This window comes from Gluconacetobacter tumulisoli (assembly GCF_014174155.1).
Lineage (GTDB): Bacteria > Pseudomonadota > Alphaproteobacteria > Acetobacterales > Acetobacteraceae > Gluconacetobacter > Gluconacetobacter tumulisoli.
The window spans coordinates 1-56,387 of sequence record NZ_JABEQM010000016.1 but is presented as its reverse complement, the minus strand read 5'-3'; the positions used below and the strand labels follow the sequence as shown (position 1 = coordinate 56,387).

Below are 56,387 nucleotides of genomic sequence, written 5' to 3'. Positions count from 1 at the left end.
CGTCCGACAGCGCCAGACCGATCGTTTTCTGTCCGGGGTCGAGCCCCAGCAGGCGCTGGTTGCGGCCCAGTTGGGCGCGGATCTGGTGCATGTTGAACAGGGGCATGTCTGGGTCTATGTTCCGCGCGGTGTCCTGCCCGGCAGGTTATTCCCCCCAAGTCATGATGGAAAGTTATGCTTCATGTCGCTTGATCCCGCGACCGTCCGTCGTATCGCCAGACTGGCACGGATAGGAATCGACGAATCCGACCTGCAGGCTCTTCAGGGCGAACTCAACGGCATTCTCGGCTGGATCGAGCAATTGAACGAGGTCGACATCGACGGTGTGGAACCCATGGTGGGCACCGGGCATGCGGCGTTGCGCATGCGCGACGACATGGTGACGGATGGGGACGCGCGCGACGCCGTCCTGTCCAACGCGCCGGATGCGGCAGGGCCGTTTTATACCGTGCCGAAGGTGGTGGAATGATGCTGACCGAACTGACGATCGCCGCGGCCCAGGCCGGGTTGAAGCGGCGCGATTTCTCGGCGGTCGAACTGGTCGGCGCGCATGTTGCCGCCATCGAACGGCTGAACGGACGGCTGAACGCCTTCATTACCGTCACGGCTGACGAGGCGATGGACGCCGCGCGTCGTGCGGACGCCGTGCTGGCCAAGGGCGAGGCCGCGCCGCTGACAGGCATTCCGCTGGGCATCAAGGACCTGTTCTGCACCGACGGGGTGCGGACGACGGCCGCCAGCCGGATGCTGGAAGATTTCGTGCCGCCGTACGAAAGCACGGTGACGGCGAATCTACTGCGTGACGGGGCGGTGTTCGCGGGCAAGACGAACCTGGACGAGTTCGCGATGGGTTCGGCCAACATCAATTCGGCCTTCGGCGCGGTGGAAAATCCGTGGAAGCGCGACGGGGATGCGGACACCGTGCTGGTTCCCGGCGGTTCGTCCGGCGGGTCGGCAGCGGCGGTGGCGGCCAGCCTGGTGATGGGGGCCACGGGCACCGACACCGGCGGGTCGATCCGCCAGCCGGCATCCTATTGCGGAATCGCAGGCATCAAGCCGACCTATGGGCGATGCAGCCGCTGGGGCACCATCGCCTTCGCCAGTTCCCTGGACCAGGCGGGACCGATGGCCCGCACGGTCGAGGATTGCGCCATCCTGCTGCAGTCGATGGCGGGATTCGATCCCCGCGACAGCACCAGCGTCGATTGCCCGGTGCCCGATTACCGTGCCGCCTGCGGCCGCGACCTGAAGGGCATGAAGGTGGGCATTCCCGCCGAATACCGCGTGGCGGGCATGCCCGCGGATATCGAGGCCACGTGGGACAAGGGCATCGCCTGGCTGCGCGACGCGGGGTGCGAGATCGTCGAGGTGTCGCTGCCCTACACCAAGTACGGCCTGGCGACCTATTATATCGTGGCGCCGGCCGAATGTTCGTCGAACCTGGCGCGCTATGACGGCGTGCGCTTCGGACGCCGGGTGCCGGCCCCGTCGCTGGACGAGCAGTACGAGGCGACCCGCCGGGCCGGATTCGGGGCGGAAGTCCGCCGGCGGATCCTGATGGGAACCTACGTCCTGTCGGCTGGATATTACGATGCGTATTACCTGCGCGCGCAGAAGGTGCGGAACCTGATCCGGCGGGATTTCGAGCGCGCGTTCCAGCAGGTCGACGTCCTGCTAACGCCGACGGCGCCGTCCCCGGCCTTCGCGCAGGGGGAAAAGATGGACGATCCGGTACAGATGTATCTGAACGACGTATTCACCGTTCCGGCCAGCATGGCCGGCGTACCCGCCATGTCGGTCCCGGCGGGGCTGAGCGCCAACGGGCTGCCGCTGGGCCTGCAGATCATCGGCCGGTCGTTCGACGAGGAATCGGTCCTGGCGGCCGCCAGCGCCATCGAACGGGCGGCGTCCTTCACGCACCGTCCGGCGATCCGTGCGGAGGTGGTGTGATGAGCTATGTGATCGAAGGGCGCACCGGCCCCTGGGAACTGGTCGTCGGGCTGGAAGTCCATGCCCAGGTCATCAGCCAGTCCAAGCTGTTTTCCGGCGCGTCGGCATCCTATGGCGGCGAGCCGAACACGCATGTCAGCCTGGTGGACGCGGGGTTTCCCGGCATGCTGCCGGTCATCAACCGCGAATGCGTGGCGCAGGCGATCCGCACCGGGCTGGGGCTGGAGGCGCGGATCAATCTCGAGAGCCGGTTCGACCGCAAGAATTATTTCTACGCCGACCTGCCGACCGGCTACCAGATCAGCCAGTTCACCCATCCGATCGTCGGCGAGGGCGCGGTGGAGATCGAACTGGCCGACGGGTCGATCCGGACCATCGGCATCACCCGCCTGCATCTGGAACAGGACGCCGGCAAGTCGATGCATGACCAGGACCCCACGCGGTCCTTCATCGACCTGAACCGCGCGGGCGTCGCGCTGATGGAAATCGTCAGCGAACCCGACATCCGCACGCCGGAGGAGGCCGGGGCCTATCTGCGCAAGCTGCGCATGATCCTGCGCTACCTGGGCACATGCGACGGCAATATGGAGGAAGGCTCCATGCGCGCGGACGTGAACGTCTCCGTCCGCAAGGCCGGCGAGCCGTTCCGCACGCGGTGCGAGATCAAGAACGTGAACTCGATTCGCTACGTGATGCAGGCGATCGAGATCGAGGCCGCCCGCCAGGTGGAGATCTGGGAGAGCGGCGGGTCGGTCGATCAGGAAACCCGCCTGTTCGATCCGGCCCGGGGGGAGACCCGGTCGCTGCGCAGCAAGGAAGATGCGCACGATTATCGTTATTTCCCCGACCCGGACCTGCTGCCGCTGGTGGTCGAGGAAGCCTGGGTCGAGTCGCTGGCTTCCTTCCTGCCGGAACTGCCCGACGCCAAGCGTCAGCGGTTCCAGACGGAATATGGCATTCCCCGCTATGACGCCGGTGTGCTGGTGGCCGAGCAGGCGACCGCCGATTTCTACGAGACGGTCGCCCGGGGCCGCGATCCGCGCCTGGCGGCCAATTGGGTAATCGGCGATTTCTTTGCCGCCCTGAACCGTACCGGCCGAACCATCCAGGACAGCCCCATCACCGCCGACGGGCTGGGTGGCATGCTGGACCTGATCACCGACGGGACGATCAACGGCAAGATCGCCAAAGAGGTTTTCGAGGACATGCTGGAAACCGGCGAATCGGCGGCGGCCGTCGTCGAACGCCGGGGCCTGCGGCAGGTCACCGACACAGGTGCGATCGACGCCGCCGTCCAGTCGGTACTGGCGGCAAACCAGGACAAGCTGGCCGAATACCGGGCCGGCAAGGACAAATTGTTCGGATTTTTCGTCGGTCAGGTCATGAAGGCCATGGCTGGCAAGGGGAACCCGGCGCTGGTGAACGAGGCCTTGAAGAAAGTTCTGTAACCGGCCGGCCGGGGCGGGTTTCGGGTTTGACGGCGCTGTGGTGACAGTCTACAAGCAGCGCTGCAAACGCCGTGTGAAAAACACGCTCTTCGGCGGAGGGGTGGCCGAGTGGCTGAAGGCGGCGGTTTGCTAAACCGTTGTACGGTGTCAAGCCGTACCGTGGGTTCGAATCCCATCCCCTCCGCCAGCTTGCTTCCGAACGACAGATTATCCGGCTGAACCGGCGACAGATCCTGTCCGCCGGCCACTGGCATGTACCGCCATATGGTGCCATGCCGCCCGACGGGAACCCCGGGCTTGCCATATTTCGGACTTAAATTGCTGAAAATATTCGCCTTTAATTCTTGATGGACGTGCTTAGACTTGGGTCGTGGGCAGTTCAGGCGCCATAGCGAAGGCGGTTCATGCGAATGGCACCGATGATGGCAATCAGCAGACGTCCCATGATGTGCTCGCGTGATAATTGTTACGATACGTAACGATATAATCCGGGTCGGGTTCCAATGACGTTCTTGTGTTCGTATGTCGTCCAGATCGTACCGCAGGCTTGTCCGGCCTCGGGTCGTTAGGGCGGAAGCGCCCGTTTATGGGTGGCCGACCGGCTGGAACGGGTCGTGTCTGTGGGGTGATGGTGGGGAAGGCGAATTTGCGGGGCATGATGGTCGATCGGGCCGCCGGCTGGCTGGCGCTGGCGATGACCATGACCCTGCCGTTCTTTCAGTTGCGCGGACGCGCGATTTCCGATGGCATCATTTCGGTGATCGCGGCCCTGTTCCTGGCGCATTGTGCGATGGTCCGGGACGGAGGCTGGTGGCGCCGGAGCTGGTTTCCCGCCGCAATGCTGTTCTGGGTGCTGGCGGTGTTGTCGTCGCTGCTGAATGGATCTGCTCATTCCGTTTCGGAATCGATTGTTATTGGAAGATTTTTTCTATTCTGCGCCGCGCTGGAACATTGGGTGCTGCGCGACGCCCGTTCCCGGCGCTGGCTGGGGGTGGCGGTCGGTATCGCGGCGGTGTGGGTCGTCGTCGAATGCTGGCAGCAATATCTGCTGGGTCGCAACATCTGGGGCTATCCGCGCTGGACGGACGGGGCCCTGACCGGCCCGTTCTACAAGCCCCGGGCCGGTATCGCGCTGCTGATGATCATCTTTCCCGGCCTCATGCCCTATGTCGTCCGGCGGCTGGAGGCCCCGGGGTGGCGACGGAAGCTGTCGGGTGCCGCCGCCATCGCGTTTCTCGTCCTGACGATGATCCTGATCGGGCAGAGGATGCCCAGCCTGCTGTTCGGCCTGGGGCTGGTCATCATGGCATTGATCATCCGGTGGACGAGGTGGCCGGTCTTCGCGGCCGCGCTGGCAGGGGCGGTGGGGCTATGTCTGCTGCCAATCCTCTCGCCGCCGGCCTATGCGAAGCTGGTGGTGCGCTTCCTGGCGCAGATCCGGGATTTTCCGGACAGCGCCTATGGCCAGATCTACCTGCGGGCGGCGGTCATGGTCCGGCATCATCCATGGCTGGGCCTGGGGTTCGACGGGTTTCGCGATTTCTGCGCCGATCCGGCCTATGTCCACGGCCTGGCCCCGTTCGGCTGGCGGCTGGCCGCCCGGAATGCCGCCCTGGGATGCAATATCCATCCGCATAATTTCTATCTGGAGGTCGCGACGACCGCGGGACTGGGCGGTCTGGCCTGTTTCGTCGTCATGGTCGCGATGTGGGTGTGGCGCATGGTGCGGGCACTGGCACCGGCGGATGCGCCGCAGCAGGCCATGCTGTTCGTAACCTGCTGCATCCTGCTGTGGCCCATTGCCTCCAGCAGCGCGTTGTTCACCGTGCGGACGGCGGGGTGGGTGTTCCTGATGGTGGGCTGGGGACTGGCGGCGTCACGTGATGTCGACGGCGAGCGCCGCATTCGCCGGCCGTTCCTCGTCTAGCGCGACGGGACGCCCGATCAGGCGCGACCCCGCGCGATCATGCCAGGTCGTCGGGGCCGAATGCGTCAGGCAGCAATTCCGACAATGTACGCACAAGAAGGACCTCTCCGGCGGCGCCCACCATGCGGACCCGCAGGTCGGGGGCGCCGAATTCGCGGATCTTCTGGCGGCAGCCGCCGCAGGGGGCGCAGGGCTTTTCCCCGCCGCCGCTGATGACGATGTCCGCGATCCGGCGTTGTCCGGCCGCGATCATGGCCGAGATCGCACCGCCCTCGGCGCAGATGCCTTCGGGATAGGCTGCGTTCTCGGCATTGCAGCCGGCGAAGATGCGTCCGTCCGCGCTGCGGAGCGCGGCACCCACGTGAAAGCGGGAATAGGGGGCATAGGCATTGGCGCGGACCGCTACCGCGGCGTCGATCAACGGGTCGTCGGTCATTGTCGTCTCTCCTGTCCTGGGCGCCCAGATGTACCGGACGGGCGGATGGAATGACAGATACCGGCAGAATAGAAGGTGCCGGGGACGATGCCTCGGAGGTCGGATTCTAAGACCTTGGAAGCGGGGTCGCGAGCCGGTATCCTGACTGGATGGCTGACCTCTCTTCTCCGCTCGCGGGGCCGGATCCGACCGTCGGAGACCTGCTGGCCGCCCGTCCCCATCTGTCGATGCATGCGATCGACGGACTGGTGCTCGAGGACGTTCCCCTCAATGCCATTGCGGATGCCGTCGGCACGCCGACGTGGGTGATGGGGGCGGGGACCTTGCGTGCGCGCTTCCGTCGCCTGGCGGGTGCCATGCGCGATGCCGGCCTGGCCCCGTCCATCTATTTTGCCGTGAAGGCGAACGATCATCTGGCGGTCCTGCGGATCCTGGCCGCCGAAGGGGCCGGTGCCGACGTGGTCAGCGGCGGGGAATTGCGTCGCGCGCGCGCGGCCGGGATCCCGGCGTCACGCATCGTCTTTTCCGGCGTCGGCAAGACGCATGACGAACTGCGCCTGGCCCTGGCCGAGGACATCGCCCATATCGCGGTCGAAAGCGCCGAGGAACTGAACATCCTGTCCGCACTGGCGGTGTCGGCGAGGCGGACCGCACGGATCACCCTGCGGGTCAATCCCGACGTCGATGCCGGCACGCACGAAAAGATCACGACCGGCCTGTCGACCAACAAGTTCGGTATTCCCTATGCCCATGCGGCAGACCTGTACGCCCGGGCGGTGGATCTGCCCGGCCTGCTGCCGTTGGGCTTCTCGTTGCATATCGGCAGCCAGATCGTCGCCATGGCGCCCTATCGCGCTGCCTTCGCCCGGGTCGCCGGGCTGGTCCGGGCGGTGCGGGCGCGTGGCCTGCCGGTCGAACTGGTGGATTGCGGAGGGGGCCTTGGCATCTGCCAGCGCGACGAGATCGAGGGCGCGCCGGCGGCCCTGGCCGGGGCGATCCGCGCGGAACTGGGGGACCTGGACGTCCGCCTCGCGATCGAGCCGGGGCGCTGGCTGGTGGGGCCGACCGGCGTCCTGCTGTCGCGCGTGATCCTGCGCAAGGCGGGGGCCGACGGCCGGCCGCCCTTCCTGATCCTGGACGCGGCGATGAACGATTTGATGCGGCCCAGCCTGTACGACGCCTGGCACGGCATCCTGCCGCTGTCCGCCCGTGACGCCGTGCAGCCGGTCGAAAGCGTGAATGTCGTGGGACCCGTCTGCGAAAGCGCGGATTCGTTCGGCCAGGGACGGAGCCTGCCATATCTGGAAGACGGGGCCCGGGTGGCTCTTCTGGATACCGGGGCGTACGGCATGGTCATGAGTTCGACCTACAACGCGCGTCCGCTGGCGGCGCAGGTTCTGGTGGATGGGAACCGCTGGACCGTTATCCGTGACCGGCAGCCGGTCGAGGCCCTGTGGGCGGCGGATCGGGTTCCCGACTGGGTCGGTCCCGTCCGGGCCGGCGACTGATCGATCCATGGAGGGCGGGACCGCTCATCCGCAGGATGTGCCGGCGCCGTCCGGGACGGCGCTGACCGCGTTTCCGGTCCGCCTGGCGGCCGCACGGCATCGCGCGCGCAACGTGCTGTGGATCGAAGGGGCGTGGCCGGTCGTCCTGCCCGTATTCGCCCTGCTGGCCGCCTACATGATTGCCGGCCTGCTGCGTCTGCCGCAGGGTCTTCCCGACATCGTCCATGCCGTGCTGCTGGCCATGCTGGCTGGCGGGGGCGGCGGCTGGATCTGGTGGCGGGGGCGGCGGGTGCCGGCGCCGACGGCGGGCGGGGTCGACCGGCGGATCGAATATGCGTCGGGTCTGGCGCATCGTCCCCTCCAGACCCTGGGGGACCGGCCGGCGGAGGACAATGCCGGGCAGCAGGCCCTGTGGCGCCTGCATGTCCAGCGCACCGGGGATGGAATCGGGACGCTCCGTACCGGGTGGCCCCGCCTTTCGGTGAAGGCACACGACCCGCTGCGAATCGGATTCGTGCTGGCCCCGGCATTGCTGCTGGCGCTGCTGTGGGCGGGCGGGGACGCACCCGGCCGGCTGGCCTCCGCGTTCTGGCCGGGCCTGGACGACGCCGCGACGCCCCGGCCGCATATCCAGGCATGGATCACCCTGCCGGCCTACGCGCCGGGCGCGCCGGTCTTCCTCGACGAACGGGCGGGGCAGGCGACGGTGCCGCAGGGTGCGGTCCTGAGCATCAATGTGACGGACCTGCGCAGCCGACCGGGCCTTCGCGTGTCCGCCGTAGGGAGTGGGCCGGCCGTCGGGCCGGACAGGTTCCGGCCGCTGGGGACGTCGAGCTGGTCGGCGGACGTGCCGCTGCTGGGCAGCGCGTCGCTGACGTTGCGCGGCCGGGGACGGTCGCTCAGTCGCTGGACCGTGACGGTCCTTCCGGATGCCGCCCCCACCGTGGCCTGGGGGGCCGGGGCAGGCGGTGCCAGGGGCGAATGGCGGACGCGGCTGCCGTATGCCGCCCGGCAGGCCTATGGCATCGCGTCGCTGCGGGCGGAACTGCGGTTGGCTCATGGCGGCGGCGGTGTCCCGATTCGGACCCTGAGCGTGCCGATTCCCGTCGACGGCCGCCCGAAGGAGGTCACCGGCACGGCGACGCCCGATTTGTCGTCCGATCCCTGGGCGGGCGAGGAGGTCGTCGGGCGACTGGTGGCGACCAGCGCCAGCGGGCGTATGGGCGAGAGCCCCGAGGCGCGGTTCCGCCTGGGCGCGCGGCTGTTCCGCAGCCCGGTGGCCAAGGCGGTCCTCGATGTGCGCAGGCGCGTCGCGACGGGTCGGGAAAACCGGTTCGAGGGAGCGGCCGACCTGACGGCGCTGGGCGAGACGCCGGGGCCTTTGCGGACGAATGCCGGCATGGTGCTGAACCTGGCCAGCGCGGCTGCGCTGCTGGACAGTCACGACGTACCGGACCGGGATGCGGTGGACGGGGCAGTGGCGCAGCTGTGGTACCTTGCCCTCGATATCGAGGATAATCGGAAGGGCGACCGTGCCGGCGCGCAGGCGTCGCTGGATGTGCGCGCGGCGCAGGAGGCCGTGGCCGCGCAACTGGACCATATGCGGCAACTGGGCGCGCAGGGGCAGTCCGCGGGTGAGCAGGCCGAATTGCAGCGGCGGATGGAGACGTTGCGCCAGGCCATCATGCGCCGGATGCAGGCGCTGGCGCAGCAGGCGTTGCGGGCGCATACCGCCATCCCCAATCTGCCGGGCCTGACCCAGGACGGCGACCGCGCCCTGTCGCGCATGATGCAGCAGATGCAGGACGATGCCCGGAACGGCCGTTCCGCCGATGCCATGCAGAAACTGCAGCAGATGGAGGACATGCTGGAGCGGATGCGCAATGCGACGCCGCAGGACATGGCCAGTCTGGTGCAGCAGATGCAGGCACGGCAGCAGGCCAGGGAACAGGGGGACGCGTTGCAGGACCTGATCCGGCGGCAATCCGGCCTGCTGGATCGCAGCCAGTCGCGCCTGGACCGTGTCCGGCGCCTGCAGGAACAGCAGGACGCGGCGCGCCGGGCGGCGCGGGGCGAAGGGGCGGATGGCGATCTGTCGACGATGCCGACGGCGGAACTGCTGCGCCAGCTTGGCCTGAAGCCGCCGGATGCGGGGGACGGGTCCGCGGCATCCGGCGGGCAGGATACGCCGTCGACCGATGCCGGACAGGCAGAAGCCCCGTCGGGACCGGAAGACGGGGAAGGCCAGCGCGCCGACCGCGCGGTGCAGCATGCGCTGGGACGCGCGCTGACGGAATTGCAACAGGAGTTCAAGGGGCTGACGGGCAAGGAGCCGCCGTCGGGCTTCACCGACGCCGAAGGCGCGATGAAGGATGCGCGCACCGCCCTGACGGGCGGCCATGACGCCGCGGCCGCCGACGCGCAGCGCAAGGCACTGGCCGATTTGCAGAAGACCGGCCAGCAGATGCGCCAGGCCATGAAGGGGTCGGGCGGCGGAGCCGGCAGTTTCTTCCCCGGTTTCGCGAGCGGATCGGAGTCTGGAGGGGCGGGAACGCCGGATGACGACGCTGCTGCCGAGGATGCCGCGAAGGGCGATCAGGATCCGCTGGGCCGCAAGACCGGCGAGGGCAAGGATGGCCTGGATGCCGACACCCATGTGCCGGATACGATCTCGCGCGAGCGGGCGCGCGAGATCGAACAGGAACTGCGTCGCCGCGATTCCGACCGGACCCGTCCGCGCGAGGAACTGGAGTATCTGGATCGCCTGCTGAAACCATTCTGAGAATCCGCCGGAAACGCGGTTTGCCGGCGATCCGACGCAGTTTTTTATGCTTCGGTGCGCGTGGCCCCAAGGCCGCGCCGCTCCGAGGCTCGAAAAACGCGCGGGGCGTGCCGTTGCGGCACTCTCGCTCAGCAGACGCGTTTCCGACGGACTCCCGGATAGTCACGTCGCACGGCCCTCACGCGTGCCGCCTGGGGGCGGCCGCGTGCCTTCCGGGGCCGATCCGGGCGAGTGTCAGTCCGGCGCTGGGTAGGTGCGGGGGAAGGTCATTTTCGTGGTCGGGCCGGGGGCCTCGGGCGCGCCTTTCTTGCCGCAGGCGGCAAGGCCGGTTGCGAGGGCCGCCAGCAGCAGCAGGGCGCCGAGCCCGTTCCTGGCGCGGATCAGGGTCATGCCGCATCCTCCAGTTTCGCCAGCCAGCCGGCTGCCTGCGCGCGGACATTGTCGGGCGCGGTACCGCCTTCGCTGGTGCGGGATGCGATCGAGGCCTCGACCGTCAGGACGGAGAAGATGTCCTGGGTGATGCCCGATTCCTCGGCCTGCATGTCCGCGAGCGAGAGCTGTGCCAGATCGACGCCCCGGCTTTCGGCCAGGCCGACCAGCCGACCGGTCACGTGATGGGCGGTGCGGAACGGCAGTTTCAGGATGCGCACCAGCCAGTCCGCCAGGTCGGTCGCCGTCGAATAGCCCGACCCGGCATAGGCGCGCATCCGATCGGTATTGACCGCGAGGTCGCGGATCATGCCGTCGCAGGCCGCCAGGGACAGGGCGGCGGCATCAGTCGCGGCGAAGACCGGTTCCTTGTCTTCCTGCATGTCTTTGGCATAGGCCAGCGGCAGGCCCTTCATGACGGTCAGCAGCCCGACCAGCGCGCCGCTGACGCGGCCGATCTTGGCGCGGACCAGTTCGGCGGCGTCGGGGTTGCGCTTCTGCGGCATGATCGACGACCCGGTGGTGAAGGCGTCGGACAGGCGGACGAAGGCAAACGGGGCCGAGCACCAGATCACGATTTCCTCGGACAGGCGCGAGAGGTGCATGCCCATGATCGACAGTGCCGACAGATATTCCAGGGCGAAATCGCGATCGGACACCGCGTCCAGCGAATTGGCGGTCGGCCGGTCGAACCCCAGGGTCGAGGCCGTCATGCGCCGGTCGATCGGGAAGGACGTGCCCGCCAGCGCTGCCGACCCGAGGGGGCATTCGTTCAGGCGGCGGCGGGTGTCGGCCAGGCGCCCGCGATCGCGGGCCAGCATTTCCACATAGGCCATCAGATGGTGGCCGAAGGTCACGGGCTGGGCGGTCTGCAGGTGCGTGAAGCCGGGCATGGGATCGGCGGCATGCTCCTGCGCGCGGCGGCACAGCGCGCGCATCAGGGCGACGACCTGCGCGTCCAGCCCGTCGATGGCGTCGCGGACCCACAGGCGGAAATCGGTCGCCACTTGGTCGTTGCGCGACCGGGCGGTATGCAGGCGCTTGCCGGCCTCGCCGATCCGCTCGGACAGGCGCGCCTCGATATTCATGTGGATGTCTTCCAGCGCGGTGCTGAAGACGAAACGCCCGGCCTCGATCTCCTGCCCGATATCGGTCAGGCCATGGCGGATCGCGGCCTCATCCTCCGCCGTGATGATGCCGGTCCGGGCCAGCATGGCGGCGTGGGCCAGCGATCCGGCGATATCCTGCCGCCACAATGCCTTGTCGAACCCGATCGAGGCATTGATTTCCTGCATGATCGCCGACGGTCCCCCCGCGAACCGTCCGCCCCACTGGGCATTGGCCTGCGCTGCGTCCTTGCCCGCGTTGTTTTCTTCGTTCACAGACATTCCATGCCCCAGACCCTGTCGACACCCATTGATCGCCGCGCCCTGCTTGCGAACGGCGGCACCCTACTGGCCGCATGGCTCGGGTGCAATTCCATCCTCGCGCCGTCGTGCGCGCGTGCGGCGGACGATCTGGCGCCCGTCTCGATGTCGGCCCTGCGCGGGCATGCACCGACCCCGCTTCCGGCCATCGACTTCACGGACGAAGGCGGTGCGGTGCGGCATCTGGCCGACTGGCACGGGCGGATCGTGATCCTGAACCTCTGGGCCACCTGGTGCCAGCCCTGCGTGGCCGAAATGCCGGCCCTGTCGCGCCTGGCCGCGCAATTGCCGGCGCAAGGCGACATCGCCGTCCTGCCGGTGTCCGTCGATCGGGGCGGTGCGGCGGCGGTACGCCGGTTCTACAAGGCGCGCGCCATCGTGGGACTTCCGGTCCTGAACGACCCCCAGATGCAGATCCCCACTGCCCTGCGTGAGGAGGGGGTACCGCTGAGCCTGCTGATCGATCGCCAGGGACGGGAGGTGCTGCGCATCGTGGGGCCTGTCCGCTGGGACGAGGGCGGCGCCGTGGACCTGATCCGCCGGCTGGGCGGCGCATAGATAGGTCCGCAGGCGGCTTTCCCCCGGTTGGCAGGCGGGTTAAAGCCTCTGACATGTCTGCACGGGATGGAATGCACGTGAGGAATGAAGCGATGCGACAGGATGATCCGCCACGCCAGGGCGGCCTGCCGTCGGGGGCGCTGCTGGGCCCCCGCGACCCGGGGCCGGTCGGTGTTCATGGGCGATCCGGGGTGTCGCCGTTTCTGCTGCTCAGCGACCATGCGGGCCGCGCGGTGCCGTCGTGCCTGGGGGGTCTGGGGATACCGGGGCCCGACTGGGACCGGCATATCGCCTGGGACATCGGCATGGCGGGGGTGGGTCGCCTGCTGGCCGAGCGGCTCGACACGATCCTGATCGAACAGGTCTATTCACGGCTGGTGATCGATTGCAACCGGGCGCCGGGTCATCCGACCTCCATCGTGCCCGTCAGCGACGGGACGGCCGTGCCCGCCAATCTCGGTCTCGATGCGGACGCCGCCGCCCAACGCGTGGACGAAATCTTTCGTCCCTATCACGCACGCATCGCGGACGAACTGGCGGCGCGGCAGGGACGGCCGACGGTGGTCGTCGCGCTGCACAGCTTCACGCCGGAAATGAACGGCGAGGCGCGGCCGTGGCATGCCGGGGTCCTGCACAACCGCGCGCCGCGCTTCGGCCTGATCGTCAGGTCGCTGCTGGAGGAGGACGGCCTGCTGGTCGGGGACAATGAGCCTTATGCCCTGACCGACGGCAGCGACTACACGATTCCCGTCCATGCCGAGCGCAACGACCTTGCATATGTGGAACTGGAAATCCGGCAGGATCTGGTGGCGGATGCGTCCGGTCAACGGGAATGGGCGGACCGCCTGGCCCGCGTGCTGCCCCGCGCCTGGGCGCTCCACGGCGCATGAGCGCCCGTTCCACCTTGACGGGCCGTACGATGCTGGCCGGCGTCATCGGCTGGCCGGTCGGACATTCCCGTTCGCCCCTGCTGCATAATTTCTGGCTGGCGCGGCATGGCATCGACGGGGCGTACGTCCCCCTTCCGGTCCGGCCCGGACAGTTCGAGACCGCCGTCCGGGGTCTCCAGGCCGCGGGATTCCGGGGCGCCAACGTGACCATCCCGCACAAGGAGGCGGCATTCGCCATCGCCGACACCCTGCATCGTTCGGCCGTGCGGTCGGGTTCGGTCAACACGCTGGTGTTCGCCCCCGACGGACGGATCGAGGCGCATTCGACCGATGGCGACGGGTTCGTCGCCAATCTGGAGGCGCATGGAGTCGACATCGCGCGCGGTCCCGCCCTGCTGCTGGGGGCCGGGGGGGCCGCGCGGGCCATCGCCGCCAGTCTGCTGGACCGCGGGGTGCCGGTTGCCGTCGCCAATCGCACCCGCGCCCGGGCCGAGACGTTGGCCAGCATGCTGGAAGGGATCACGATCATCGATTGGGCACGGTGGGAGGACAGCCTGCCGGGCCATGCGGTGCTGGTGAACACGACCTCGCTGGGCATGCATGGCGGCCCGGACGATCTGTTCGCGCCCAGCCTGGCACGGGCGCCGGACGGCATGGCCGTCTGCGACATCGTCTATGTCCCCCGGATGACGCCGCTGCTGCGTGCGGCCCGGGCGCGGGGACTGCCGACGGTGGACGGGTTGGGCATGCTGCTGCATCAGGCGCGCCTGGGCTTTCGGGAATGGTTCGGCGTCGATCCGGTGGTGGATGCCGAATTGCAGGCGCTGCTCGACGCCGACTTGGCGGACTGACATGCGGGTCCTGGGCCTGACCGGCGGGATCGGGATGGGAAAATCGACCGTGGCGCGCCTGCTGCGGGGGGCCGGGTTTCCGGTTTTCGACGCTGATGCCGCTGTCCATGCGATGCAGGCGCCGGGCGGGCGGGCCCTGCCGGCCATTGCCCGGCTGGTGCCCGGATCCGTCAGGAATGGCGTGCTGGATCGGGCGGCCCTGCGCCGGGCGGTGATCGGCGATCCTGCCCTGATGGCGGGGCTGGAGCGGATCATCCATCCGCTGGTCTGGCAGGAACGCACGCGTTTCCTGGAACAGGCGCGGCGGGCGGGCCATCGCTGGGCAGTGCTGGACGTGCCGCTGCTGTTCGAAACCGGCGGTGATCGCGCCTGCGACCGGGTGGTCGTCGTCTCCGCGCCCGTGGACGTCCAGATCCATCGTGTCCGCCGCCGGCGCCACATGGCGGCCGAGCAGATCAAGGCGGTCATCGCACGGCAGATGCCGGACCGCGAGAAGCGGCGGCGCGCCGACGACGTGATCCTGACTGGCCTGTCGCGCGGCGACACCACCCGGCAGGTCAGGCGCCTGATCGCCCGGTTGCGCGGGGCGAACGAGGGCGGGACGAACGAAGGCAAGGGAGGGGAAGCATGAAGCGGTCGATCCTGTTCGATACGGAAACCACCGGCCTGGATCCCGCCAGGGGCGACCGGGTGATCGAGATCGCAGCCCTGGAACTGGTGGGGGATCTGCCAACCGGACAGCATTATCACGTGCTGATCCACCCCGAGCGCGACATCCCCGAAGAAGCGTCGCGGGTTCACGGCATCCTGCTGTCGGACCTGGAGGGCAAGCCGAAATTCGCGGAGATCGCCGACGCCTTCCTGGCCTTCATCGGGGACGACGAACTGATCGCCCATAATGCGCGGTTCGATTTCGGCTTCCTGAATGCCGAACTCAAACGCGCTCAGCGGCCGATCCTGTCGCTGGACCGCATGGTCGATACGCTGGACATCGCGCGTGACCGCTATCCGGGCCTGCCGAACAGTCTCGACGCGCTGTGCCGGCGCTTCTCGATCGACCTGTCCGCGCGCACCACCCACAATGCCCTGCTGGATTGCCGCCTGCTGGCCGAGGTCTATCTGGAACTGATGGGGGGTCGCCAGCGCGGCCTGGGCCTGTCGGTTCAGGACGGCGGCGCGGTCCAGGTGTCCTATGCCTACGATTGCGCCGCCCGGCGCACGCAGCATCTGGTGGTGCCGACATCCGGCGAACTGGCGGCGCACACCCGCTTTCTGGACAAGATCAAGGATCCGATCTGGACAACCTGAGGTTGGCACCCGGGACAGGGGGCGCCTATGGTGGAGGGGTATCTGCCGTGAGGCCCACCAGACCGGGAAGATATCATTGGCCACTGACGAGATTGTGGATCCTGCCGCCGCGCGTTCGGATCAGGTCAGGCGTTTCCTGCTCCATGTCGGAGTGCCCGTCCTGGGCGTCGTCCTGGTCATCGCGGTCATCGTGGGGATCGGCCTTCATTCCTATCGCATGATTCGCAACGGGGCGCTGGGCCTGACGCATGACCTGCTGACCAGCCAGCAGAATTACATCGCGCAGGAGGTCGGGGACTATCTGGGCCCCGCGTCGGCCGGGACGGTCATCGCGCGGGACATGCTGGAGCACGGACCCGAGGCCGCGGTCCAGAAGATCTTCAATTCCTATGGCGGGAGCATGCTGCGGCATGTGCCGCAGATCCATTCCTTCTATCTCGCGGACAATGACGGCCATTTCAACCTGATCGAACGCGACCCCGCGGGAAAGGGGCTGGAAACCACCGAGCTGAGCGGACTGGGAGCCGGGGCGCAGTTCGCGCACCAGTTCTTCGACGCGCAGAGCAAGCCGCTGCGGACCGAGAGCAATCCGGCCGCGAACTACGACCCGCGCACGCGACCCTGGTATACCGGGGCGACGCAGTCGGGCCAGCTGTTCTGGACCGCGCCCTACCTGATCGCGCAGACCGGGCAGATGATCATTACGGCCTCGATCTCCTGCCAGGGGCTGAATGGTCGGAAATATGTCTTCGCCATCAATTTGTCGATGAACGAGCTGACCAGTTTCCTGGATTCGCTGAAGATCGGGCAGAACGGCCATGCCCTGATCGTGGACCAGGACGGGCACCTGCTGGCCGGCCGCCGCATGGCCGACGTGGCGAAGCAGGCGGGGTGGGACCCGGCCAAGATGACCATCGATCCGAAGACCTATCCGGTTCTGGCAGGGGCCTTCGATGCCTATCGGGTCGAAGGTTATGGTCCGCATACGGTCAGGAACCGCAACCGCAATTTCGTCACGATCGCTGCCGCGCTGCCGGCGACGGCGCAGAAATGGGTGTTGCTGCTGGTCGCGCCCGAAAGCGATTTCGCCGGTTTCGCGATGGTGGACGGCCGGCAGAACCTGCTGTTCTCGCTGCTGATCGTGCTGCTGGCGACGTTGCTGGGCGTGCTGCTGTTCCGCCAGGGTCGGCGGACCGAGCATGTGACGCGGCAACTGGAACGTTTCCAGGCGATTTCCGGATATGAAAGCCAGGTCCTCCAGAAGGTCGCGGCCTATCCCGACCTCTTCAACCCGACGGACGAGGCGCTGATCCTGACGCGCAGCCTGGCCGACATGGCGTCCGCACGGCGGGCCGGGATCTGGCGGATCATGCATGACGGTGCGACCCTGCTGTGCGTCGATACCTACGATTCGCACCACGACGCCCATTCAGGCGGGTTTGAATTGTCGCGCAACGACCTGAATGCCTTTTTCGATGCCGTGGCGCACGGGGACGCCATCAACGTGGACGATGCCGGGAACGACCCGCGCACGGCTAATTTCTACCGCCTGTTCATGCGGACGTTCGGCAGCCGCGCCCTCTACCTGGCCCCGGTCGTGGGGGCGTCGGGGCCGGTCGGCGTGATCACGCTGGAGGACGCATCGCGCGTGGGACTGGTACCGCATTTCGTGACGATGATGGCGGGTGTGGTGGCCGCGCGCTTTGTCGCCCAGCATGACAGCGCGGTGGCGGCGGCGGCCGAGGAACTGGCGAGTGAACCCCCGCCGGAGGAAGCGAACCACGCGTTCGGGGACGGGTTCCTGGTCCCGCCTGGCTCGCTGGACGGGACGGCAGGCGCCGTGCCGGACGGGCTGTTCCCCGCGGTGGCCGTCATGGTCATCACGTTCTCGGACATGATCACGTCGCCGCACAGGGACACGGCAACCGTGCTGGCGCTGGTGGAAGGCCTGGCGGCGCAGTTGCAGGGCGTGGCGCATCAATGCGGCCTGTATTCGATCAAGATGCTGGGGCACCGGCTGGTCTGCGTCGCGGGATGTTCCCGCACCCCCGATCCCGGCGCGGCCGAGCGCATGGCCAATGCCGCACTGGCGATGCGCGAGGCGTCGCTGTCGATCCTGGCCAAGGCAGACCTGGACCCGGTTTTCCGTATGGGAATCGATGTGGGGCCGGTGTTCGGCGGATTGCTGGGCCGGGATCCGCAGGTCTTCAATCTGTGGGGCGATGCGATCGGCATGGCCGAGATGATGGCGCAGGGTGCGCCGGACGTCGGCACCATCCAGGTGACCGAGGAGGTCTACCTGACCTTGCGGCAGCGTTTCCTGTTCCGCGAACGGGGGCGGTTCTTCGTGCCGCAGGCCGGGACGACGCGCACCTATATCCTGGCAGGACGGCGGTGATGACGGATGGGGCCGCCACGCAGCCGGGACAGGATGCGCCGGACGGGGCACCAGATGGAACGCCGTGCGGCCCGATCCGGCGCCGCGTCCTGGCGTGGCGCGCCCGCGCGCGCCCGCCTTTGGCGTGGATCGGGCGCATCACGCGCCATCAGGTCCGTTTCGCGCTGGTCCTGATCGGTGCCGGATGGGGTGTGCTGCGTGAAAGCCTGCGTCCCAATTCATGGCGTCGGACCGTCCGCTATGAATTCCGACTCAGTCTGCGACAGGTGGTGGCCGGCGGGTTTCTCAGCACCGTCTTCACCGCGACGCTGGCCGGGCTGACGGTGGTGTCGCAGGCCGCCTACTGGCTGGGCTTCGCGGGCATGGCGCAGATGACGGGGTCGATCCTGGTGTCGCTGCTGGTGCGTGAAATCGCGCCTGTCCTGGTCGGCATCATCCTGCTGGGCCGCAGCGGTATGCTGTCGCTGACGGAAATCGGCCTGCTGACCCTGGGCGGGCAGGTCCGTGCCATGCAGGCGCAGGGCATCGATCCGTTCCTGGTCCTGGTGATGCCGCGAACCTTCGCCTTCACGGTCGGTGGTTTCACGCTGGGGATCATCTTCGCCGTGATTTCCCTGCTGATGGGCTTCATCGTGACGCACGCGACCGGGGTGATGAACATGTCCGTCTGGACGTTCTTTTCCGACGTCGTGACGGCGATGTCGGCATGGGATTTCCTAGTCATTCCCCTGAAATTCATCCTGGTCGGATTCTTCGTCGGGCTGGGATCGTGCATGACCGGACTGTTGGTCAGCCAGGATGACACCGTCGCCACCCTCATGCCACGCGGCTTCGCGCGGGGGATCGTGCTGGTGATGATCGTGAATATCCTCTTCAGCCTGGAGTTCTGAGCGATGGCGACGAGCGGCCCGATGCTGGAGCTTCGCGCGGCATTGCCGTCGTTTGACGAGAGCGGCCTGGCGCCGGTGCCCTTCGACCTGCGATTGATGCCGGGCGATTGCGCCGTCGTCGAATGCCGCGACCCGCACCGGGCGACGCTGTTTGCCGACCTGTGCTGCGGCATGGTGCCGCTGGCCGCCGGATCGGTGCGCTTCATGGGGCTGGACTGGCAGGATCTGGGGGACCGGCAGCTGAACGCCCTGCGGGGACGGATCGGACGGCTTGCCCGGCAGGGCACATGGGTGGACCTGTTCGGCACGCATCTCAACATCATGCTGCCGCAACTGCATCACACCACGCGCCCGACCGACGAAGTGATCGATGCCGCCATGACGCTGGGCCAAGCCTTCGGTTTTCCCGGCCTGCCGGTCTCGGTCCCGGGGCGCCTGTCCGCCGCCGACCTGGCGCGCGCCGCCTGCGTCCGGGCCTTCCTCGGCCGGCCGGACCTGCTGCTGCTGGAAGACGTATCCGACGCCCTGCCGGCCGATGCGATGCTGCCGTTCCTGGAGGCCGTGACGGCCGCGCGGGACCGGGGCGCGGCGGTGCTGTGGTTCGCGCGGAAGGCATCGATCTGGTACGAATACCGCAAGGCGGTGAACGTCCACCTGCGCCTTCTCGACGAAGGCCTTTTCGTCATGCGGGGAGTGTGATGGCCCAGGATCAGAAAACCGACCTGGCACGGCAGCTCGTACGGGTGCGCTATGCCGACGAATGGGTCGGGGTGCTTGTGCTGCTGTCGTTGGTGATCTGCTTTGCCGCGATCATCGAGGCGGGCGTCCTGCAGAGCTGGCTGACGCCGGCGGGACGGTTGCGGATCGTCCTGCCCGACGTCGGGGTCAGCGGCCTGTCCATCGGCGACGATATCGAGGTGCTGGGCATTCATGCCGGCAATATCCGCCGCATCCGGATCAACCCATCGGGCGGCATGTACGCGGTGGCCGAAATCGATCCGGAGATCGAGACCTATATCCGCCGTGACAGCACCGCCATCATCCGCAAGCGTTTCGTCGTGGCCGGTGCGAATTACATCGATATCAGCCGTGGCACCGGGCAGGAGATGGACTGGCATTACGCCGTCGTCACCGCGCACAACGCGCCCAATCCGGCGGATATGATCACGCAGACCTTCGCCGATATCCGCAGCCGGATGCTGCCGGTGCTGGACAACGCGCAGCACATGATGTCGCAACTGGACAGCACGATCACCGACCTGCATGCCGGCAAGGGGACGGTGGGGCGCCTGATGACCAACGACGACCTGATCCGCCAGGCGGAAAAGACGGTCGCGGCGCTGAACGACGCCATCGCCCAGCTGACGCCGGTGGAACGCCAGATGTCGGCGGTGATGGCGACGGCCAATGCCAGCATGGCCAATGTCCGGGCGGCGACCGGCGATCTGCGCAAGGCCAGCCCGCGCTTGCCGGCGATCACCCGCAATTTGCAGGAAACGTCGGCGGAACTGCCGGTGCTGCTGACGCAGGCGCAGGTGACGGCGGCCAGCCTGCAGAAACTGACCGACCAGTTGCGCGGCCTGTGGCTGCTGGGCGGGGGGAGCGGTTCGGCGGCCACGTCCCGACGCCTGCCTGCGGGAAGGATCCAGCCATGAGGGCGGCGTGCCTGACGATCGCGGCGTTGTCCGTGGCCCTGACGGGATGTGGCGGCAGCGGTGTCACCGCGCCCCGGGACGAGGCCCTGGACCAGTCGATGGATACGGCCCGGCAAGCCGCCGACCTGGACCGGCTGCCGGTGGCCGAGGCCCAGTACCGGCAGGCCGGGATCCGCGCGCTGGCGCGCGACGATGCGGGCGCGATCGGGGATGCCGGATATAATCTGTCCGTGGTGCAGCTGGCGCAGGACCGGCCGGCCGACGTGCTGTCCACCGTGGCGGCTACGCGCGCGGCACTGGCGGTCCGGGGGCGGGATGGCGGCGATGCGGAACTGGACCTGGTGCAGGCGGCGGCGCTGCATCGCCTGTCGCGCGATGCCGAGGCCGCGCCCCTGGCGGCCGGCGCGATGGATGCCGCGAGCCCGGGAATCGCCGAGCAGGCCAGCCTGCTGACCGGCCTGATCGCCGATGGGCGGGGGGATCGCGCGGGCTTGTCCACCGCTGCCGGGCATCTGACGCATACGCACCCGGTCCCGGCCAAATGGCAGGCCGACGAGGACGAATTGCGCGCCCGCCTGCTGCTGCCGTCCGACCCCGGACAAGCCCGTCGCCTGGCGGAGCACGCAGCCGACCTGCGGCGGCAGATCGTGGACTATCGCGGCATGGCACGGGCGCTGACGGTTGCGGCGCGGGCGGCCGGGCAGGCGGGGGATGCGGGCAGCGCAGCGGCCCTGTCGCTTCGGGCTACGCAGAGCGCGCGGGCGTCGGGTACTGCGGCGACGGCCGGCGCCCTGCCGGGGGCGGGGCTGGATCCGTTCGCCGAGCCGGCGCCGGATGCCAACTGACGCCATTGGCAGGACGGGTCGGCGACGTGTCCGCTATGACGTGCTCGCCGGGACCTCCAGCGCCGAATGGCGGTCGATCAACGTGGCGCTGGCGGTGTTCAGGCCGATCAGTTCGACCGCGATCCCGTGCCGTTCCAGGCGCGCGACGACGTCTTCCAGCGCGCCGACGGCGGTGATGTCCCAGAAATGCGCCTGCCGCAGGTCGATCCGCACATGACGGGCGACGTCGCGGGTATCGAACTGGTCGATGAACAGGTCGGACGAGGCGAAGAAGATCTGCCCCGATACCCGATAGGTGCGCATGTCCCGGGCCGCGTCGTACGTGCTGTCGACCGTGACCATCCGCGACACCTTGAACGCGAAGAACAGGCCGCTGAGCAGCACACCGACCAGCACGCCGGCCGCCAGGTCGTGGGTCGCGACCACGACCGCCACCGTTGCCAGCATGACGAAGCTGGAGGTCGGGGGATGGATGCGCAGGTCGCGCAGCGACGACCATGAGAACGTGCTGGCCGACACCATGATCATGATGGCCACCAGAGCGGCGACCGGCACCCGCGCCACCCATGGCCGCAACGCCACCATCAGCAGCAGCAGGAACGCCCCGGCGACGAAGGTCGACAGCCGTCCCCGCCCGCCATAGCGCAGGTTGCCGACCGTCTGGCCGATCATGCCGCACCCGGCGATTCCGCCGAACAGGCCGACGGCGATGTTGGCGACGCCCAGCCCCAGGCATTCCGTGCGCTTGCTGCTGTGGGTTTCGGTCATGTCATCGACGACGCTGGCGGTCATCATGGATTCCAGCAGGCCGACCATCGCCATGGCCGCCGCGTAGGGCAGGATGATGTCCAGGGTCGCAAGCGATGGCGGAACCTGGGGCCAGACCAGATGCGGCAAGCTGTCGGGCAGGCGCCCGAGGTCGGCGACGGTGTGCAGCGGCATCGGCCAGAGCGACGCCACGACGGTCAGGACCACGATGCAGATCAGCGGCGAGGGAATGGCGCTGAACAAGCGCGGCACGCCGTAGATGATCGCAAGGCCCAGCGCGATCGCGGCGTAGGTATGCCAGGTGACGTGCATCATGTGCGGCAGCTGCGCCGAGAAGATCAGGATCGCCAGCGCATTGACGAACCCCGTCCGGACCGAGCGCGAGACGTAGCGCATCAGCAGATGCAGCCGCAGCGCCCCGGCCAGCATCTGCAAGGCCCCGGCCAGCAGGGTGGCGGCCAGCAGGTACTGCACGCCGTGCGCCCGGACCAGGGCTGCCGCCACCAGTGCCACCGACCCCGCAGCCCCCGAGATCATGCCCGGGCGCCCGCCGGCAAAGGCGATGACGACGCTGATGACGAACGAGGCATACAGCCCGACCTCGGGGTCGACGCCCGCGACGAAGGAAAAGGCGATGACTTCCGGGATCAGGGCGAAGGTGCCGACCATGCCGGCCAGGATGTCGCGGGTCACGTTGCCGAACCATTCGGTCCGGTAGCGGGCAAGGCCGGTCATGCGGGGTCCTTGTGTCAGGCGGGACGTCGTGTGGGCGGGGCCGTGACCCCGGTCAGGAATCCGAGATGCTGTCGTCCGCGCGTCGCCACCAGCAGCGTTCCGGCGGCCGGGGCGCGGGCAGTACGCCCAGCGGGTCGCCGGCATACTGGACGGTATTGGTCGGCGTTTCCTGCAACGTGATCTCGGCACAGCGCAGTACGCCGCCATCGTCGTCCAGCAGCGCGTTCAGCTTGGCCATCATCAGGCAGGCCATCAATTCCGTGGTGGGGTCGCCAGGGGTGACGATGATGCGGCGCGCGCGTTCGGGTTCGTGCGCGCGGAACCAGGCCAGCAGGGGGTCGTCTTCCGCCAGTTGCAGCGCATGGTCCAGGCGGTCGTCGACGAACCGGTGCCACCGGCCTTTCGCGCGCTGGAACGAGACGACCATGTTGCCCACGCCGTCCAGGGTGCGCGGAGCGGTGGGGCGCAGCCGGACGGTGACGAATTCGTTGTGGCCATGGGGCAGGGCGCAGCTTTCGCTTGCCCCGTGGATCAGCCGGTGGCCCATCGAGAACCGACGGGTGAAGACCAGGTCAAGCATGGTCCGTTGCCCCGCCATCCCGGATATAGCGTTCCCAGCCCGCGCGGCGCAGGTCGCAGGCCGGGCATGCGCCGCAGCCGTGGCCCCATGGATGGGCCGTGTCGCGCGTGCCCAGATAGCAGGTGTGGCTTTCGCGGTTGATCAGTTCGACCAGCCCGGCGCCGCCCAGCCCTTCGGCCATGCGCCAGGTGTCGGCCTTGTCGATCCACATCAGCGGCGTATGCAGCACATAGCGGCTGGCCATGCCGAGATTCAGCGCGACCTGGAGCGCCTTGATCGTGTCGTCGCGGCAGTCGGGGTAGCCGGAATAATCGGTTTCGCACATGCCGCCGATGATGTGGCGCGCGCCGCGCCGGGCGGCCAGGGCGGCGGCGAAGGTCAGGAAGATCAGGTTGCGACCCGGAACGAAGGTGCTGGGCAGGCCGTTTTCGTTCATCGTGATCGCGGCGTCGCGCGTCAGCGCGGTGTCCGACACCGCGCCCAGCGCATCCAGCGCCAGCGTGTGGTCCTCGCCCAGCCGTTCGGCCCACAGCGGATTGAGCGCCGCCATGCCGTCGCGCAGCCTTGCCCGGCAGGTCAGTTCGACGGCATGGCGCTGGCCGTAATCGAAGCCCAGCGTTTCCACCCGGCCGAAGCGCGACAGCGCCCAGGCCAGGCATGTGGCGGAATCCTGCCCGCCGGAAAACAGGACGATGGCCGTCTCGCGCAGCGGGTCGGCCGGTGTCAGCGAGGTGGCCATGCCAGGCGACGCGGTCATTGTCAGGGAATCCCGATCAGCTTGTGGGTCTGCAGCGACAGGCGCCAGCGCGGGTGCGTGCGGCAATAGGCCACGGCGGCGGCCGTGTTCGCGACCCGGTCCGGCCCGTCCATCGGTTGCAGCCAGAACTGCGCGAAATCCAGCCCGGCCATGTCTTCGGGCGGCAGGCCCGGCTGGGGATAGACCAGTTTCAGTTCATGCCCCGCACGCTGGACCAGCGGCGCGCCGGCCTTGGGGCTGACGCAGATCCAGTCGACGCCGTCGGGCGCCGGCAGGGTGCCGTTGGTCTCGATCGCGATCTCGAACCCGTTTGCATGCACGGCGTCGATCAGGGCGTTGTCCAGTTGCAGCAGCGGCTCGCCGCCGGTGAAGACGACGAAGGCGCGCGTCCGGTCGGGTGCCGGCCAGGTGGCGGCGATGGCGTCGGCCAGCGAAGCGGCATCGGCGAAGCGGCCGCCGCCCTCGCCGTCGGTGCCGACGAAATCCGTATCGCAGAAACGACAGGCCGCGGTCGTGCGATCAGCCTCCCGCCCCGACCAGAGATTGCATCCGGCAAAGCGGCAGAACACGGCTGTACGGCCGGCATGCGCGCCCTCACCCTGGAGGGTCGCGAACATCTCCTTGATCGCATACGACATGAAGGGTGATTTCGGGCAGAGCGCGGCCGGACGCAAGCCCTAAATGGTCGCGCCGGGCGGTCGGTGTCCCTGCCTAGTGCTGGCTGAGGCTTGTGTGCATGCCCAGCCGGGCCAGCAGGCGCGCATCGCGCGTGGCCTCGGGGTTGGGAGTGGTCAGCAGCTTCTCGCCATAGAAGATCGAGTTCGCGCCGGCCAGGAAGCACAGCGTCTGGGCCTCGTCGGTCATGTCCTCGCGCCCCGCGGCCAGGCGCACGCGGCTGGCGGGCATGGTGATGCGGGCGGCGGCGATGATGCGGACGAAATCGATCGGGTCGACCGGCTCGGCCTTGGCCAGCGGCGTTCCTGCGACGCGGACCAGCAGGTTGATCGGCACGCTTTCGGGATGTTTGGGCAGGCTGGCCAGGCTGGCGATCAGGCCGGCGCGGTCGCTGTCGTCCTCGCCCATGCCGACGATGCCGCCGCAGCAGACATTGATCCCCGCGTCGCGCACATGCGCCAGCGTGTCCAGACGGTCCTGGTAGGTGCGGGTGGAGATGATGGCGCCGTAATGCTCGGGCGAGGTATCGAGATTGTGGTTGTAGTAATCCAGCCCCGCGTCGCGCAGGCGTCCGGCCTGCCGGTCGTCCAGCATCCCCAGCGTCACGCAGGTTTCCATGCCCAGGCCCTTCACGCCCTCGATCATGGCGCAGACCGTTTCCAGGTCATGGTCCTTGGGCGACCGCCAGGCGGCCCCCATGCAGAAGCGCGCGGCGCCCGCGTCGCGCGCGGCGCGGGCTTCCTTCAGCACGGCCTCGACCGCCATCAGGCGGCTGGCCTTCACGCCACCATCCTCGTGCATCGCGCTCTGCGGGCAGTAGGCGCAATCCTCGGGACAGCCGCCGGTCTTGATCGACAGCAGGGTGGAAATCTGGATTTCGGTCGGGTCGAAGCGGGCGCGATGCACGCTCTGCGCCTGGAACATCAGTTCGGGGAAGGGCAGGGCGATCAGGGCCGCGACCTCGTCGCGCGTCCAGTCGGTGCGCACCGGGGGCAGGGACGCGGCGGCGAGATACGGCGATGTGGCCGGGATGACACCATCGGGCATCGGGCAGATTTCCTCGAACTCGGCGATAGGGAGACATGGCTGTGCCACAGAACGGGGCAGGATGTCACCCGTTGTCGGCCGGTGCCTCTTCCGTCCCCGTCCCGGGACGGAAGAGGCACCGGACGTCCGTCAGGCGCGGCTGGCCAGCACGTCGGCCAGCGTGCGGCCCAGTGTCGCCGGACTGGCCGAGACATGGATCCCCGCCGCGCGCAGGGCCTCGATCTTGGCCGCGGCCGTCTCGTGCCCGCCGGTGATGACGGCCCCGGCATGGCCCATGCGCCGTCCCGGCGGGGCGGTCGCGCCGGCGATGAAGCCCACCACCGGCTTCGTCGTCCCGCTGTCGCGGACCAGCGCGGCGGCCTCGATTTCCGACGTGCCGCCGATTTCGCCGATCATGATGATCGAATCGGTGTCCGGATCCGCAATGAAGCGTTCCAGGACATCGTTGAAATCCAGTCCCTTGACGGGATCTCCTCCGATGCCGACGCAGGTGCTTTGCCCCAGGCCGACGGCGGTGGTCTGGGCCACGGCCTCGTAGGTCAGGGTGCCGGAGCGCGAGACGATGCCGACGTGGCCGCGCCGGTGGATCGCGCCGGGCATGATCCCGATCTTGCACTCGCCCGGGGTGATGATGCCCGGGCAGTTCGGGCCGATCAGGATGCTGTCCGACCGGGACAGCACCTGGTGCACGCGCACCATGTCCAGTACCGGAATGCCCTCGGTGATGCAGACGATCAGCGGGATGCCCGCCGCGATGGCCTCCAGGATGGCGTCGGCGGCGCCGGCGGGCGGCACGTAGATCACCGTCGCGTCGGCGCCCGTGGCCTCACGCGCCTGCAGGACGGTGTCGAAGACTGGCAGCCCGAGATGAATGTCGCCGCCCCGGCCGGGGGTGACGCCGCCGACCAGGCGGGTGCCGTAGGCCAGCGCCTGTTCGGAATGGAAGGTACCTTGCGCCCCGGTGAAGCCCTGGGTGATGACCTTGGTGGCTTGGTTGACCAGGATGGACATCAGGCGGCTCCTTCTTCGCGGACGGCGGCGACGATCTTGCGCGCCGCGTCGGCCAGGTCGTCGGCCGGGATGATGCGCAGGCCGGAGCGGGCCAGGATGTCCTGGCCCTGTTCGACGTTGGTGCCGGCCAGCCGGACGACCAGCGGTACATGCAGCCCCGTCTCGCGCGAGGCGGCGATGATGGCGTCGGCGATGATGTCGCAACGCATGATGCCGCCGAAGATATTGACCAGGATGCCCCGCACCTTGTGGTCGGACAGCACGATGCGGAACGCGGCGGCCACCCTCTCCTTCGTCGCGCCGCCGCCGACATCGAGGAAATTGGCCGGTTCCTCGCCTTCCATCTTGATGATGTCCATGGTCGCCATGGCCAGGCCGGCGCCGTTGACCATGCAGCCGATCGTGCCGTCCAGGCCCACATAGGCCAGGCCGTGGCGCGCGGCCTCGCGCTCGCGGGGGTCTTCCTCATTCTCGTCGCGCAGTTCCTCCAGTTCCGGATGGCGGAACAGCGCGTTGTCGTCGAAGCTCATCTTGGCGTCCAGCGCCAGCAGGTTGCCCGACGTTGTCACGACCAGCGGGTTGATTTCCACGATCGAGGCGTCCAGCGTCGTGAACGCGTCATAGGCCGCGCGCAGCACCGTGGAGAAGGCGCGGATGGACCGTCCATGCAGATCCAGCCGCGCCGCCAGGTTGCGGGCCTGGTAGTCGGACAGCCCGACGGACGGATCGATCGATTCCTTCAGGATTCGTTCGGGCGTCGCCGCGGCCACGTCCTCGATCGCCATGCCGCCGTCCTGCGATGCCACGACCACGATCCGCCCCGTAGCGCGGTCCACCAGCAGCGAGAGGTACAATTCCCTCCCGATGTCGCAGCCGGCCTCGATATACAGGCGGCGCACGACGCGGCCGGCCGGGCCGGTCTGGCGGGTGACCAGCGTCTGGTCCAGCATGGCCGTGGCGGCGTCCTCGGCCTCCTCGGGCGTGCGGGCCAGGCGGACGCCGCCCTTGCCGGCGGGGTCGTGGGTGAAATGGCCGGCACCCCGGCCGCCCGCATGAATCTGGGCCTTCACGACAACCAGCGGCACGGCCATCGCGCGTGTCGTGGACAGTGCCTCGTCCGGGGAACGGACGACACGGCCGTCGGGGACGGGCATGCCGAACCTGCGCAACAGGGTTTTTGCCTGATATTCATGGATGTTCATACGGTTTGGTCCGCGTTTGTCATTGTTATGCCGCGGGGGCCGCCATGGGCGTGCGTGTCCGTCCGGGCTTTGTCTGCATGGCATAATGCGGCCGTTTATGCCATCTCGGATGCTGAAAAGGATTTGTGCAGGGTTCGCATATACGGCGGCGATGCCTGATCCGGGCCGGGAACGCAGGATATCCGGCCGCCTGTGACCGCAACGGACGCAAGAGAACCGGGGACGATGAAGCACTGGCGCATTGAACAGATGGATTGGGACAGTTTCGACCCCTCGCGCGTGGATCCCGAGATCATACCGGTGGTCAAGGCGGCTTCGGTCGTCGAACGAAATGGCGTCGACTATGCCGTCTACCTGAACAATGTGTTCTCGGACGATCCGGCCTTCCGCGCGGCCGCCGACAATTGGGCGGTGGAAGAAGTGCAGCACGGCGACGCGCTGGGGCGCTGGGCGATGCTGGCGGATCCTTCCTGGAACTATCCCGAGGCCTTCGAACGCTATCGCGCGGCCTACAGCCTGGACCTGGAGGTCGACAGTTCGGTCCGCGGGTCGCGCACCGGCGAACTGATCGCGCGCTGCATGGTCGAGACCGGAACCTCGTCATTCTATACCGCGCTGGCGGACGCGACGGACGAACCGTTGCTGAAGGCGATCTGCAAGCAGATCGCCGCCGATGAATATCGGCATTTCAAGCTGTTCTACGATCACATGCACCGGTACCTGAAGCGGGAGCGCCTGGGGGTGTGGCAACGCACCCGCATCGCGCTGGGGCGCGTCACCGAGAGCGAGGATGACGAACTGGCGTCCGCGTACCACACGACCAACGATCCGGTCGGGGTGCCATATGACCATGGGCGTTGCATCGCCGCCTACATGTCGCGGGCGATGGGGGTCTACCGGCCGAAACATACCGTGCGGGTGACGGGCATGATCCTCAAGACGATCGGCGTCGCGCCGCATGGCTGGGTCCACGCGCTGATCGCCAGGGTCGTTTACATGCTGATCCGGCAGCGGCGGAAGAAGTTCGTGCGCCAGGCGGCCGTCGCCTGACGCCATCGCCATGCCCGGCGGGGTGAGCGTTCCACGCCGGGGACAGGTAAAGGAAGGACATCACGATGATCACGATGACCGATCGGATTTGGACGGCTGCGGCCGGATTCGGGTTCCTTGCCGCGGCTGGCGCCGCTACGGTCGCGCCGGCTCTGGCCGATCCCTATTCCCTGCCGATCGCAAGCTCCCCCCCTGGGGTCGCCCCGCCCGACGCCGCGGCGGTCGCGGTCCAGCAGGTGATGGCGCAGGTCGGCGCGGCGACCTTCACCGCCCCGGATTTTCGTCCGGGTCTGGTCCGGCATGTGGTGCTGTTCCGCTTCCTGAAATCCGCCACCCCGTTCCAGAGGGCCGAGGTCGTGCGGCGGTTCCTGGAACTGGCGGTCGACTCGCGTCGTCCGGATGGCCAGCCGCTGGTGGTGTCGATCGAAACCGGGGCGCAGGACAGCGGCGAGGGACAGGACGAGGGATATGAAATCGGGTTCCTGGTGACCTTCCGTTCGGAAGGGGATCGTAACTATTATGTCGGACGTCCGGTGGTGAACCAGCCGGGGCTGTTCGACCCCGCGCATGACGCCTTCAAGGCATTCGCGGCGCCTTATCTCGCGGGGACGATGGTGTTCGACTACCGGGTTGCCGCAGAGGTTGCGCCGCCGTCCGCGGCCGGTGCCCCGAAGGGCAAGGCCGGTCACCGGAAATGAGCCGGCGGCGCGCATGCGTCGGCCGGCCGAACGTAAAGGGAGCATGATGGCGGAATTCAAGGGAAGCCGGCCGCGCCGGCGCGGGAACCGGACCCGCGCGGCGTGGTTGTGCGGTGCGGCGATGCTGGCGTCGGGCGCGGCCTGCGGACTGACGGCGGCGCGGGCGGCCGATGATGCGCCCACCTTCGGGACGTGGGGATTCGATACCGCCGGACGCGACATGGCGATTCGGCCGGGCAACGATTTCTTCGGCTATGCCGATGGCCGTGCTGTTCACGATATCGTGATTCCTCCGGACATGACGTCCTACGGGCCGTTCAATGCCCTGAGCGAGTTGTCGCGCAAGCGGGTGCAGACCATCCTGCAGGACCTGGCCGCGCATCCCGTCGCCCAGCCCACGACGACCGAGCAGAAGCTGGGCACGTTCTACGCCACCTTCATGGATGAAAGCGCCATCGAGGCCCTGGGACAGGGGCCGCTGGCCGCCGGCCTGGACGCCGTGCGGGCGGTGAAGGACCGCACCGGCTTCGCGGCCCTTCTGGGCCGGGCGCAGACGGGATTCCAGTATTCGCTGTTCGGCTTCGGGATCCAGCCGGACGCCAAGGATCCGACACGCTACGCCCTGACCCTGGATCAGGGCGGGATCGGCATGCCGGATCGCGATTACTACCTGAAGCCCGCGATGGCGGCGAAGAAGACCGCCTACCAGGCCTATGTGTCCAAGGTCCTGGACATGATCCACTGGCCCGACGCGGCGCGCATGGCGCCCGCGATCGTGGCGTTCGAAACCAGGCTGGCCGGCGTCCACTGGCCACGGGCGGACATGCGCGATCCGGACAAGGTCTATAACCCGATCGCCGTGCCGGACCTGCAGAAGCGCGCGCCGGGGTTCGACTGGACGGCCTATCTGGCCGCCGCCGAACTGCCCGATGAGATCACCCGCACGGGCACGCTGATCGTCGGCGAACCCGACGCCATCGCCGGCGAGGCCCGGATCGCATCCGAGACCGACCTGGAAACCCTGCGCGCCTGGCTGGCCTTCCATCTGGTGGACAACGCCGCGCGCTATCTGCCCCGTGCCTTCGTCGATGCGTCGTTCGATTTCAACGACCGGATCCTGGGCGGCCAGCCGCAGCTTCCCGTCCGGTGGAAGCGCGGGGCGTCCGCGACCGGCAGCGCGATGGGCATGGCGCTGGGCCGGGTCTATGTCGCGCGCTATTTCCCGCCCGCCTATCGCGACACGATGCATACCCTGACAGAGGAGCTGAAGGCCGCCTTCCGCGTCCGTCTGCAGCACAACGAATGGATGGGGCCGCAGACCCGCGCCGCGGCGGTGCAGAAGCTGGATCATTTCACCATCCAGATCGGCTATCCCAACCGCTGGCGCGATTATTCGGGGCTGGAGATCCGTCAGGGGGACGCCTACGGCAATGCGGAACGGGCGGTGGCGTTCGAATGGCGCTACTGGCTGGGCCATCTGGGCCAGCCGGTGGACCGCGACGAGTGGGACATGACGCCCCAGATGGTCAACGCCTACAATAACCCCCTGTTCAACGAGGTCGTGTTTCCCGCCGCGATCCTGCAGCCGCCGTTCTTCAACCCGAAGGCCGATCCGGCGATCAATTACGGTGCCATCGGCGGCGTGATCGGTCACGAGATGACCCATTCCTTCGACGACGAGGGGCGGAAATTCGATTATCTCGGCCGCCTGAAGGACTGGTGGACCAAGGATGACGAAGCCCGCTTCGTGAAATTGTCCGCCCGTTTCGGCGCGCAGTACGACGCGTTCCAGGTGCTGCCGGGCGTACATGTGAACGGCAAGCTGACGATGGGCGAGAATATCGCCGATCTTGGCGGCCTGACGCTGGCTCTGGACGCCTATCATGCCTCGCTGCACGGCAAACCGTCGCCCGTGCTCGACGGCCTGACCGGGGACCAGCGCGTGTTCCTGGGGTGGGCGCAGGTCTGGCGGCAGAAACTGCGCGACGACAGCGTGCGCCAGCGCATCCTGACCGATCCGCATTCGCCGCCGCAGGCACGGGTGAACATGCCGATGCACAATATCGACGCCTGGTACCGGGCGTGGAACGTTCATCCGGGCGACACGCTCTACCTGAAGCCGGAAGACCGGGTGAAGATCTGGTAGGATCCGGCCAGGATCCTGCCACGAGCGGAATCGCGTCCAGCGGACAGGGGGTATGCCGGTCGGCCTTTTTGCCGTGCCGGCCCTTGCGCAAACGGGTCCTAGCTGCTGGAACGCTCCCGAGAGTGGGGGAGAGGTGACATGACGACGGTGACGCTGGGCCATCCGGATTCCATCCTGCACGAAGCCGCGGCGGCCGCCGTGGTTCGCGTGCTGGAAGCCTACGAACTGGAGGTCGAATATGTCACCGGAAGCCGGGAGGAGCTGTCCGCCCGGATGACGGCCGGCGCGATCGATCTGTTCGTATCGGCATGGCTGCCGGACGTCGACGCCGACTGGAACGCCGCCACGCTGGGGATGGAGGTTTTCGGCCTGCTGTACAAGCCGTCCTTCGGCTGGGCGCTGCCGGCCGGGGCCGCCGGGCACATCACGTCGATCGCCGACTTGGCGGGGGACGAGGGCGCGGTCGGTCGCAATATCGTGACTCCGGCCTCGGTGCTGGAGCGGGTGCGGCACTGCGTGGCGACCTACGGGCTGACGGAATGCGGTTTCACGATCGAGGCGCGTCCCGACGAGGAGGCCTTCCTGCACGCCGCCCACGCGATCGAGGCGGATGAGGCCGCGATCCTGCCGTTGTGGCAGCCCCATTTCCTGCATCATGGCGGGCGGCTGCGCCTGCTGGACGACCCCAAGGCGGGGTTGGGCAGCGACCAGCAGGCCCGACTGCTGTTGCGGCCGGGGGCGCGGGACGAACTGGATTCCGATCTGCTGGACGAACTGGATGAACTGACGCTTGGTAACAAGGTCGTCAGCGCGCTGGATTACGCCATGCGGTGCGAGGGCATGAGTGCGGACGAGGCTGCCGAGGCCTGGCAGCGCGGCAAGCTGCTGCCCCGCTAGAGGCTGGTTTGAAATTCGCCCTGTCGGCGATCCGGCGCGCGTTTCCCGTGCTCTGCGCGGATGCGCGGAACCACATGCCGGGCGTACCGTTGTGCGGCGCTCTCGCGCGACAGGGCGGGTTTCAAACCGGCCATTCGGGGAATGGCGAGGCGTGTTATGGGCGAATCCATGGGGCGGGATTGGCGTGATGGCCGGGTATGATAGCCGCGATGCCGGACTGGCCGCGCAATATGAATATTTTCCCTATCCCGGGCGGGATCCGGCGGACGAGACGCGGCGGCTGCTGATCGGCAGTCCCAGCCATCTGCGGGAAATCGATTATTGGGTGTTCGGCGCCACCCGTCCACGGTCGCGGCCCCTGCGTGCGCTGGTGGCGGGGTGCGGTACCGGCGATGGGGCCATCATGCTGGCCACCCACCTGTCGCGCGCGGGCCGGCCCGGCGAGGTCGTCTGCCTGGATCGTTCGGAACGCGCGCTGGCCATTGCCCGGGCGCGGGCGGCGGTGCGGGGGCTGGACAACATGCGGTTCGTGCCGGGATCGCTCGACGACCTGCGCGACCTCGCCCCCGGGCCGTTCGATTACATCGATTGCTGCGGCGTGCTGCATCATCTGCCCGATCCGGACGCGGCGCTGGCGGGTCTGGTGGAGGCGCTGGCCCCCGACGGGGGAATGGGCCTGATGGTCTATGCGCCGTACGGCCGTACCGGCGTCTACATGCTGCAGGAGGCGCTGGCCCGGCTGGCCCCGTACGACGAGTCGCCGCCGGAACGGCTGGATGTGGCGCGGCGGGTGATGCGTCATCTGCCGCAGACGGCATGGCTGCGGCAGAATGGAAATTTCGGCGATCACCTGACGGGCGGCGATGCGGGGCTGTACGACCTGCTGCTGAATCCGCGCGACCGGGCCTATGACGTCGCGGGGCTGTTCGGGCTGCTGGACAGGGCCGGCCTGCGGGCCACCTGCCTGATGGAGCCGATGCGCTACGATCCCGCGCTGCTGTTGCCCGACCCCAGGCTGCGGGCGCGTATCGCCGCCCTGCCGGAGCGCGAGCGTGCGGCGGTGGCCGAGGCGCTGGCGGGTAACATGGCGACGCATGTGGCCTATGTGCGCCGGATGAGCGACGACGTGCAGGTCGCCGATCCGATGGATCCGCGATCGGTCCCGGTGATGCGTGAAATTCCGGGCGTCGAGTTGGCGCGGCAGATGCAGCCCGACGACCGCTTGCCCTTCGCATTCGGGACGCTGTCCGTCGCGGTACCCGTCCCCCCGCAGACCCGGGGCCTGCTGCCCCTGATCGATGGCGAGCGCACGGTGGGCGACCTGGCGACGATCATGGATGGGCGGGGTGTCTCGGCCGAACGGTTCGCGACGATCTGGCGGACGATGTTCACCACGCTGTCGGGGCTGAACCGGGTATTGCTGCGCGCGCCGGCCTGATGCCCGGCCTGCGACCGCCCGATTTGCAGCCGTCCGGCCTGCAACCGATCGTGATCTTCGGGGCGCGTGTCCGCCCTGACGGCACGCCGACCGCGACCCTGCGCCGGCGGGTCGAGGCCGCGATTGCCTATGCGCGCTCCATCCCATCGGCGCTGTTCATTCCCACCGGCGGCAGCCCGGATGGCCGGCCCGCCGAGGCCGCGATCATGGTCCGCCTGCTGCGCGAGGCCGGTATCCCCGATGCGTCGATCCTGGCCGAGGATACGGCGCTGGACACGCTGGATTCGGTCCTGGCCTGTTCTGCCCTGCTGCGGGGGCGTGGGTATCGCGGTCCCGTCGCGGTGGCCAGCAGCGCCTATCACCTGCCGCGTTGCCTGGTCCTGATGCGTCTGGCGGGGTGGCGGGTGGCGCGGGTGCCTCCGCCGCGCGTGCCCGCTGCGCGCCGCTGGTCCCGCCGCTGGTTCTGGCGCCTGCGCGAGATCCCGGCGGTGCCGTGGGATGCGATGCTGCTGCTGCGGCAGCGGGTGTCGGCGCGGGTCGCGGCGCGGCCGGGTGACCAGGGCGATTGACAGGTCCGGCCTCCTGCCGCCATGTCCCCCAAACCAGAAGACGAAACATCCGGAGCACGAGGACGCCATGTCTGTTCACGCCTTCATATTCCCCGGTCAGGGAAGCCAGTCCGTCGGGATGGGACGTGAGCTCGCGGAAGCCTTCGCCCCGGCGCGCGAAGTGTTCGAGGAGGTGGACGACGCGCTGGGCCAGCGCCTGTCGACGCTGATGTTCGATGGGCCGATGGACGAACTGACGCGGACCGAGAACACGCAGCCGGCCCTGATGGCGGTCTCGCTGGCGGTGCTGCGGGTGTTGGAAAAGGAAGGCGGCATCGACCTGAAGCGGACCGCGGCGCTGGTTGCCGGCCATTCGCTGGGCGAATATTCCGCGCTGGCGGCGGCGGGGGCGATGGGTGTCGCCCAGACCGCGCGCCTGCTGCGCGTGCGCGGCGAGGCGATGCAGAAGGCAGTCCCTGCCGGCGAAGGCGGTATGGCGGCACTGATCGGCGTCGATCTGGACCAGGCCCGCGACATTTGCGCCGAGGCCGCGATCCTGCGGGTCGAGGGCCAGCCGGAGCGGACGGAGACGATCGAGGTCGCCAACGACAATGGCGGTGGCCAGATCGTGATTTCCGGCCGGATCGCGGCGGTGGAACGCGCGATCGGCATCGCCAGGGGGCGGGGCGTGAAGCGTGCGGTCCTGCTGCCGGTGTCGGCGCCGTTCCATTGTTCGCTGATGGCGCCGGCCGCCGACGCGATGGCCGAGGCGCTGGACCGTGCCGGGATCGCGGCGCCGGTGGTGCCGGTGGTGGCGAATGTCTCCGCCGCGAAAGTGACCGACCCGCAGGCAATTCGCGACCTTCTGGTACGGCAGGTAACTGGTACCGTGCGCTGGCGCGAGAGCGTCGAGGCGATGGTGGCGATGGGGGTGGACAGCTTCGTCGAACTGGGGGCCGGCAAGGTCCTGTCCGGGCTGGTCCGGCGGATCGACGGCACCGTCGCGACGCGGTCGGTCGGCACGCCAGCCGACATCGAGGCGTTCCTGGCCGCGCTGTGACAGACGTTATGACGAACAAGGACGGGCTGATGTTCAGGTTGGATGGCAAGATCGCGCTGGTTACCGGCGCGTCGGGGGGAATCGGTGCCGCGATCGCGCGGACCCTGCACGGGCAGGGGGCGACCGTGATCCTGTCCGGGACGCGCCAGGCGGTGCTGGACAGCGTGGCGGCACAGATCGCGCCGGACGGGGCGCGGGCGCACGTCTGCCCGGCCGACCTGTCGGACCCGGCCGCCGCCGACGCGCTGGTCGCCGCGGCCGAGGCCGCGGCCGGCGCCCCGCTGGATATCCTGGTCAACAATGCCGGGCTGACGCGTGACGGGCTGGCGATCCGCATGAAGGATGAGGACTGGAACCGCGTGATGGAGGTCGATCTTGCGGCCCCCTTCCGCCTGTGCCGCGCCGCGCTGAAGGGCATGCTGCGCCGTCGCGCCGGCCGCATCGTCAGCATCGCGTCGATCGTGGGGATCACCGGCAATGCCGGCCAGGCCAATTATTCAGCGGCCAAGGCCGGCATGATCGGCATGAGCAAGTCCCTGGCGCAGGAAGCCGGCGCGCGCGGGGTGACGGTCAATGTCGTGGCGCCGGGCTTTGTCCAGACGGCCATGACCGACGTCCTGGCCGAGGCGCAGCGCGAAAAGCTGCTGGCCGGCATCCCGCTGGGTCGTATGGGTCAGCCGGACGACATTGCCGCCGCCGTGGCCTATCTTGTCTCCAACGAGGCGGGGTGGATCACCGGCACGACCCTGAACGTCAACGGCGGAATGGCGATGCCCTGACGGCCGGGTATCGAATCCTCTGGACGCCCGCGGGGATATGGCCGAAAACGATGCGATTTTTCCGGCTTCATCCAGGGTCGGGGCAACGGATTATGTCGGAAATGCGATCCCTGCCTTGGCGATGACCTGAAAACCATGCTAATCGCCCGCTGCTTCGTCCGAAGCGGGCTGGACGTGTTCCGGCGGTTCCGGTTTGCGGGACGTCAGACAGGACGAATGAATTTCGAACCGCCCGTTTCTTTGGGGCACACAGGAAGCGAAGACAGATGAGCGAAATCGCCGACAAGGTTAAGAAGATCGTGGTCGAACACCTCGGTGTCGAGGAAAGCAAGGTCACGCCGGAAGCCTCCTTCATCGACGATCTCGGGGCGGACAGCCTGGACACGGTCGAGCTGGTGATGGCGTTCGAAGAGGCGTTCAGCGTCGAGATCCCGGAAGACGCGGCCGAAAAGATCGCCACCGTGAAGGACGCGATCGACTATATCGAGAAGCAGAAGGCCGCCTGAAGTCGGTCTTGCCGAAAAAACGATTTTCGTGATCAGGGAGCGGAGCGGGTTGATACAGTCTGCCGGAGTGGCGTCGGAACGTCGACGCGTTGTTGTCACCGGTATGGGCATTGTCAGCCCGCTCGGGCTCGGGCTCGAACATAACTGGTCGCGTCTCGTGGCCGGGGAAAACGGCTTCGGCCGGATTTCCTCGTTCGATCCGTCCGACCTGCCCGCGCATGTCGCGGGCGAGGTTCCCGCCGGGCCGACAGGCACCGGCGGCCTGACCCTGTCCGACTGGGTGCCGGTCAAGGACCAGAAGAAGATGGATCGCTTCATCCATCTGGGCCTGGTGGCGGCGACCGAGGCGGTCGAGGATTCCGGCTGGAAGCCGGAAACCGAGGAAGAACGTTGCCGGACCGGCGTCATGATCGGATCGGGCATCGGTGGCCTGCAGACGATCTATGACGCGTCGATCACGGTGCACGAGGGGCGTGCGCGCCGCCTGTCGCCGTTCTTCATTCCGTCGGCGCTGATCAACCTGGTCTCCGGCCACGTCTCGATCAAATACGGATTCAAGGGGCCGAATCATTCGGTCGTGACCGCCTGCGCCACCGGCGTGCATGCGATCGGCGATGCCTCGCGCCTGATCATGCTGGGTGATGCCGACGTGATGGTCGCCGGCGGCGCCGAGGCCGCAGTCTGCCCGCTGGGTATCGCGGGGTTCAGTTCGGCGCGTGCGCTGTCCACCGCCTTCAATGACACCCCGGAAAAGGCGTCCCGTCCCTGGGACCGTGACCGTGACGGCTTCGTCATGGGCGAGGGGGCCGGGATCGTCGTGCTCGAGGAATACGAGCACGCCAAGGCGCGCGGCGCCAAGATCTACGGCGAGGTCGTCGGGTACGGCATGTCCGGCGACGCCTATCACATTACCGCCCCCGCCGAGGGGCACGAGGGTGCCTATCGGGCAATGCAGGCGGCGGTTCGCAGCGCCGGCATCGATGTCACCGACATCGGCTATGTCAACGCCCACGGCACCTCGACCATGGCCGATGACCTGGAACTGGAAGCCGTGGAGCGCCTGTTCGGCGACGCCGCCGGCGCGGTGGCCATGTCCTCGACCAAGTCCGCCATCGGACATCTTCTGGGCGCGGCGGGCGCGGTGGAGGCGATCTTCTCGATTCTCGCCATCCGCGACAATGTTGCGCCGCCGACGCTGAATTTGGACAATCCGTCCCGCGAAAGCGCGATCGACCGCGTGGCGCATGAGGCGCAACGTCGCAAGATCGACGTCGCCCTGTCGAACAGCTTCGGTTTTGGCGGGACCAACGCCAGCATCATCCTGCGTCGCGTCTGACCAGCCATCCGTTAGATGGGCAGGCTGCTGAAATCGTTTGCGGCCCTGCTGGTGTTTCTGGGCGTGGCGGCGGGTGGCCTGACGGGTTGGGGATGGTGGCTCTATCGTGCCCCCGGCCCGTTGCCGACTGTCCGTGCGGTGGTCGTGCCGCGCGGGAGCCTGGGCGGCACCATTTCCACCCTTCAGCATGCAGGGGTCGTGGAGAGCGGGGACATCGTGGCCCTGGTCTTCCGCGTGGCGGTTCGCCTGACGCGCAAGGACGGGGTCCTGCACGCGGCGGAACTGGAATTCCCGGCCCATGGATCGATCCGCGACGCGCTGTTCGTCCTGCGCCATGGCCGGCCGGTGCTGCACCGGATCACGGTGCCCGAAGGCCTGTCGGCGATCCAGGTCGCGGACATCATCGACCGGGCGCCGGTCCTGACCGGGTCCGTTGCCGCGCCGCCGGAAGGCGACGTCCTGCCGCAGACCTACGATTACGAATGGGGCACGCCGCGTGCGGTGCTGCTGTCACGAATGCAGGCGGCGATGACGGCGACGCTGGACGCGGTCTGGCGCCAGCGTGACCCGGTACCCGAAATTCGCGATCGGCGCACGCTGCTGATCCTGGCATCGATGGTGGAGCACGAGACCGCCATTGCGTCAGAGCGGCCAATGGTGGCACGGGTCTTCATCAACCGGCTGCAACGCGGCATGCGGCTGCAATCCGATCCGACGGTGGTCTACGGACTCAACCAGGGGGCGGGCCCGCTTGGCCACGCCCTGACCCGCACGGACCTGGAAACCCCGACCCCCTACAATACCTATATTCTGCCTGGCCTGCCGGCGGGTCCAATCTGCGCGCCAGGTCGGGCGGCGCTGGAGGCGGTAGCCCATCCCGCATCGGGCGACGCGCTGTATTTCGTGGCGAATGGTGCCGGCGGCCATCTGTTTGCGGCCAGCCTGGCGGAGCATAATCGCAACGTGGGCGCCTATCGGAGCCAGCGGACCCCGTAAATGCCCCGGGCAGGGCGCTGGCCGTGCCCCCGCCCGCAAGGGGCGCTCGCCGGCAGCCCGCCGCTAATGCGGCGGGGCGAGCGGCTGGCTGCTGATGGCGCCGGAGGCGGGCGCCGAGGTGACCTGCGCGGGCTCGCCGTCCTGATAGCCAGGCTGCGCGTAGGCCGGCGCGGCGGGCGCGTTGTAGGCGGGACCGGCTGCCGCCGCCCGGGCCTGCACTTCGCTCAGGGCGCTGCGCAGCGGGTCGGCGCCCGGGTTGTTGACCCGCATCGAAATCACGATGTCTTCCGGCCCGACGATCTGGTTGTAATAGGACCGGTTGGCGCCGCTATTGACCGACAGTTTCGAGCCCCCGAGCGCCGCGCCGGCGAACAGGCCCTTCGATTTCTGGATGGCCATGATGTCGGTATTGCGCTGGCCGGTCGTACCGCTTTCGATGCCCGATCCCATGGTCGCGAACGACGCCGCCGCGTCGGCGCCGAGCTGGAACTGGTTGTCCAGCAGCGCCTGCAGGCCGCGGTCGGTCATGACGAAGAACATCACCTGGGAATCCTGCATGCCCAGCTGGATGCCGACATTGGCGGAACTGAGGCTGAAGAATGCCGGGTCGGACCATGATCCCCGCGCGTCGCGCGACAGCAGGACGCATCCTCCGCCGGATCCGCCAAAGCCGATCGACATGCGGAAAATAGATGGGCAGACCATCACGGCGCGGGCCTGCGCCATGTAGCGGGTGATGTTGCTGTCCGAGCGCGCGCCCGAAAACATGTCGCGCACGGTCAGGGTGGCGCGGTCCACCAGCGCCTGCTGCTTTTCGCCGGCGGCAAGGGCCGGGGCCGCGGGCAGCAGCAGGGCTGCCGCCAGCACCGCCGGCTTCAACTGGAATCGGCCGTCTCGCAAAAGCATGCTCCCTTATCTCCTGGCCTGGGACAGCAGCCCGCATCGCGATGGATCCGGGCGATCGTCTTTCGTATCCCTGTTCCGCGATCCATGCATGGATTTCAGAGCGGGAATGCTGGTGAAATTTTGTGTCGTAACGATGGCCGCGGGTCAGCCGAGCGGAACGTCGAGCGCCGCCGCCAGATCGTCCGCGATTCGCGGCGCGGCGGCAAGGATGGTGATTCCGCGTTCCAGCCCGCCGTCACGCACGAATGGCGAGGTCCGGGCCCCGGCCTCGTCCAGGATGACCAGGGCCGCCGCGACGTCCCAGATGTTGATGACCATTTCCAGGTAACCGTCCAGGCGACCGCAGGCTACGTCGGCCAGCGCGAGGGCGCCCGACCCGCCGGACCGGGGCATCGCGCCCAGCCGCAGAATCGTCGCGACCTTGTCCTCGAACACGCCCGCGGGGACGCGGCTGCTCCATCCCATCTCGATCATTGCAGAACGCGTGTCGTCGACTGGCGAGGCATGGATCGGCCGGCCGTTGAGGAATGCGCCCCGGCCGCGCACCGCCGTATAGGTCTCGTTCAGGGCCGGGGCCTGGATGATCCCCGCGACGGGCAGGTCATCTTCCAGAAGGCCGAGCGATACGCACCAGCGGTTGCGCCCGCGCGCGAAATTCGACGTGCCGTCGATCGGGTCCACGATCCAGCGCAGGCGGCCGGTGCGGGTCCGGCCCCCTTCCTCGCCCTGGAAACCGTCCTCGGGGAACAAGGCGCCGATTCGGGTGGAAATCAGGGCCTCCACCGCCCCGTCGGCCTCGGTCAGCCAGTCCTGGGCGCTCTTCTGGGTACCGGAGGGGCCGCCGGAGGCGGGACGCATGGACATGGCGAGGTCGGCGGCGTCCCGGACGATGGAACGGGCGGCTTCGAACCGGCACAGGATGGCGTCTGACATCGGGGGGCCTTTTCTGGATGGCTGGCACTGTCGATCGGTGAATGGCGTACATCGCGCCCCATGTCATGTGATGCGGCGCGGCGGCGATCGATGTGCCCTGGCTGGTCTACTCGATACGCCGGGCGGCGCGCAGGGATGCGGTGATGGCCGGATCGTCCAGCCGGCCCAGCCGCCCGGCGGCCTGCATCGCGAACAGATGGGTCAGCTTTCGACGCCGGGCGGAGGGCAGGGGACATGCGGGCGCCTCCCGCATGATGGCCGATTCGGCGATGATCCCGTATCCGGCGGGGCGCATATCGGTGGCGACGATCATCAGGCCGACGCTGTCGGGTAGCAGGGCGACCGGAAAATCCCGGTCCACGGCGAAGAAAAGCTGGTCGCACCACTCGCGGTAGCAGGGCCATTTGGCATCGGTCAGGAAATCCCGCGGGCCGGACTTGATCTCGATGCAGACGAATCCGTTGTCCGGGCGCAACGCCATGATATCCGCCCGCCGTCCATCCGGCAGCGGTAGTTCGTTCAGGGATGACCACCCCATCTGGCCGCAGAGATGCAGGATGGCGCGTCGGATGACGATCTGGTTTTCCGCGAGGTCGGACGGCATGTCCCGATCGTGCCATGATCCGGCCTGCGCGTCATGGCGCAGTTCCTCATCCCGCGGAATAGTCTGCGGGAGGGAACGTGACCTGGCGGCCGATGCGTTGGAGGATGGCCTGCCCCGCCGCGTCGAAGCGTGCCGGGTCGAATCGTGTCAGTACCCGCGTGCGGGCGGCCTGTCCCAGGCCGGCGAGACGCTCCGGATGGTGCAGGACCGCCGCCAGGGCCTGCGCCAGGGCCGTCGGGTCCTGGGGGGGCACGACATGGCCGGAGATACCCTCCTCGATCGTGTAGGGCATTTCGCCGACCGACGATGCCACGACGCCCAGGCCGGCCTGCATGGCCTCATGCATGGCGATGCACAGGCCTTCGCGTCGCGACGGCTGCACGTACAGGTGCTGCCCCGCCAGGAAGTCCGGCACGCGTTCGTTGAACCCCGGCAGACGAAGCGTCGTCAGGCGGTTGTCGCGGATCAGGGATTCCAGCTGCGGCCGCATCGCCCCTTCGCCCGAGACGGTGATCTCGAACGGCGCGAGCGTGCCGTGGGTCTTCAGGATCGCCAGGGCGGCGCACAGGACATCGTAGCCCTTGGCCCGGTGCAGGCGGCCCAGCGATCCGATTCGCACGATGTCGCCGGACTGCCAGGGGCGGGCCACCGGAAATTCGGGATTGGCTCGAAAAATCGGCCAGGAGGCGAGGCGATCCTCGGGTATTCCCAGCCTGCGGCGGGCGAAATCCAGCACGCAGCCCGAATCGGCGACCCACAGCCGCGTCAGCCCCCGCAACGTCCGCAGAAGCCGGATATTGGCCTCGCTCAGTCCTGCATTATGCTGCCAGCTGACGACGGAAATCCGCCGCTTCAACCCGACAAGTTGTCCCATCGCCGTGGCGCGGGTCAGCGACGTCCACAGCAGGTCGGGGCGATAGGCCCCCATCTGGCGGTCCAGCCAGCGCAGGGCGGCGACATGGTCCCTTTTGTCCCCGTCGCGGATATGGACCTTCAGACCTGTCCGTTCGATGGCCGACAGGGCGCGTCCGTCGCCGCGGAGCAGCGCGAACAGTTCGACCTCATGCCCCTCCTGCCGCATCACCCGGGTAATGTCAGGCACAGGGAAGGCGGCGCCGCCCCCTTCCAGCGAGTTGATGACATAGGCGATACGCATGGTTCAGGTCAGGCGGCCGCGAGGATCGATTGTACCAGATCGAGGTCGGCCGGCTTGTCCACGTCCACGGCGGCGCGTCCGTCGGGCAAGGGGACCAGGCGAGCGGACGCGCCGGCCAGCCGTTCGATCCGCGCACACAGGGCCTGGCGCGTCAGGCGTCCCACCAGGTAGCGCAGCAGGATCCCCGGCCCCAGCAGGCGGGCCATGCGGACGGGTCGCTTGCGCTCCTGTTCCAGGCGTTGCCAGAGCCGGACGACGCCGATCGCTGCCGGGGTGCGGAACAGGAACAGGTTGCAACCTGAAAACGCCCCGTCGGCCAGGCGGATCATCGTGCGTTTCGTGCCGGGGACATCGCGGCGGATGTCCCGTTCCATCGCGATGCCGGCCGCGACGTCGCAGGTGTCGCCGGCGGCGGACAGGAACGATTCGATCCATTCCGGACGCAGCAGCGCATGGTCGGCCGTCGTGACCAGCAGGGGCGTGCCCAATGTGCCGATCGCCTCCATTACGCTGCCGCTGGGGCCCTGGGCCGGCGGCAGGATCGTAACAGGGCGATCCAGAAGGCCGGTCAGGATGTCCGGATCCTCGATGCTGACCGCGATGCGGCCGATCCGTGGGACGGCCGACAGCGCGTCGACGACCCGGGCGATCATCGGCCGGCCGGCGACGGGCAGGATCGCCTTGTGCGAGACGCCGGCGGCCTGGGCCATCGGGTCGCGTGTCCCTGCGCGCGTGCCCGCCAGGATCAGGACGTTCAGCGTGCCGCCGGACGTCACGCGGCGTTCCTGTTCGACGACGCGCCGTCGGGCCGGTCGCGCGGGGGGGTGCCGGTCAGGTCCATCACCCAGGGATAGCGGTTGGCCTCCGCCACGTCATACCCCAGGTTGAAGACGCTGGGGCTGCGGGGCCGGGCGCGCGCATCGACGTAATAACTGCCGAAGATCCGGTCGACGACGAAGCTGGTGATGCCGTAATTGCCGTCCTCGTCATGGAAATGATGCAGGACATGCCGCTGCTTCATCTTCTGGATCCAGCGCATCCTGGGCTTGTAGTTCAGGTGCTGGATGCAATGGAAGAATTCATAGATGCAGGTGATCGCAAGCCCCGTTCCGAAGGCCGCTGCGGCCCCCCCCAGATGGCCGATCAGGTAGCCGACGGGGATCGTGATGATCGCAATCGTCGGGATCGTGTTCAGCGGCGAGCCGAACAGGACGTCCAGCAGATGCGGATCCTGATGATGATCGAAATGGATGCGCTTCCACAGCCCGGCCGTCCATTTCATCCGATACAGGAAACGCCCGTGCAGGATGAAGCGGTGTATTGCGTACCATGCCAGGGGATAGACCGCGACGACCGCGGCGGCGGCCACGAGTGTCTGTCCGATTCCGGGGAAATGCCGGACCAGGAACGCGAAGCTGGCGATGGCGAGGACGATGTAGAGGATGATGGTCGGATAGGTCAGGTAGGCGATCCAGAGCTGCCGGAGGTTCATTTTCCCCAGGTCGAAGCTGCGTCCCGTCCGGAGATTCGCGTTGCGCAGGGTACCGCTCATGATTTTTCTTCTATCCTCAACATCAGGGCACCGATTGCGAATGCGAAAATCGCGATGCCCGGAAGGGTCGCGGCCAGGGCCGGCAGGGTGCCGGCATTGCCCAGGGCCCGCATCAATCCCTGGAAGACGATAAACAGCAGGCCCGCGCCCAGACACCAGACCGGAAGCCAGCTTCGCGCGCCGGTACGAGGCGGGATATAAACCACCGGCACCGCCAATAATAGCATGACGATGAATGTCAGCGGTAACAGCGCGCGTTCCAGCAATGCGGTGCGAAAATAGCTGGGGGGCTGGCTGGAGGGCGCGCGGTCCATCAGGATCGAGATCATCGTCGAGGCGGCGAGCGGCGGGCTGTCCATGGACAGCCGCACGAGGTCCGCCGGACGCAGCCCGGACGGCCATCCGGCCTCGGCGGGCGGGGCGGTGAAGGCGCCCGGGTCCACCGTCGCCTGCGATATCGTCAGTTGCCGCCCGTCGCCCCCCGTCCATGCGCCGTCGACGAAACGGGCGTCCCCGATATGGACGATGCTGGTCAGCCGTCCCGATGGATCGCGCCGATACAGGTCCAGCTTGCCGGCGATCCGGCCGCCCCCCGCGATGTATCCGACGTCGATCAGCGTCGTGCCGGCCCGAAACCAGAACGCGCGTCCGGATTCGGGATGCGGGTCGGTGGCGTTCCACCAGCGTGCCAGCGCCAGTTCGGCACGGGGGGTCACCTGGTCGTCGATGACGGCGCTGACCAGGCCCAGCCCGACGACGCCGGGCAGGAGAAGCCGGACCAGGGCGTGGGTCGACAGTCCGGCCGCGCGCAGGATCGCGATTTCGTTCGCCGTTGTCATTTGCACCAGCATGATCAGTGCCCCGATCAGGACCGCCAGCGGAAAGACGCTGCCCAGCAGCAGGGGGCTGCGCAGCACCAGGAAATACAGTACGCCCCCGACGCCCAGGTGACGGTCCAGGATCGGTGTCAGCTGCTCCAGCAGCGCCAGGATCTCCATCAGTGCGACCAGGATCAGGCCGGTCGCCAGCACGCGCGACACCAGTTCACGCGACAGGTAGCGCAGCAGCACCCCGCGACTCGATCCGATCGGCAGAGGGGGAGGGGTCATCGGCTGGTGTCCGTCGCCGGACCGGCCACGGCCTGTCCGCGTCGTGCGAAGCGTCGCATCAGGGACCACCATCCCGCGCCGGCTGTCCCGCTTCGCCGGACGAGCAGCCATACGCAGGCGCCGCAGAAGATGACGAACGGCCCCCAGATCACCAGCCAGGGCGACATGCCGCGGCTGGCGACCAGGCTGAGGCCCAGCTGGAGCGCATGGTCGAAGCCCACAAGGCTGATGGCCGCGATCGGCAGGCCCAGGTTCCGCCGCTGCCGCTTGGCCATGCCCGCCAGGGCGCAGGCCAGGACCGGAATGAACGGAATGGCCATGGCCCGGGCCAGGCGGAAATGCAGTTCCGCCACCAGATGGGACCGGCGGATCGCCGGGTCATGATGACGGATGGCCTGGCGCAGTTCCGGCACCGTCAGTTCGCGTTCGTCGTTTCCCCGATGGCGGAAGGTGCCGCCGTGATGATCGCTTTGGAGGATGCGGGTCGTCGTGTCGAACGTCGTCAGGGTGGGGCGGTCGTCATGGCGGTCGGTGACGATCACGCCATGTGCGAGGTCCAGTCGGACGGACGACCGGTCGTCCGTCATCTGCAGCGTCCCGCTATCGGCGGTGATGTCGCGTTCCAGTTCGCCGGTCCTGTCGCGGATGAAGACATGGAACAGCAGCGTTCCCGCCCCCTCGACCCGGTCGGCGGTCAGCATCAGGGCGCCGGACGGTGTCGCGAACATCCGCCCCTGCAGATGCGGCGCCCAGCCCGCATGGCTGGCCAAGTATAGGCCATGTCGGAAATTGTAGCGGGCATATGGTTGAATGAACCCGTACAGCAGGAAGCTGAGCAGGCCGAGCATGACCCCCATTGCGACAAACGGCCGCGCTATCCGCGACAGGGACACGCCGCTGGCCATCAGGGCGTCGATTTCGTTGTTCTGGCTCATCCTGCGGACCACCGAGAACACGCTGACGCAGATCGCCGCCGGAAGCGCCAGGCCGAGATAATGCGGCACCAGGTCCGCCAGCAGGCCGAAGAAGGTTCGCAGCGTGCCGCCATCCGCCGCCAGTACGTTGAACAGGACCAGCAGCCGTTCCAGCAGCAGCGCCGTCATCACGACGCCGAGTGCCAGGGCGAACGGGGGCAGGGTCTGCGCGATCAGATAGTGGTCCAGCGTCCCCGCGGCGAGTTTCCGGACGAACGACGGAAGAGAAGGTGCGCGCGTCATGTCGGCCCACACATACTCAAATCGGCGGTCGGATGCGATAGGCGGTGAAGAGCGTCGGCGGAAGCTCCTGCATGGGGATGTCGGGACGGAAGATCCGCCGCCGGATTTCGATATGAAAATCGCGTTCCGTCGTCGTGATCCGGATCCGCTGCCATGCTGCCGCGCGCGCCGCCCGGTCGGACCGCATTGATGCCGATGCCACCCCCAGGACCGGTACGGGCGCCAGGGGGCCGGGCAGCGAAGACAGTCCCGAAAAATGGGAGTGCCCGTGCAGCACCAGCTCCGCCCCCGCGCGGGCGATGGCGTCGCCGAACAGCGCACGATCCAGCAGGGCCTTCCGGCGGGGCACGATGCCCGCCACGGGCGGGTGATGGATCAGGACGATGCGGCACAGGCCCTCCCGGCCGGTGTCGCGCAGAATGGCGGCCAGGCGGTCGGCCTGGGGGCGTCCGATCCGTCCCGCCGCGGAAAACCAGGGCATTGGCCGCGCGGAATTCACGCCGATCAGCGCCAGCGGCCCGATCCGCCGCACGAAGGGAAAATCGTCCGGGGCCGGGACCATCCACGGCGCCCATAGCCCGAGCGTGTCCGACCAGCGTTCGGACACAAGCATGTCATGGTTGCCGGGAATCACGATCGTTCGCGCGGGCATGTTCCGCTGCAGCCAGTCTGCCGCCTGCCGGCATTCCTCGGGCAGGCCCAGATTGGTCAGGTCGCCGGTCAGGGCCACAACGTCCGGGGCGGCGGCGCGCAGGTCCGCCACCACCCTGTCCAGCATCGCGCCGACATGGAGGAAGCGGCGTTTGCGTCGCCATGACAGGTGGCTCAACGCCCGCTTGTTCAGCAGGGCCGCCGGCGGCAGACACAATTTGTCATGTGAAATGTGCGGGTCCGACAGATGGGCGAGTATGATCTCGGTCACGGTGGCCTCCGCGGGGTGGCGGTCCGGGCGGACGGCGGACCGTGGCGTACAGGGTCCCGTCGCCCGGGTCCGGACATGCCGCCTTCCACCGGCTCTGTCGAGGGGAAGGGCCCGGTTTTCCTGCCTTGCAATACCATTCGGAACGCGGCTTATGGCCGGACGAGTGGATGACAACCGGAAAAGGACCGCTACCGCGTGACCGAACGTTTTGCCTTGATTCACAATCCGCGCAGCCGGCGGAATGGCAAGGATGACGGGACGTTCCGCAATAGTGCGGCCCGGCTTCTTGGCCCGCTGTTCGTGCGTCCTTCGGGTCGCGAGCATGTGCTGGATGCCGTGGCGGAGCTGGCCCGGCGTGAGGTCCGGACGATCGCGATCGACGGTGGGGACGGTACCGTCAGCGAAGTCATGTCCGCCATATATCGTCACTACCCCGCCGACGCGCTGCCTGCCCTGGCGGTCCTGCCGTCCGGCAACACCAACCTGATCGCAAGCGATGTCGGCTTTGGACTGCGCGGGATGGCTGCGCTCGACCGGCTGGGCGCCCTGGCCCGCGATGACGGGTTGCGGCGCGCCACGGTCCGGCGCGAGGTGCTGGCGGTCCGCTGGTCCGATCCGGATCGCCCCGCGGCCCTGGGAATGTTCCATGGGGCGGCGGCCTTCACGCGGGGCGTCGGCATTGCGCATCGTCCCGCCATCGACCGGTTTTCCCATGACATCGCGGTCGGGGTGGCGATCGCGTCGTCGATCGGGCGCCTGGCGTTCCGCTCCACGCGCCGGAAATGGCTGGGCGGCAACAGGATCACGCTGGCGGTCGGAAACGAGGCCGCGCGGACGCAGGATTGTTTCCTGTTTCTTGCCACCACCCTGCATTGTCTTCCACGCCGGATGTGGCCGTTCGCCCCCCGGACGGCGGCGGAGGGAATGTCCTATCTGAATGTCGCGGCCTTTCCGCCCCGCCTGGCTGCCGCGACCTGGAGCCTCCTGCGTGGTCGGTCGCCGGACTGGCTGGACGACTGTCCGGCCTATGAACGCGGCCAGACCGACAGGCTGGCGCTCAGGATCGGCGAGGATTTCGTGCTGGATGGCGAAATCTTCGATTCCGGTCCCGACGGGCAGACATTCCTGTCGGCCGGGCCGGCCTTCGATTTCATCCGGGGGACGGCATGAACACGCCGGTCCGGTTCCAGGATGCGGCCGCTGGACGGGTGGCCCACCTGCTGACCGGCGAACTGGTCCAGCCGGTCAGCCCATCCGTCGCCGCCTTCGCCGCGCGTCTGGTCGGACAGGCCCGGGTCATGGGGGTGCTGTTCTACGGGTCCGCCCTCCGGCAGGCGGATCCCGAGGGGATCCTGGATTTCTACGTCGTGGTGGAACGCCAGTCCGACTGGCCGCGCGGGCGGACCGCGCAGGTCGCGAACGCCCTGCTGCCGCCGAACGTCGAATATCACGAACAGGTCATCGATGGCGCGACCATCCGGGCGAAGGTCGCGATCGTGACCATCGCGCAGTTTCGCGCCATGACCGGACAGCGCACCGTCGATACCACGTTGTGGGCCCGGTTCTGCCAGCCGGTCCGCCTGGTCTGGGTGCGTGATTCCGTTGCCGCCGACGACATCCTGCGCTGCCTGGTGCGTGCGGTCGCGGTGGCCGCCTGGTGGGCGGCGTGCCTGGGGCCGGTGGAAGGAACCGCCGAAACCTACTGGGAGGCGCTTCTCAGACGGACCTACGGCGCCGAATTGCGGGTCGAGTCCAGGGGGCGCGCCCGCAGCCTGCTGGGGGGGCAGGGGGATCGCTACCGGGACCTGCTGATCGCGGCCTGGACGGCGTCGGGCCTGTCCTTCAGCCAGCGGGGAACCATCCTGCGTCCCGAAGTCCGTACCGGCGTCCGTGCCCGGGCGCTCCGGCGTTGGCGCCTGCGCGATACGTTGGGGCGCCCCCTGAACATCGTCCGGCTGGCCAAGGCCGCTTTCACGTTCGCGGGCGGGGCACGTTACGTGGCGTGGAAGATCAGGCGCCACACGGGGATCGACCTTGCGTTGACGCCCTTTGCCGAGCGCCATCCCCTGATCTGCCTGCCGTGGCTGCTGCTGACCCTGCGGCGGGCCGGCGTGTTCAGGCGGTCGCGGCCGCCGGGCGCATAAGGTCGAACTCGCGGGCCACGGTGGCGAAGATGTCGACCGCGCGGTCGATCTGGGCCGGGGTGTGCGTCGCCATGACCGAGGTTCGCAGCAGCGGATGCTGGTCCGGTGTCGCGGGCGGCAGGCTGAGATTGACGTAGACGCCCAGGTCCAGAAGCCGGTTCCAGAAACGCACGGCCTGATCCACCTCGTCCAGGATGACCGAGACGACGGGGCTGGCCTGCGGGCCGGTACGCAGGCCGGCCGCATTCAATCCCGCATACAGGCGACGCGCATTGTCCATCAGGGTATGCCGCAGTTCGGGACGGCGCCCCATCTCATCCAGCGCCGCCATCGTCGCCGCGATGATTTCGGGCGGCAGCGACGCCGTGAACATGTAGGGGCGCGAACATAGCCGGATCAGGTCCAGCCCGTCATGGTCGGACACGCAGTATCCGCCCACCGTACCGAGGCTCTTGGAGAACGTGCCGACCACGAAATCGACATCGCCTTCGACGCCGTCGGCCTCGGCCACGCCGCGTCCGTGCGCGCCCATCACGCCGAAGGAATGGGCCTCGTCCGCCAGCAGCCAGGCGCCGGCTTCCCGCTTCACGGCGGCGAATTCAGCCATGGGGACGACGTCGCCCATCATCGAATAGATGCCTTCGACGACGATCAGCTTGGCCCCGGGCGTGCCCTCCAGGCGGCGCAGGCGCTTGCGCAGGTCCTCGGGGTCGTTGTGGCGGAAACGGATGACCTGCGCGTGGCCCAGGCGGCTGCCGTCATAGATGCTGGCGTGGCTGTCGGCGTCCAGCAGCAGGTAGTCGTCCTTGCCGGCCAGCGCCGAGATCATGCCCAGATTGGCCTGGTATCCCGTGGAGAACACCATGCAGTGGCGGCGCTGGAAATAGGCGGCGATCCGCTCCTCCAACTGGCGGTGCAGACCCTGCGTGCCGTTGGCGATCCGAGATCCGGTGGTGCCGACGCCGTGGGTCCGCGCGGCGGCGATCGCAGCCTCGATCGCCGCTTCGGACTGGCTGAGGCCCAGATAGTTGTTGGTGCCGAACAGCAGCGTCTCGCGCCCCTCGATCAGGCCGACGGTCGAGGAGAGCGGACGGTCGATGACGACGGCGAACGGATTGCGGCCGCCATCCGCCGTCACGGCGGCCAGCGATTGGGCCAGGCCGTCGTATTTGCTGAAGATCGACATGGGTCAGGAGGCCTGCTTCAGGGACACGATGCAGGCGGCCAGGTCGTCGATGGTCCGGATATCGGCAAGACGGTCGAGGGGGACGGATACGTCGAGCGAATCCTCGATTTCCATGACGAAATTCATCACGGCGAGTGAATCGAAGGCCAGGTCCTCGACGATCTTGCTGCTGCCGTTGATGTCGCGGGGAACCTTGGGGTTCGCCAGCAGCGTCTGGACGATCAGGGCAGAGACGTCTGCAACCGTTTCACTCATTGTATTTGCATCCTTCTGCGGGTCGTTCCCCGATGGCAAGGCCCGGGGCGACCCGCATGTCACAACTGGCGGCCTCAATTCCCGGCGCAGGCAGCGCATCGTCGCCTGTCCTGGGAAGAAGGACGCCCTTATGATCGAAATCCGGTCCGTTGACCAGTATGGATCGCGTGCGCCGGGGCCACCCGGTCAGGCGACCGAGGCGGTCTCGGTAAGGGTGTCGAATGCCCCCGACAGCAGCATCGCCTTGGCCCGTGCGCGCGTCAGCTTGCCGGACGACGTCTGGGGCAATGTGTGCGGCGGCACCAGGATGACCGAGACGTCCACCCCGTGCTGCCGGCGGAACAGGTTCGCGGCCTCGTTGCGCAGCAGTTCCCGCGCCTCGGGCGACGAAGCCCGGCACTGGATCAGCGCCACGACCTTCTCGCCCTTTTCCTGGTCGACCGAGAAGACGGCGACGTCGCGGCTGCGCAGGGCGCCGATCTCGGTCTCCGCCGACCATTCCAGGTCCTGCGGCCAGATATTGCGGCCGTTGATGATGATCAGGTCCTTGGCGCGCCCGGTCACGACCACCTGTCCGTCGAGCATGTAGCCCAGGTCGCCGGTATTCAACCATCCGTCCCGGTCCAGGACGCGCAGGGTGTCCTGCGGCTGGTTGAAATAGCCGCGCATCAGGCTGGGGCCGCGTACGAAGATCGTACCCACCTTGCGGTCGGGAAGCGGGTGTCCCGACGGGTCGCGGACCTCCAGATCATGCTCTGCGAGGACCTGCCCGCATCGGACGAATGTCCGCAGGGCATGGGACGGGTCGTTCGACGGCCGTGCGATGCCCTGGGTTTCGAGAAACCGCAAATCGACCGTATCGGTCTGGATGCCGGAGCCCAGCGGGACGAAACTGATGGCCAGAGTGGCCTCCGCCATGCCGTAGCTGGCGGTGAACGCATGGCTGTCGAAGCCGGAGGCGGCGAAACGCTCGGCGAATTCTTCCAGGATGTGATGGCGGATCATGTCGCCGCCGATACCCGCGACACGCCAGCTGGACAGGTCGAGCGAAATGGAGGAGGCCCGCCGGGCGCATAGTTCGTAGCCGAAGGAGGGGCTGTAGGAAATCGTGCCACGATTGCGGCTGATCAGGTCCAGCCAGACATGTGGGCGCCGGGCGAATTCCCGGGTAGGCAGCATGTCCACGGTCAACTGGCAGGTCACCGGCGTCAGGAAGAAACCCACCAGCCCCATGTCGTGATAGAGCGGCAGCCACGATACGCAGCGATCGCCGGTCTCGCGGACTTTCAGCCCGTCCCGGGCAATGGCGCGGGCATTGGCCATGCCGGATTTCTGGGTGACGGCAACCCCCATCGGGAAGCGGGTGCTGCCGGATGAAAACTGGAGATAGGACAGGTCGTCGGGCGACACGACGGGCAGTTCGGCCTCGCCGATCGGCAGGCCCAGCAGATCGGCCGGGCTGCCGGCGAAGCGCAGGTCAAATCCCGCGACGATGTCGCCGGTCCATGATGCGATGATGTCGGGAATGACGACGGCCGTGGCCCCGGCGCTCTCGATCATGCCACGCAAGGTGGCGACATATCCCTCGCGCCCGCCGAATGCGACCGGAAGGGGCAGGGGGGCCGGCACCAGTCCGGCATACTGGCAGCCGAAGAACGTGCGGGCGAAGTCGCCGTCGCTTTCCGCGACAATGGCGACCCGATCACCCGGCTGCAGGCCGCGGGCCAGCAGGCGACGCGCGACGTCGTGCGCCTGCGCGCGCAACGTACGGTAAGGCAGGGCCTCCAGCAATTGGCCGCGTCCCGAGTAGATGTTGAACCCGGCGTCACCAAGGGCGGCGTAGTCCAGCGCGTCCGGAAACGTTGCAAAATCGCCCAGGCGTCGCGCCTGGCCAGAATCTGTCGGAGACGGATGACATGTCATGTCCGGTAACGAATCTTCCACCTGGAGCGTGTCGATTGCGGGAAAGACGGTCATGGACCGGCCTTCCGGAGAAATTCTACGATGGCGTCCGCGCCGACAGGCGCGGTGGGGCCGGCATCCGAGAGGCCGAACGTGTCGCGTATATACGATTTTTGCCGTTCAAGGAAACCTGCCTGCATGGTGTATGCCCTGTCGATGGACTGTCCGAGTGAAGTGGTGGATGTGACGACGTTGCCCAGCGTCCAGAACCGGTAGTCCGGATTGTCGCGCCAGTCTGTGGCGTGCGCATCCAGGAACAGGCATGGCCGGGGGGTGACCAGGAATTCGGCGACCTGGCTGCTGACGTCACCCAGATAGAGGTCGGCCCCCATCGTATAGGTCATGTCGATGCTCCGGGGACTGCCGGGGTCGATCCGCATATGGGGTACGCCCGCATAGGCGCGGACGAGTTCCGCAGCCTCGGCGCGCCTTGCGTCGAACAGTCTGTAGTGCGGGGCGAAAACAAGATTATACTGATCCTGGGAGGCAAAGTAATCCAACACCTTTAACCCGAACGTATGCCACGAGGACAGCTTCGGGCTGAAATGCGGATTATACAGAACTGTTGGTCGTCCATTCGGGAACAGGGGCGGAGCCTGCTGGTGCAGGAGGCGGACCATGTCGAACTTGGCGTAAATTCCGGCGACGTAATGGCCGGGGCGCAAGGCCCCCTGCGCCAGGAGGCGGTTTTCCAATTTTCGTCCCGCCATAAGGATGAAGTCGAAATTCCGTACGTCTTGCGCGAAGCCGATCGCCCTGTCCCCGGCGCCGTGGCGGGTCCAGATCAGGCGCGGCGCGCGTACGCCCATCTTGCGAAGATAGAGCGACGTGCGTTCAGGTACGACAATGGCCTGAAATTCAGCGAAATAATTTTTGTTATAAAAGAGCGCACCCATTTTGACCAGAACGTCCTGTCCCCGTCGGTCCATATGGTGGCGCAGCAAGGTGGGCAGGTGCAGCCGGTCGAATGTCACCGATGAATCCGGATAGAAGCTCGCCAGGTGCCGGGCATAATCCTCATGCTCCTGGGACAGGCAGGCGACATGCACCGCGATGCCCGGATGGCGGCGGGCGATTTCCAGCGCGATCGGAAGCGAATGCAGGGTCTGATGGGGCTGGGCGATATAGGGGAAGACGATACGCATCGGTTCTTATGATTCGGCAGGGGCGGGCGGGGTCATGGCGGCATGGGCGCGAAACACCAACCCCAGTTGCAGCAGGATCAGCAGCAGCATCCCGCCGACTGTCGCCGGGCCTACCCCGTTCAGGCCATACAGGCGGATGAAAATCAGCAAGGTCGGCAGGAAGAAGACCATGTCGACGCAGCGCGAGATCATCACCGCGCCGGCCCGCCGCGTCGTCATCAGCAGGGGTTCCAGCGGCAGGCCGCAGATCGCGATGACCTCGGCCCCCAGCAGCCAGAGCATGATCGTCACCGCGGCCCGATCGTGGGTGCCGATGACCAGGGCCAGAAGAGGAGCGCCCAGCCAGTAGGCCAGAGCGATCAGCAGGCACCCGATCCCGCCTGCCGCCAGGCTGGTATGCAGGGCCAGGCGATACATCCGTCCGATCGCCCGGTCTCGCCACAGGGCCGCCATCTCGGGGTAAAGCGTCTGCTGCATCAATGTGCCGGGCTTGGCGATGCCCGCCGCCATCTGGCTGGCGATCCGGTAATAGCCCGCGCTGGTGGGACCCAAGCGGCTGCCGACGATCAGGGTCGTGGCGTGGCTGAACACCAGGGATAGGGTGGCATTGGCGTTGGTGACGAAGGCGAAGCGCCAGATGCCGGGAAAATCCTGCCCGATTCTCCGGCGGAGCAGGTCGGGGAGTATGTCGGGGGTGGTTCGCCAGAAATCGCGGGTCAGACCCTTCTTGCGCAATTCGCGCCATGCCAGCCCGAACAGCAGGACGCAGGATATAGCTTCGGCCAGCATCCAGGCGATGGCCAGGTGGGTGAAGCTGGCACCGACCAGAGGCAGGACGAGTGTCCCCACCAGTCGTACGGTCGTCGCGGCGGTGCCCTGCACTGCCAGAAGGTCGAAGCGGTTCAGGATCCGCAGGACACCGGTGGGTGTGGCCGCAGCCATGAAGATAGTCGAAAGGCAGTAGATCGAGCCGATCGGGTGGAGAGCTGGCGGCCAGCCCAATGTCGATCCCAAGGTCAGGCTGGCGACCAGGGCGATGGTCACGCCGGCAACTCCGCCGATCAGGTCGAGGGCGAGGCTGAAGCGGAGTACGCGATGGAACTGCCGCAGGTCGCCATCGGCCAGCGGGCGAAAGCCGTATTGCAGCAAGGTCTGCCAGGATTGGAAATCCACCAGGTCGCCGATCGTGCGTGCGAACGCATAAAGCATGACCACAAGACCGAAATCATATCCGCCCAGCAGCCGGATGGCGAGCGAGGCGTGAAGCAGGCTGAGCGGTGCATTGATCGCCCGTCCCCCCAGCAGGACACCCAGATTGCGGAAGATCCGCCGCAGGCCATGTCTGCCCCCGGCGAACGGGGGCGCCCCGTCCGCGGCAGAAGCATCCGGCGATCCGGGGGCTGGCGTCGCTTGGGGGAGGGGAGGGGGTGTGAAAGCAGACAATGAGCGAGAAACCTGTCCTGACGGTGCCCGGGGGGAGGCACATCATATGGTGCCTGGGGGTGGAAACATGAAAGATGCCCCGAATGTCCAGACCTGTTCGGCGTGTCGGGTCGGACCTCGCCGCCGAGACATTCTGTCGACGGCGGGGAAGATGGCGGTTTTCCTGGGGTCCGGTCGGCGACGGTCGCTTTTTTTGGTTTTTATGTCTTCGCGCAGTTGACGGTGGTGTGGGTGGGGTGTAGATCGCTGTTCACCGCAGGGGCGGGGCCGAAAGGCACTTGCCTGGTGGGGTTGGGTTTGCTAATGTCTTTGGCCCGGTTGG

The 56,387-nt window shown here is 67.7% G+C and carries 54 protein-coding genes and 1 tRNA gene (1 of these 55 running past the window's edge); 30 read left to right on the top strand and 25 right to left on the bottom strand.

Annotated features, from left to right (window positions below; all coding sequences use genetic code 11):
- Positions 1-106, bottom strand: the 5' end (the start) of a protein-coding gene (gene ruvX, locus HLH28_RS15775) for a Holliday junction resolvase RuvX (protein ID WP_182960938.1). Its footprint begins 359 nt before the window's first position; 106 of the gene's 465 nt are visible here — the first part of the coding sequence; it begins with the start codon at positions 104-106; the stop codon falls past the left edge of the window.
- 75 nt (positions 107-181) lie between these two features.
- On the opposite strand from ruvX, the gene gatC reads away from it, so the two are divergent.
- The 5 genes from gatC to HLH28_RS15750 all read left to right on the top strand — a co-directional run bounded on the left by gatC (position 182) and on the right by HLH28_RS15750 (position 5,325).
- Positions 182-469 carry an Asp-tRNA(Asn)/Glu-tRNA(Gln) amidotransferase subunit GatC gene (gatC, locus tag HLH28_RS15770; RefSeq protein ID WP_182960936.1) on the top strand — a complete coding sequence of 96 codons (288 nt, stop codon included), beginning with the start codon at positions 182-184 and terminating at the stop codon, positions 467-469.
- Positions 469-1,950, top strand: coding sequence for an Asp-tRNA(Asn)/Glu-tRNA(Gln) amidotransferase subunit GatA (gene gatA / locus HLH28_RS15765; RefSeq protein ID WP_182960956.1), 1,482 nt, complete (start codon positions 469-471; stop codon positions 1,948-1,950). The genes gatC and gatA overlap by 1 nt, the downstream gene beginning before the upstream one ends.
- Complete coding sequence (gene gatB, locus HLH28_RS15760) at positions 1,950-3,398, top strand: Asp-tRNA(Asn)/Glu-tRNA(Gln) amidotransferase subunit GatB (protein WP_182960934.1); 1,449 nt, start codon at positions 1,950-1,952, stop codon at positions 3,396-3,398. The genes gatA and gatB overlap by 1 nt, the downstream gene beginning before the upstream one ends.
- Before the next feature lie 94 nt (positions 3,399-3,492).
- Positions 3,493-3,585: transfer RNA gene (locus HLH28_RS15755), tRNA-Ser, on the top strand.
- Positions 3,586-4,053: 468 nt separating this feature from the next.
- A complete protein-coding gene (locus tag HLH28_RS15750) occupies positions 4,054-5,325 on the top strand; it encodes an O-antigen ligase family protein (RefSeq protein ID WP_246396276.1) in 1,272 nt (423 codons plus the stop codon).
- Between the two features lie 37 nt (positions 5,326-5,362).
- Here the strand turns inward: HLH28_RS15750 and HLH28_RS15745 are convergent, their stop codons facing one another.
- Positions 5,363-5,761: a cytidine deaminase gene (locus tag HLH28_RS15745; RefSeq protein ID WP_182960932.1), complete on the bottom strand. Its 399-nt coding sequence runs from the start codon at positions 5,759-5,761 to the stop codon at positions 5,363-5,365.
- A 149-nt stretch (positions 5,762-5,910) separates the two neighbouring features.
- Between HLH28_RS15745 and lysA the strand changes: the two genes are divergently transcribed.
- Positions 5,911-7,269 (top strand): diaminopimelate decarboxylase, encoded by a 1,359-nt coding sequence (gene lysA / locus HLH28_RS15740; protein ID WP_182960930.1) that lies wholly within the window; start codon positions 5,911-5,913, stop codon positions 7,267-7,269.
- 7 nt (positions 7,270-7,276) lie between these two features.
- Positions 7,277-10,051, top strand: a complete 2,775-nt coding sequence (locus tag HLH28_RS15735) for a DUF4175 domain-containing protein (protein ID WP_182960928.1) — start codon at positions 7,277-7,279, stop codon at positions 10,049-10,051.
- Between the two features lie 234 nt (positions 10,052-10,285).
- On the opposite strand, the gene HLH28_RS15730 is transcribed toward HLH28_RS15735, so the two are convergent.
- On the bottom strand, positions 10,286-10,441 hold the full coding sequence (locus HLH28_RS15730) for a lipoprotein (RefSeq protein WP_182960926.1): 156 nt from the start codon (positions 10,439-10,441) through the stop codon (positions 10,286-10,288).
- Positions 10,438-11,868: an argininosuccinate lyase gene (gene argH, locus HLH28_RS15725; protein WP_182960924.1), complete on the bottom strand. Its 1,431-nt coding sequence runs from the start codon at positions 11,866-11,868 to the stop codon at positions 10,438-10,440. The genes HLH28_RS15730 and argH overlap by 4 nt, the downstream gene beginning before the upstream one ends.
- A gap of 3 nt (positions 11,869-11,871) precedes the next feature.
- On the opposite strand from argH, the gene HLH28_RS15720 reads away from it, so the two are divergent.
- From HLH28_RS15720 to HLH28_RS15675, 10 genes are all read left to right on the top strand, one after another.
- On the top strand, positions 11,872-12,465 hold the full coding sequence (locus HLH28_RS15720) for a TlpA family protein disulfide reductase (RefSeq protein WP_182960922.1): 594 nt from the start codon (positions 11,872-11,874) through the stop codon (positions 12,463-12,465).
- A gap of 92 nt (positions 12,466-12,557) precedes the next feature.
- Entirely contained in the window at positions 12,558-13,355 is a 798-nt protein-coding gene (locus HLH28_RS15715) for an N-formylglutamate amidohydrolase (RefSeq protein ID WP_182960920.1), read from the top strand.
- Positions 13,352-14,206, top strand: coding sequence for a shikimate dehydrogenase (locus HLH28_RS15710; protein ID WP_182960918.1), 855 nt, complete (start codon positions 13,352-13,354; stop codon positions 14,204-14,206). The genes HLH28_RS15715 and HLH28_RS15710 overlap by 4 nt, the downstream gene beginning before the upstream one ends.
- 1 nt (position 14,207) lies before the next feature.
- Positions 14,208-14,837 (top strand): dephospho-CoA kinase, encoded by a 630-nt coding sequence (coaE, locus tag HLH28_RS15705; RefSeq protein ID WP_182960916.1) that lies wholly within the window; start codon positions 14,208-14,210, stop codon positions 14,835-14,837.
- Positions 14,834-15,514 carry a DNA polymerase III subunit epsilon gene (gene dnaQ, locus HLH28_RS15700; protein WP_182960914.1) on the top strand — a complete coding sequence of 227 codons (681 nt, stop codon included), beginning with the start codon at positions 14,834-14,836 and terminating at the stop codon, positions 15,512-15,514. The genes coaE and dnaQ overlap by 4 nt, the downstream gene beginning before the upstream one ends.
- A 76-nt stretch (positions 15,515-15,590) precedes the next feature.
- Positions 15,591-17,912, top strand: coding sequence for an adenylate/guanylate cyclase domain-containing protein (locus HLH28_RS15695; protein ID WP_182960912.1), 2,322 nt, complete (start codon positions 15,591-15,593; stop codon positions 17,910-17,912).
- Positions 17,912-18,802: an MlaE family ABC transporter permease gene (locus tag HLH28_RS15690; protein ID WP_182960910.1), complete on the top strand. Its 891-nt coding sequence runs from the start codon at positions 17,912-17,914 to the stop codon at positions 18,800-18,802. The genes HLH28_RS15695 and HLH28_RS15690 overlap by 1 nt, the downstream gene beginning before the upstream one ends.
- Positions 18,803-18,805: 3 nt before the next feature.
- Complete coding sequence (locus tag HLH28_RS15685; RefSeq protein ID WP_182960908.1) at positions 18,806-19,501, top strand: P-loop NTPase family protein; 696 nt, start codon at positions 18,806-18,808, stop codon at positions 19,499-19,501.
- The gene (locus HLH28_RS15680; protein ID WP_182960906.1) at positions 19,501-20,457 is read left to right on the top strand and encodes an MlaD family protein; all 957 of its coding nucleotides are present in this window, start codon (positions 19,501-19,503) and stop codon (positions 20,455-20,457) included. Before HLH28_RS15685 ends, HLH28_RS15680 begins: the two co-directional genes overlap by 1 nt.
- Positions 20,454-21,302, top strand: coding sequence for a hypothetical protein (locus tag HLH28_RS15675; RefSeq protein WP_182960904.1), 849 nt, complete (start codon positions 20,454-20,456; stop codon positions 21,300-21,302). The genes HLH28_RS15680 and HLH28_RS15675 overlap by 4 nt, the downstream gene beginning before the upstream one ends.
- Positions 21,303-21,335: 33 nt before the next feature.
- Here HLH28_RS15675 and HLH28_RS15670 read toward each other — a convergent pair whose 3' ends face one another.
- The 7 genes from HLH28_RS15670 to sucC all read right to left on the bottom strand — a co-directional run bounded on the left by HLH28_RS15670 (position 21,336) and on the right by sucC (position 28,077).
- Positions 21,336-22,805, bottom strand: coding sequence for a SulP family inorganic anion transporter (locus HLH28_RS15670; protein ID WP_182960902.1), 1,470 nt, complete (start codon positions 22,803-22,805; stop codon positions 21,336-21,338).
- A 52-nt stretch (positions 22,806-22,857) separates the two neighbouring features.
- On the bottom strand, positions 22,858-23,385 hold the full coding sequence (locus HLH28_RS15665) for a 6-pyruvoyl trahydropterin synthase family protein (RefSeq protein ID WP_182960900.1): 528 nt from the start codon (positions 23,383-23,385) through the stop codon (positions 22,858-22,860).
- Positions 23,378-24,124, bottom strand: coding sequence for a 7-cyano-7-deazaguanine synthase QueC (gene queC / locus HLH28_RS15660; RefSeq protein WP_182960952.1), 747 nt, complete (start codon positions 24,122-24,124; stop codon positions 23,378-23,380). The genes HLH28_RS15665 and queC overlap by 8 nt, the downstream gene beginning before the upstream one ends.
- Before the next feature lie 20 nt (positions 24,125-24,144).
- On the bottom strand, positions 24,145-24,780 hold the full coding sequence (queE, locus tag HLH28_RS15655; protein WP_182960898.1) for a 7-carboxy-7-deazaguanine synthase: 636 nt from the start codon (positions 24,778-24,780) through the stop codon (positions 24,145-24,147).
- Positions 24,781-24,853: 73 nt separating this feature from the next.
- The gene (gene bioB / locus HLH28_RS15650; RefSeq protein WP_182960896.1) at positions 24,854-25,864 is read right to left on the bottom strand and encodes a biotin synthase BioB; all 1,011 of its coding nucleotides are present in this window, start codon (positions 25,862-25,864) and stop codon (positions 24,854-24,856) included.
- A gap of 129 nt (positions 25,865-25,993) precedes the next feature.
- Entirely contained in the window at positions 25,994-26,875 is an 882-nt protein-coding gene (gene sucD / locus HLH28_RS15645; RefSeq protein WP_182960894.1) for a succinate--CoA ligase subunit alpha, read from the bottom strand.
- Positions 26,875-28,077 (bottom strand): ADP-forming succinate--CoA ligase subunit beta, encoded by a 1,203-nt coding sequence (sucC, locus tag HLH28_RS15640; RefSeq protein WP_182960892.1) that lies wholly within the window; start codon positions 28,075-28,077, stop codon positions 26,875-26,877. Before sucC ends, sucD begins: the two co-directional genes overlap by 1 nt.
- 225 nt (positions 28,078-28,302) lie before the next feature.
- On the opposite strand from sucC, the gene HLH28_RS15635 reads away from it, so the two are divergent.
- The 11 genes from HLH28_RS15635 (at position 28,303) to mltG (ending at position 39,531) form a co-directional block, all read left to right on the top strand.
- Positions 28,303-29,127, top strand: a complete 825-nt coding sequence (locus HLH28_RS15635) for an acyl-ACP desaturase (RefSeq protein ID WP_182960890.1) — start codon at positions 28,303-28,305, stop codon at positions 29,125-29,127.
- A gap of 74 nt (positions 29,128-29,201) precedes the next feature.
- Positions 29,202-29,825, top strand: coding sequence for a Dabb family protein (locus HLH28_RS15630; protein ID WP_182960888.1), 624 nt, complete (start codon positions 29,202-29,204; stop codon positions 29,823-29,825).
- Between the two features lie 46 nt (positions 29,826-29,871).
- Complete coding sequence (locus HLH28_RS15625; protein ID WP_182960950.1) at positions 29,872-31,971, top strand: M13 family metallopeptidase; 2,100 nt, start codon at positions 29,872-29,874, stop codon at positions 31,969-31,971.
- A gap of 138 nt (positions 31,972-32,109) precedes the next feature.
- Positions 32,110-32,868, top strand: a complete 759-nt coding sequence (locus HLH28_RS15620; RefSeq protein ID WP_182960886.1) for a glycine betaine ABC transporter substrate-binding protein — start codon at positions 32,110-32,112, stop codon at positions 32,866-32,868.
- Positions 32,869-33,055: 187 nt separating this feature from the next.
- Positions 33,056-34,306: a class I SAM-dependent methyltransferase gene (locus tag HLH28_RS15615; protein WP_182960884.1), complete on the top strand. Its 1,251-nt coding sequence runs from the start codon at positions 33,056-33,058 to the stop codon at positions 34,304-34,306.
- Positions 34,306-34,875 carry a YdcF family protein gene (locus tag HLH28_RS15610; protein ID WP_182960882.1) on the top strand — a complete coding sequence of 190 codons (570 nt, stop codon included), beginning with the start codon at positions 34,306-34,308 and terminating at the stop codon, positions 34,873-34,875. The genes HLH28_RS15615 and HLH28_RS15610 overlap by 1 nt, the downstream gene beginning before the upstream one ends.
- A gap of 67 nt (positions 34,876-34,942) precedes the next feature.
- A complete protein-coding gene (gene fabD / locus HLH28_RS15605) occupies positions 34,943-35,914 on the top strand; it encodes an ACP S-malonyltransferase (RefSeq protein ID WP_182960880.1) in 972 nt (323 codons plus the stop codon).
- A 29-nt stretch (positions 35,915-35,943) separates the two neighbouring features.
- Positions 35,944-36,693 carry a 3-oxoacyl-[acyl-carrier-protein] reductase gene (gene fabG, locus HLH28_RS15600; protein ID WP_182960878.1) on the top strand — a complete coding sequence of 250 codons (750 nt, stop codon included), beginning with the start codon at positions 35,944-35,946 and terminating at the stop codon, positions 36,691-36,693.
- Between the two features lie 266 nt (positions 36,694-36,959).
- Positions 36,960-37,199: an acyl carrier protein gene (locus HLH28_RS15595; RefSeq protein ID WP_012227163.1), complete on the top strand. Its 240-nt coding sequence runs from the start codon at positions 36,960-36,962 to the stop codon at positions 37,197-37,199.
- Positions 37,200-37,248: 49 nt separating this feature from the next.
- Positions 37,249-38,535 (top strand): beta-ketoacyl-ACP synthase II, encoded by a 1,287-nt coding sequence (fabF, locus tag HLH28_RS15590; protein WP_182960876.1) that lies wholly within the window; start codon positions 37,249-37,251, stop codon positions 38,533-38,535.
- A gap of 15 nt (positions 38,536-38,550) precedes the next feature.
- Positions 38,551-39,531, top strand: a complete 981-nt coding sequence (mltG, locus tag HLH28_RS15585) for an endolytic transglycosylase MltG (protein ID WP_182960874.1) — start codon at positions 38,551-38,553, stop codon at positions 39,529-39,531.
- A gap of 63 nt (positions 39,532-39,594) precedes the next feature.
- Here mltG and HLH28_RS15580 read toward each other — a convergent pair whose 3' ends face one another.
- The 9 genes from HLH28_RS15580 to HLH28_RS15540 form a co-directional block, all read right to left on the bottom strand.
- The gene (locus HLH28_RS15580) at positions 39,595-40,437 is read right to left on the bottom strand and encodes a lipid-binding SYLF domain-containing protein (RefSeq protein ID WP_182960872.1); all 843 of its coding nucleotides are present in this window, start codon (positions 40,435-40,437) and stop codon (positions 39,595-39,597) included.
- Between the two features lie 144 nt (positions 40,438-40,581).
- Positions 40,582-41,370 carry an inositol monophosphatase family protein gene (locus HLH28_RS15575; RefSeq protein ID WP_182960870.1) on the bottom strand — a complete coding sequence of 263 codons (789 nt, stop codon included), beginning with the start codon at positions 41,368-41,370 and terminating at the stop codon, positions 40,582-40,584.
- A 106-nt stretch (positions 41,371-41,476) separates the two neighbouring features.
- A complete protein-coding gene (locus HLH28_RS15570; protein ID WP_182960868.1) occupies positions 41,477-41,974 on the bottom strand; it encodes an MmcB family DNA repair protein in 498 nt (165 codons plus the stop codon).
- A 46-nt stretch (positions 41,975-42,020) separates the two neighbouring features.
- The gene (locus HLH28_RS15565) at positions 42,021-43,130 is read right to left on the bottom strand and encodes a glycosyltransferase family 4 protein (RefSeq protein ID WP_182960866.1); all 1,110 of its coding nucleotides are present in this window, start codon (positions 43,128-43,130) and stop codon (positions 42,021-42,023) included.
- A gap of 8 nt (positions 43,131-43,138) precedes the next feature.
- Positions 43,139-43,906, bottom strand: a complete 768-nt coding sequence (locus tag HLH28_RS15560; protein WP_182960864.1) for an NTP transferase domain-containing protein — start codon at positions 43,904-43,906, stop codon at positions 43,139-43,141.
- On the bottom strand, positions 43,903-44,682 hold the full coding sequence (locus tag HLH28_RS15555) for a sterol desaturase family protein (protein WP_182960862.1): 780 nt from the start codon (positions 44,680-44,682) through the stop codon (positions 43,903-43,905). Before HLH28_RS15555 ends, HLH28_RS15560 begins: the two co-directional genes overlap by 4 nt.
- Positions 44,679-45,791 carry an LptF/LptG family permease gene (locus HLH28_RS15550; RefSeq protein WP_182960860.1) on the bottom strand — a complete coding sequence of 371 codons (1,113 nt, stop codon included), beginning with the start codon at positions 45,789-45,791 and terminating at the stop codon, positions 44,679-44,681. Before HLH28_RS15550 ends, HLH28_RS15555 begins: the two co-directional genes overlap by 4 nt.
- A complete protein-coding gene (locus HLH28_RS15545; protein ID WP_182960858.1) occupies positions 45,788-47,008 on the bottom strand; it encodes an LptF/LptG family permease in 1,221 nt (406 codons plus the stop codon). The genes HLH28_RS15550 and HLH28_RS15545 overlap by 4 nt, the downstream gene beginning before the upstream one ends.
- Positions 47,009-47,024: 16 nt before the next feature.
- Positions 47,025-47,930: a metallophosphoesterase gene (locus HLH28_RS15540; RefSeq protein ID WP_182960856.1), complete on the bottom strand. Its 906-nt coding sequence runs from the start codon at positions 47,928-47,930 to the stop codon at positions 47,025-47,027.
- A 195-nt stretch (positions 47,931-48,125) separates the two neighbouring features.
- On the opposite strand from HLH28_RS15540, the gene HLH28_RS15535 reads away from it, so the two are divergent.
- Entirely contained in the window at positions 48,126-49,100 is a 975-nt protein-coding gene (locus HLH28_RS15535) for a diacylglycerol kinase family protein (protein ID WP_182960854.1), read from the top strand.
- Positions 49,097-50,074: a hypothetical protein gene (locus tag HLH28_RS15530; RefSeq protein ID WP_182960852.1), complete on the top strand. Its 978-nt coding sequence runs from the start codon at positions 49,097-49,099 to the stop codon at positions 50,072-50,074. Before HLH28_RS15535 ends, HLH28_RS15530 begins: the two co-directional genes overlap by 4 nt.
- On the opposite strand, the gene spt is transcribed toward HLH28_RS15530, so the two are convergent.
- From spt to HLH28_RS15505, 5 genes are all read right to left on the bottom strand, one after another.
- The gene (gene spt / locus HLH28_RS15525) at positions 50,046-51,260 is read right to left on the bottom strand and encodes a serine palmitoyltransferase (RefSeq protein ID WP_182960849.1); all 1,215 of its coding nucleotides are present in this window, start codon (positions 51,258-51,260) and stop codon (positions 50,046-50,048) included. The genes HLH28_RS15530 and spt overlap by 29 nt on opposite strands.
- A 3-nt stretch (positions 51,261-51,263) precedes the next feature.
- Positions 51,264-51,515 (bottom strand): acyl carrier protein, encoded by a 252-nt coding sequence (locus HLH28_RS15520; RefSeq protein WP_182960847.1) that lies wholly within the window; start codon positions 51,513-51,515, stop codon positions 51,264-51,266.
- A 186-nt stretch (positions 51,516-51,701) separates the two neighbouring features.
- Positions 51,702-53,438: a fatty acyl-AMP ligase gene (locus HLH28_RS15515; RefSeq protein WP_182960948.1), complete on the bottom strand. Its 1,737-nt coding sequence runs from the start codon at positions 53,436-53,438 to the stop codon at positions 51,702-51,704.
- A 50-nt stretch (positions 53,439-53,488) separates the two neighbouring features.
- The gene (locus HLH28_RS15510) at positions 53,489-54,622 is read right to left on the bottom strand and encodes a sensor domain-containing protein (RefSeq protein ID WP_182960845.1); all 1,134 of its coding nucleotides are present in this window, start codon (positions 54,620-54,622) and stop codon (positions 53,489-53,491) included.
- Positions 54,623-54,628: 6 nt separating this feature from the next.
- On the bottom strand, positions 54,629-56,065 hold the full coding sequence (locus HLH28_RS15505; protein WP_182960843.1) for a lipopolysaccharide biosynthesis protein: 1,437 nt from the start codon (positions 56,063-56,065) through the stop codon (positions 54,629-54,631).
- Between the last annotated feature and the right edge of the window lie 322 nt (positions 56,066-56,387).

Bases quoted from the DNA above. Each gene is read 5' to 3' on its own strand.
- gatC (WP_182960936.1), top strand. From the start codon at position 182: ATGTCGCTTGATCCCGCGACCGTCCGTCGTATCGCCAGACTGGCACGG.
- gatA (WP_182960956.1), top strand. From the start codon at position 469: ATGCTGACCGAACTGACGATCGCCGCGGCCCAGGCCGGGTTGAAGCGG.
- gatB (WP_182960934.1), top strand. From the start codon at position 1,950: ATGAGCTATGTGATCGAAGGGCGCACCGGCCCCTGGGAACTGGTCGTC.
- HLH28_RS15750 (WP_246396276.1), top strand. From the start codon at position 4,054: ATGATGGTCGATCGGGCCGCCGGCTGGCTGGCGCTGGCGATGACCATG.
- HLH28_RS15745 (WP_182960932.1), bottom strand. From the start codon at position 5,761: ATGACCGACGACCCGTTGATCGACGCCGCGGTAGCGGTCCGCGCCAAT.
- lysA (WP_182960930.1), top strand. From the start codon at position 5,911: ATGGCTGACCTCTCTTCTCCGCTCGCGGGGCCGGATCCGACCGTCGGA.
- HLH28_RS15735 (WP_182960928.1), top strand. From the start codon at position 7,277: ATGGAGGGCGGGACCGCTCATCCGCAGGATGTGCCGGCGCCGTCCGGG.
- HLH28_RS15730 (WP_182960926.1), bottom strand. From the start codon at position 10,441: ATGACCCTGATCCGCGCCAGGAACGGGCTCGGCGCCCTGCTGCTGCTG.
- argH (WP_182960924.1), bottom strand. From the start codon at position 11,868: ATGTCTGTGAACGAAGAAAACAACGCGGGCAAGGACGCAGCGCAGGCC.
- HLH28_RS15720 (WP_182960922.1), top strand. From the start codon at position 11,872: ATGCCCCAGACCCTGTCGACACCCATTGATCGCCGCGCCCTGCTTGCG.
- HLH28_RS15715 (WP_182960920.1), top strand. From the start codon at position 12,558: ATGCGACAGGATGATCCGCCACGCCAGGGCGGCCTGCCGTCGGGGGCG.
- HLH28_RS15710 (WP_182960918.1), top strand. From the start codon at position 13,352: ATGAGCGCCCGTTCCACCTTGACGGGCCGTACGATGCTGGCCGGCGTC.
- coaE (WP_182960916.1), top strand. From the start codon at position 14,208: ATGCGGGTCCTGGGCCTGACCGGCGGGATCGGGATGGGAAAATCGACC.
- dnaQ (WP_182960914.1), top strand. From the start codon at position 14,834: ATGAAGCGGTCGATCCTGTTCGATACGGAAACCACCGGCCTGGATCCC.
- HLH28_RS15690 (WP_182960910.1), top strand. From the start codon at position 17,912: ATGACGGATGGGGCCGCCACGCAGCCGGGACAGGATGCGCCGGACGGG.
- HLH28_RS15685 (WP_182960908.1), top strand. From the start codon at position 18,806: ATGGCGACGAGCGGCCCGATGCTGGAGCTTCGCGCGGCATTGCCGTCG.
- HLH28_RS15680 (WP_182960906.1), top strand. From the start codon at position 19,501: ATGGCCCAGGATCAGAAAACCGACCTGGCACGGCAGCTCGTACGGGTG.
- HLH28_RS15675 (WP_182960904.1), top strand. From the start codon at position 20,454: ATGAGGGCGGCGTGCCTGACGATCGCGGCGTTGTCCGTGGCCCTGACG.
- HLH28_RS15670 (WP_182960902.1), bottom strand. From the start codon at position 22,805: ATGACCGGCCTTGCCCGCTACCGGACCGAATGGTTCGGCAACGTGACC.
- HLH28_RS15665 (WP_182960900.1), bottom strand. From the start codon at position 23,385: ATGCTTGACCTGGTCTTCACCCGTCGGTTCTCGATGGGCCACCGGCTG.
- queC (WP_182960952.1), bottom strand. From the start codon at position 24,124: ATGGCCACCTCGCTGACACCGGCCGACCCGCTGCGCGAGACGGCCATC.
- queE (WP_182960898.1), bottom strand. From the start codon at position 24,780: ATGTCGTATGCGATCAAGGAGATGTTCGCGACCCTCCAGGGTGAGGGC.
- bioB (WP_182960896.1), bottom strand. From the start codon at position 25,864: ATGCCCGATGGTGTCATCCCGGCCACATCGCCGTATCTCGCCGCCGCG.
- sucD (WP_182960894.1), bottom strand. From the start codon at position 26,875: ATGTCCATCCTGGTCAACCAAGCCACCAAGGTCATCACCCAGGGCTTC.
- sucC (WP_182960892.1), bottom strand. From the start codon at position 28,077: ATGAACATCCATGAATATCAGGCAAAAACCCTGTTGCGCAGGTTCGGC.
- HLH28_RS15635 (WP_182960890.1), top strand. From the start codon at position 28,303: ATGAAGCACTGGCGCATTGAACAGATGGATTGGGACAGTTTCGACCCC.
- HLH28_RS15630 (WP_182960888.1), top strand. From the start codon at position 29,202: ATGACCGATCGGATTTGGACGGCTGCGGCCGGATTCGGGTTCCTTGCC.
- HLH28_RS15625 (WP_182960950.1), top strand. From the start codon at position 29,872: ATGGCGGAATTCAAGGGAAGCCGGCCGCGCCGGCGCGGGAACCGGACC.
- HLH28_RS15620 (WP_182960886.1), top strand. From the start codon at position 32,110: ATGACGACGGTGACGCTGGGCCATCCGGATTCCATCCTGCACGAAGCC.
- HLH28_RS15615 (WP_182960884.1), top strand. From the start codon at position 33,056: ATGGCCGGGTATGATAGCCGCGATGCCGGACTGGCCGCGCAATATGAA.
- HLH28_RS15610 (WP_182960882.1), top strand. From the start codon at position 34,306: ATGCCCGGCCTGCGACCGCCCGATTTGCAGCCGTCCGGCCTGCAACCG.
- fabD (WP_182960880.1), top strand. From the start codon at position 34,943: ATGTCTGTTCACGCCTTCATATTCCCCGGTCAGGGAAGCCAGTCCGTC.
- fabG (WP_182960878.1), top strand. From the start codon at position 35,944: ATGTTCAGGTTGGATGGCAAGATCGCGCTGGTTACCGGCGCGTCGGGG.
- HLH28_RS15595 (WP_012227163.1), top strand. From the start codon at position 36,960: ATGAGCGAAATCGCCGACAAGGTTAAGAAGATCGTGGTCGAACACCTC.
- mltG (WP_182960874.1), top strand. From the start codon at position 38,551: ATGGGCAGGCTGCTGAAATCGTTTGCGGCCCTGCTGGTGTTTCTGGGC.
- HLH28_RS15580 (WP_182960872.1), bottom strand. From the start codon at position 40,437: ATGCTTTTGCGAGACGGCCGATTCCAGTTGAAGCCGGCGGTGCTGGCG.
- HLH28_RS15575 (WP_182960870.1), bottom strand. From the start codon at position 41,370: ATGTCAGACGCCATCCTGTGCCGGTTCGAAGCCGCCCGTTCCATCGTC.
- HLH28_RS15570 (WP_182960868.1), bottom strand. From the start codon at position 41,974: ATGCCGTCCGACCTCGCGGAAAACCAGATCGTCATCCGACGCGCCATC.
- HLH28_RS15565 (WP_182960866.1), bottom strand. From the start codon at position 43,130: ATGCGTATCGCCTATGTCATCAACTCGCTGGAAGGGGGCGGCGCCGCC.
- HLH28_RS15555 (WP_182960862.1), bottom strand. From the start codon at position 44,682: ATGAGCGGTACCCTGCGCAACGCGAATCTCCGGACGGGACGCAGCTTC.
- HLH28_RS15550 (WP_182960860.1), bottom strand. From the start codon at position 45,791: ATGACCCCTCCCCCTCTGCCGATCGGATCGAGTCGCGGGGTGCTGCTG.
- HLH28_RS15545 (WP_182960858.1), bottom strand. From the start codon at position 47,008: ATGACGCGCGCACCTTCTCTTCCGTCGTTCGTCCGGAAACTCGCCGCG.
- HLH28_RS15530 (WP_182960852.1), top strand. From the start codon at position 49,097: ATGAACACGCCGGTCCGGTTCCAGGATGCGGCCGCTGGACGGGTGGCC.
- spt (WP_182960849.1), bottom strand. From the start codon at position 51,260: ATGTCGATCTTCAGCAAATACGACGGCCTGGCCCAATCGCTGGCCGCC.
- HLH28_RS15520 (WP_182960847.1), bottom strand. From the start codon at position 51,515: ATGAGTGAAACGGTTGCAGACGTCTCTGCCCTGATCGTCCAGACGCTG.
- HLH28_RS15515 (WP_182960948.1), bottom strand. From the start codon at position 53,438: ATGACATGTCATCCGTCTCCGACAGATTCTGGCCAGGCGCGACGCCTG.
- HLH28_RS15510 (WP_182960845.1), bottom strand. From the start codon at position 54,622: ATGCGTATCGTCTTCCCCTATATCGCCCAGCCCCATCAGACCCTGCAT.